Source organism: Rhodococcoides kyotonense, assembly GCF_001645385.1.
Lineage (GTDB): Bacteria > Actinomycetota > Actinomycetes > Mycobacteriales > Mycobacteriaceae > Rhodococcoides > Rhodococcoides kyotonensis_B.
The window spans coordinates 56,952-114,622 of the sequence record NZ_LVHI01000007.1; the positions used below are offsets into that span (position 1 = coordinate 56,952).

The following is a 57,671-nucleotide window of genomic DNA, read 5'->3' on the forward strand; positions in this document are numbered from 1 at the left end:
CGAGAAGTTGTTCATCGCGGTGATCGCAGCACGATAGCTGTCGGGCAACGTGATTCCGGCGTCGTACAGATCTCGCTCACCGCGCGACAGCGCCTTCTGCATCGCCGACGCCCGGCCGTACGTTGCCATCATGACAGCGTGCGACACGAGGTCCGGGCGCGCGAGAGCGAGTTCCTGCGTGACGCGTGCGCCCATCGACGTCCCGACGACGCGTGCGCGCATTCCGCCGAGGTGCTCGATCAACGCGGCGGTGTCGGCCACGAGGTCGTCGAGTACGAACCCTTCACCGCATTCCGAGGACGGTGCGATTCCGCGGTTGTCGAACGTGACGACGGTGTACCCGGCTGCCGTCAGAGCGGGCACCTGATGCGTCTTCCACACCCGGCCAGGGCTTCCGGATCCCATGACCAGCACGACGAGGGGCCCACTGCCCGCGACGTCGTAGTTGATTTCGATACCGTTCAGTCTCGCCGTCGACATTCGCGTCACTGTAGTCGGCGCAGGAACTCCTCCACCGCCTGCCGGTAGACCGTCGGTTGCTCGTCGTGGACGAGGTGCGCCGCTCCCGCGACGCACACGTAGGTCGACATGGGGTTCCGGCGATGCATTTCCGTCATCTGACCCGCAGGTGTGATCCCGAACTCACCCTCGATCAGCAGACTGGGCGCACGGACGGCATCCCACTCGTCCCAGAAGTGCCGCGTGCCCCACTCCTGCGAGATCTTCTCGAACGTCGACACGTCACCGTGCAGATGGTAACCGTCGTCGCGACGCAGAAAGGAGTCCCGAAAGTATTGTCCCGCAACGTCTCCGAAGTACCGGTCGACGGCATCCGCGTCGGGAAACGGTTGCGGCCACCGACGGATCATCGCCGCCCACGCGTCGGCGGTTCGGCCGCGGAAGTCCGGCGCGATGTCCTCGACGACCACGCCCGACACGAGATCGGGGCGGGCGGCTGCGAGACACATTCCGTGCAGTGACCCCATCGAATGACCGATCAGCACCGTCGATCCGAGGTGCCGGACGTGCTCGATCAGATCCTCGACGAACGCCTCCGTGGTGAGGTCCGACGGCGGCGGCCTGCGATGACCCGGTGCGTCGTAGGTGTAGACGTGCCCGAACTCTCGCAACCACGGAACCTGACGACGCCACGTGCCCGCACTGCCCATCAGTCCGTGCAGCAGCAGAAGCGGTCGCCCCGTCCCACCCTCGTCGTACAGCACCATTGGAACTGTAATAGGGCGAGTAGCCTTCGAGCATGGCAGTCGTGAAGATCAACGCAATCGAGGTCCCCGAGGGCGCAGGCGCCGAGCTGGAGAAGCGCTTCGCCGCCCGAGCCGGAGCCGTCGAGAATTCTCCGGGTTTCCTCGGATTCCAGCTCCTGCGCCCGGTCAAGGGCGAGAACCGCTACTTCGTCGTGACGCAGTGGGAGACCGAAGAGGCCTTCCAGGAGTGGGCGTCGGGACCGTCACGGGCGGCACATGCAGGCGAGCGGGCCAAACCGGTGTCCAGCGGTGCGTCACTGCTCGAGTTCGAGGTCGTGCTCGACGTCGCCGCCAAGAGCTGACGGCCTCACAGCGCAAGATCGTGTTCGGCACGTGAGGACGGCGTGCCGAACACCGAAAACCCGGACGTATCGGCGTTCTTCGCGGCGTACATCGCCGCGTCGGCTTTCCTGAGCAGGTCGTCGGCGTCGGCCTGGAACCCGTCGTCGACAGCGATGCCGATACTCGCCGAGACGGTGACGACGTATCCCTCGATCTCGACCGGGTCAGCGAGTTCGGCGAGTATCCGCTTCGCTACTCCGACGGCATCCGACCCGCGATGCAACACGACGAACTCGTCGCCGCCGAATCTCGACACGGTGTCGTCGGGACCCACTGCGCCGGCCAGTGTTTCGGCCGCGATTCTCAAGATGTCGTCCCCGACAGCATGCCCCAACGTGTCGTTGATCGTCTTGAAGTTGTCCAGATCTATCACGAGAAGTGCTATCGGATAGGGGTTTCCGTTCTCGGCGATGTCACGGATCCGTTGCCCGACGAGCACACGGTTGGGCAACCCCGTCAGCGGATCGTGCAGCGTCCGGCGTCGCAGTTCACTCTCGAGGTCGTGCCGACGAACGGCCGCCGACACCACACCGGCGACGGTTTGCACGAATGCGAGTTCGCCGTCGTCGAAACCCCTGCGCTCGGCGCTGTACACCGCGAGGACACCCCACGGCTCCCCCATCCCGTCGATCACGACGGCAGCCCCGCTGCGCACGCCTCGGTCTCGCATGAATTCCGTCGGAAAGCGGAACTCCGCGTCGCGGTCGACGCACACGACGGGCTCGTCGGACACCAGCGCTGCCGCGGCATGAGACATGCGGGACAGAGGAATCGGACCGGGAGCACGGCCCGGGCCCGAATAGGCGACGGCCATCAGTTCCGTTCTGCTCGGAAACCCGGGTTCGAAGATGACGGCGCACTTCATACCCATCAACGACAGGGCCGCGTCGGTTGCGGTCTGCATGACGTGGGCTGGGCTGGCCGTCAACGCGATTCGACTCAGATTCGCGACCGCCCGCTGTTCCCTGGCGTGCGCGTCGGCCGCGACGGCGACCTCGACGAGGCGCCGTTCGTGATCGAAACGACCACGTAGGTCGCGGAATGCCAAGGCCACCATCGCGACGGAAGCGTGCCGTCCCGTCACCACGTACGCGGACACCCACGTCGGTATCGCCTCTCCGGTGCGGAGGTGCGTGAGTTCGACATCGCCCGTCCACACCCCACCCGCGAGCGCACGTGCCACCGGGCCCGTACGTGCGTACACCGAGCCGAACACCCCTTCGGCGGTCCGCACCGCCTCGGCCGTGTCCCGCGCACCGATCAACTCGATCGCCGCCGAATTCAGGTACGCGACATCACCGTCCGACCCCCGCAGACACATCGCGTCGGGGGATCGGTCGGCCGTGGCGGCGAACTCCGCCACCCACTCCTCGACAACCGGATCCACTGTCCTGCACTCCCACTGACCAGCACTCGAATCCCCCGATGCTTCGTGGTGCGCCCTCATCGTCCTACGCCCGTACGGCGTCACTCACTACTGTCGTTGGGGCACCGGCCCTACGGCTTCCGACGAGGCGTCGTCGTCACGGTCCACGTCGAGTCCGGACGAGACCCTGCCTTCGACGCGCTCGACGAGCGCCTGCAATTCCTCGGCGGGAACAGGGCGTCCGATGTGGTAACCCTGCGCGCCGTCGCATCCGAGAACACGAAGACGATCCAGAGTTGCCTTGTCCTCCACGCCTTCTGCGACGACGTTCATTCCGAGGCTGCGTCCGAGTTCGATCGTCGAACGCACGATGGATGCATTGGTGGGTTGACTGTTCATCGCGGTGACGAACGACCTGTCGATCTTCAGTGTCTGCACCGGAAGGGATCTGAGGTAGGCCAGCGAGCTGTATCCGGTGCCGTAGTCGTCGATCGCGATCGACGATCCGATGTCCCTCAATGACACGAGCGCGTCGACCGAGCGACGCGGATCGGTCATCGCCGACGTCTCCGTCACCTCGAATTCGACTGCGGACGAGGGCACGTCGTGCCGCTCGAGCGCCGACGCAACTTGATCGACGAGCGTCGGGTCGATCAGGTTGCGCACGGACAGGTTGATCGAGATTCCGATGCGAAAACCTTTGCTGCGCAATGCGCCACAGCACGCGAGCGCGTCTTCCAGAACGTACGCGGTGATCGCGGGCAGCATACCGGTGCGCTCGGCGTCGGCAAGGAACGAACCGGGCCCGATCAATCCTTCTCGTGGATGCTGCCACCGCAACAGTGCCTCGACGCCGACGACACGGCCGGTCAGCAGATCCAGGCAGGGCTGGAAGAACACGCGCAATTGGCGTTGCAGAACGGCAGTTTCGAGTTCGCCGAGCAACCGCATCTGCTCGCGGCGATCGCAGTCCATCGCCGGGGCGTAGATCGACAGGCGCATGTGGCCCGCCTTCGCCGCGGTCAGCGCGACGTGCGCGTGTTGCAGGAGTGCGTCGGCGTCGGCGCCGGGCAGCGTCGAGGACTGTACGACGCCGACCGTCGCCTCCAACGCGACATTGATGTCGTGCACGAACATCGTCCTGCTCACGCATCGTTGGAAGTGCTCGGCACATTCGGCGGCCGGCATCGGCATTCGCTGCGTCGGTACCGCGACGACGAACTGGTCTCCGCCGAGCCGTCCGACGACGGCGTCCGTCACCGCGGCGGAGACGAGTCGTTGCCCGATTTCGCGCAGAACGGTGTCTCCCACCGGATACCCGAACGTCTCGTTGATCTGGGCGAAGCGATCGATGTCGACGATCAGCACCAGGATTCCCTGGTCTGTCGCCTCGTCGACTGCGCGGTCGAGCAGTTCACCGATACGCCGACGGTTCGGCAGACCGGTGGTGGAGTCCGACATCGCCGCGGTGGTCAGTTCCGACGCTTGGCGTCTCATCACCGACAGGAAACAGGCCATTCGAGCTCCGACGAGCGCGACCACGACCATCGAACACCCCGCGACGATCCAGCCCCACTCGGACACCGGAGCGCCTCGTGCGAGTTCTACGCCCATCACCACGGGCGCCATCAGGCTCGCCGCGCACAACCCGAGGAGTCGCGTTCGGTCGGCGAACAAGTGCTTCTCCACCCCGACGGACGACGACACCCGACGCGACGGGTGGAGCGAGTACGCGGCCAACAGCACGTAGCCGAGGAGCGAGGTCGCGGTGGCAGGGTCGACGGTCAGACCGTTCCAGAACGTATATGCCGATGCGTTGTACGCGAGCGGATTCGACAGGGCGATCGCGCAGAACGCGACCGTGAGCAGCACGAACGGAGTGGTTCGCGCGCGTTTCGACAGCAGAAGGATCAAGGCCGTGGCGACGAGCAGGCCGTCCGCGATCGGGTACAGCACAACGGGCCAGTTCGACGCCAACCGAGCCGGCAGTTCTCCGGCCGGCCCGTGCCCGACCAGGAAGACCCAGGAGATCAGGCCGAGTCCGGTAGCCACGATCGACGCCTCGAGAACGTCCTCGACCTTGACTACGCGGCCGTCGGCGTCGCGCAAACAGAGAACCGCGCCGACGAACGCCGCATGGCCGATCAGATACAGGAAGTCCGCCACCGACACCACCGGTGCCGCGCGCCCCTGGACATCCCCGAACTCGACGACGGCGTCGCCGACAACGCAGGCCAGCAGACCGATCAGCAGTAGGACCCACGTTGCCCGGTCGTCGCGGCGACGCGCATATCCACCGCGGACGAATGCAACGACGGTAACCACAGCTACCAGCGCGTGGAGGACCGCACGCCAGACATCGTCCGCGAGCAGGATGTACCCGGCCACGCAGGCGAGCCCCGCAGCCAGGAACCTCGACCAGACCATCGTCTCGGGCCGTTCCTTCCTGGTCCCCCAACCGTCGAATTCTTGTATTTCGCGTCGAAACCAGTCGTTCCATCGGTATTCGTACCCGAAACCGCACCGGATTGGTTCGGGTTTCAAGAATTACAGACTAGGGGAAGGATGTAACGCGCGGCTACTGGAGACCAGGCGGTATCGGCGGACGCTACTCGCGCATCGCGTCGAACCCCTGCTCCAACAGCTGCAGAAGCACCGGCACCGGCTGCGCACCCGAGACTGCGATTCGACGTCCGGCCACGAAGAACGGAACCCCTGTGACCTGCAGTTCTCTTGCGGTCGCAAGATCGGCACGTACCTCGTCCAACCCGGCGTCACCCGCCAAAGCGTCGGCAGCACCGGTTACGCCCGCACGTTCTGCCAGTTCGACCAGAACGTCCCGATCGTCGACGACGCGGCCATCGGAGAAATGAGCCTCGAACAGCGCGGACAGGATTTCGTCGGCGAGACCTTGTTTGCGTGCGATGTGGACGAGGCGATGGGCGTCGAACGTGTTCGCGGCGACGACGGTGTCGAAGTCGATCGTCAGTCCGTCCGCCTTCGCGATGCTCGCGACGTGCTCGAACATGCCTGCTACCTGTTCGGGAGCCATGCCTTTCATGCGCACGAGTGCGTCCAATTCGCGTTCTCGCGCGCCGACGGGCGCCTCGGGCGACAGTTGATAAGAACGCCAGATCACGTCGACGCGGTCGCGGCGGTCGAATTGCTCTAGTGCCGCCGCGAACCGCGTCTTCCCGATGAAGCACCAGGGACATGCGATGTCGGACCAGACCTCCACCTGCAGGACATCGATATCAGTTGAAGTCACGGCGAATGCAACCGCCGGGGTGCGTCGGCTGTTCCCGGGTCAGGATTCGAGCGCGGCGTCCAGAGTGATCTCGACGCCCGTGAGTGCTTTGCTGACCGGGCACGTCTCCTTGGCCGACTGCGCAGCCTTCGCGAAACCTTCTTCGTCGAGGCCATCGACTTCACCGCGGACCGTCAGCTTGATACCCGTGAGCTTGAATCCGGGATTGTCCGGGCCGAGCGAGACGTCGGCCTTGACCTCGAGACTCTGGGGTGTGCCGCCCGCTTCGGCGATCAGCGCCGACAGCTGCATTGCGTAGCAGGACGAGTGTGCGGCGGCGATCAACTCCTCCGGGCTCGTCGTGCCGTCGGCATTCTCGGCGGCACGCTTGGGGAAGGACACGTCGAACGTCGCTGCGCCCGAACTCGTCAACTCGACCTGACCCGATCCTGCTTCGAGGGTTCCGTTCCATGCGGTGCGCGAAGTACGTGTGGGCATTGCGTTCCGATTCCTCTCGTCGCGGACCGCCCGTCCAGCGGCCCTGGTGTGCAGGTTGCCCGGATCGGCTGTTCGCTAACCGGGCCTCTCCGCGGACTCCGCTCGCTGCGCGTCGTGCGAATGATAGTGCGCGAGAAGGACTCTTTCGGCGTCGCGTTTGGGGAATGCGAAGAACACCAGAACCGCACCCACCAGAACCACGAGAATGGCTGCGGCGTAAGCGTTCTGGTCACCGTCGAGGAACGCTTGCCTCGCGGCTGAGATGATCTGATCGGCATACTGCGGGTAACTCTCGGAGAGGTCGGCGGCCGAGGAGAACGATTTCGTCAGGACCGCCTGGGTCTGCTCGCTGACCGCGCTCGCGTTCGGAGAGCTCGCGATCTGCGAGGACACCGACGCCGCGTAACCTGCCGTCAGCAACGCTCCGAGGGTGGATTGCATGATGGCACCACCCAGGTCGCGTTGGAGATCTGCAGTGCCGGAGGCCATTCCGGCACGATGCACCGGAACCGAGCCCGTCAGCGACCGCGACGCCGGTGTGCCGGCGAACCCGACGCCGACGCCGAGCATGATGTAGCTGATCGCGACGACCCAGTAGGCGATGTTCTCCTTCCAGGTCGCCCATGCGACGACGAGTCCGGCGACGATGAACACGTATCCGAGCAGCAGCGTGAACCTCGACCCGTGGGACTCGACGAGCTTGGCCGACTGCGGTGCGACGACGACCATCGCCAGCGCGGCGGGAAGCGTCGACGCGCCAGCAGCGAGAGTCGAGTATCCGAGCACGTTCTGCAGAAACTGCTGTCCGACGAAGATGACACCCATCAACGATCCGAACACGATGATGCCCGCCAACGCCGCCACCCAGAACGTGCGACGTCGGGCGACGCCCAGGTCGTACAACGGAGATTCGACCCGTCGCTGCCGGACGACGAACGCGACACCCGCCGCGAGCGCGATGACGCCGAGACCGATGGACAACGTCCCCATGCCTTGCACCGGCGCGAAGTTGATACCGAGAACCAAGGCCGCGATGAACACCACCGACACCATGCCGCCGAGATGGTCCACCGCGTCGGTCGTCTCGTTGACGTGCGCGGGCACGAGCACCACCGCGAGGATCAAGGCCAGCAACGCGAGTGGCAGCGTCACCAGGAACACCGAACCCCAGTGGAACTTCTCGAGCAGCGCGCCCGACATCAGCGGTCCCAGCGCGGACAGGGCGCCGCCGAGCGCCGACCACAACGCGATCGCCTTGGTCCGTGCCGGTCCCGACCACAACGCCGTGATCAGGGCCAACGTCGTCGGGTACGCGAGCCCCGCGGACAGACCACCGAGCAATCGGGCACCGAACAGCACCTCGACGTTCGGCGCGAATCCCGCGACCACACATGCCGGAATCGACAGCGTCATTCCCAGCACGAGCAGTAGCTTGCGTCCGTACCGATCTCCGATCGCACCGAGGTACAACACCGACGCGGCAAGACCGAGCGAGTACGCGACGGCGACGAGGTTCAGCTGGGTCTGACTCGCGTCGAAATCTCGACCGATCTCGGGCAGAGCGACGTTGGCGACGGCCAGATTCAGGTTCGCCACTGCGGCGACGAGGATCAGAACGAACAACACCAGCCCGGCTCGGCCCGGTACCGAGCCCTTCTCGACAGAGGTCACACGCGACAGTAAAGCTCAGTATGGGCGTTCGTGCCTCACCTTTGTCGTGCGAACTATGTGCTCGCTCGCGGTCGTTCCGCATCGATGGACCCTCGCAGCCGTCTATCGGCTGCCGCGTGACATCGATGCCGTAGGACAGCGAGACAACGAAGCGGGCCACGCCGAACAGATGGCGTGGCCCGCTTCGTTGGAACTACCTGACTACTCGCTGTCGCTGTCTCCCGCGGCCTTGGCCAGGTCGACGGGCAGCTCGTCCGGAACGCTGATCGGCTTCTTCTCACCGCGGAACGTGAACTTGGCGTCCTCGCCCTGGCCTTCGCCGTCCCAGTTCTCGACGTCGACCAGAACGATCTGGCCTGCCTCGATCTCGCCGAAGAGAATCTTCTCCGACAGCTGGTCCTCGATCTCGCGCTGGATCGTGCGACGCAGCGGCCGCGCACCCAGGACGGGGTCGAATCCGCGCTTCGCGAGCAGGGACTTCGCCTTCTCGGTGACCTCGATGGACATGTCCTTGTTCCGCAGCGCACCCTCCACGCGGTTCAGCATGAGGTCGACCATCTGGATGATCTCGTCCTGCGTGAGCTGGTGGAACACGACGATGTCGTCGATACGGTTGAGGAACTCGGGGCGGAAGTGCTTCTTCAGCTCGTCGTTGACCTTGAGCTTCATGCGCTCGTAGTTCGAGCCCTGGCCCTCACCCGAGGAGAAGCCGAGGCCGACGGCCTTCGAGATGTCCGACGTACCGAGGTTCGACGTGAAGATCAGCACGGTGTTCTTGAAGTCGACCGTACGACCCTGACCGTCGGTGAGGCGTCCGTCTTCCAGCACCTGCAGGAGCGTGTTGTAGATCTCCTGGTGTGCCTTCTCGATCTCGTCGAACAGGACGACGGAGAACGGCTTGCGACGGACCTTCTCGGTGAGCTGGCCGCCCTCTTCGTAACCGACGTATCCGGGAGGAGCACCGAAGAGCCGCGACGCGGTGAAGCGGTCGTGGAACTCGCCCATGTCGATCTGGATGAGTGCGTCGTCCTCGCCGAACAGGAAGTTCGCGAGAGCCTTCGACAGCTCGGTCTTACCGACACCGGACGGGCCGGCGAAGATGAACGAGCCCGACGGGCGCTTCGGATCCTTCAGGCCTGCACGCGTACGACGGATCGCCTTCGAGACGGCCTTGACGGCGTCTTCCTGGCCGATGATCCGCTTGTGCAGCTCCTCCTCCATGCGGAGCAGACGCGTGGTCTCCTCCTCGGTGAGCTTGAAGACGGGGATGCCGGTCCAGTTTCCGAGGACCTCGGCGATCTGCTCGTCGTCGACCTCGGCGATGACGTCCAGGTCACCGGAGCGCCACTGCTTCTCACGCTCGGTGCGCTGGTGAACCAGCTGCTTCTCCTTGTCGCGCAGGTTCGCAGCCTTCTCGAAATCCTGTGCGTCGATCGCGGATTCCTTCTCGCGACGAGCGTCGGCGATCTTGTCGTCGAACTCGCGCAGGTCCGGCGGCGCGGTCATCCGGCGGATGCGCATGCGCGCGCCCGCCTCGTCGATTAGGTCGATGGCCTTGTCCGGCAGGAACCGGTCGTTGATGTAGCGATCGGCCAGCGTCGCGGCCGCGACGAGAGCACCGTCGGTGATCGAGACGCGGTGGTGAGCCTCGTAGCGATCGCGCAGACCCTTGAGGATCTCGATGGTGTGCTCGACGGTTGGCTCACCGACCTGGACGGGCTGGAAACGACGCTCGAGAGCCGCGTCCTTCTCGATGTACTTGCGGTACTCGTCGAGGGTCGTGGCACCGATGGTCTGCAGCTCACCACGAGCGAGCTTCGGCTTGAGGATCGACGCCGCGTCGATGGCACCCTCGGCCGCACCTGCACCCACGAGAGTGTGCAGCTCGTCGATGAACAGGATGATGTCGCCGCGAGTGTTGATCTCCTTGAGGACCTTCTTCAGGCGCTCTTCGAAGTCACCGCGGTAGCGGCTGCCTGCAACCAGCGACCCGAGGTCGAGGGTGTAGAGCTGCTTGTCCTTCAGCGTCTCGGGAACCTCGCCGTTGACGATGGCCTGCGCGAGGCCTTCGACGACGGCGGTCTTACCGACGCCGGGCTCGCCGATGAGAACAGGGTTGTTCTTGGTACGGCGGCTCAGGACCTGCATGACGCGCTCGATTTCCTTCGCGCGACCGATGACGGGGTCGAGTTTGCCTTCCAGGGCAGCCTGGGTCAGGTTACGTCCGAACTGGTCGAGAACCAGCGACGTCGACGGGGTGCCCGCCTCGCCACGGCTGCCGCCGGACTCCGACGGCTCCTTGCCCTGGTACCCCGACAGCAGCTGGATGACCTGCTGGCGAACACGGTTCAGGTCGGCTCCGAGCTTGACCAGAACCTGAGCCGCGACGCCTTCGCCTTCGCGAATCAGACCCAGCAGGATGTGCTCGGTGCCGATGTAGTTGTGGCCGAGCTGCAGCGCTTCGCGCAGGCTGAGCTCCAGAACTTTCTTGGCGCGCGGGGTGAAGGGAATATGACCGGACGGAGCCTGCTGGCCCTGCCCGATGATCTCCTCGACCTGGCTGCGGACTCCTTCAAGGGAGATACCCAGCGACTCCAGAGACTTGGCCGCCACGCCCTCACCCTCGTGGATGAGACCGAGCAGGATGTGCTCCGTGCCGATGTAGTTGTGGTTGAGCATCCGGGCTTCTTCTTGAGCCAGGACGACAACACGCCGCGCGCGATCGGTGAACCTCTCGAACATCGCTCTCCCTCACTTCTCGGTGGGTGGTAGCAATCACCCACCAGGTCTTTCCAGCACCACGTTTTCGGTAACTCGGGGTCGCTCGGCATCGAAGGTGTCGCGCCTACGCTCGAATACGTCTGCGCGCCCAACTTCACTGTAGTTGGCCGGTGGTGCGCTTGCCGACCCTCGGTCCCGTAAAGCCCCGGTTCCGAAAGGTCCTACCGAGGCCCTTCATGCCTGCTTACCGTTCATAACGCGTGCACGGGCAGTTTCGTTTCCGGTTCGCTGTCCGCTGCTGGCGAACAACCGAACCGGCTACTTCGACGGCTTGACGATCGGGAACAGGATCGTCTCCCGAATACCCAATCCCGTCAGCGCCATGAGAAGGCGATCGATTCCCATGCCGGTGCCGGTCGTCGGCGGCATACCCTGTTCCATCGCGGCCAAAAAGTCCTCGTCGAGAACCATTGCCTCGTCGTCGCCGGCCGCAGCCTGACGCGCTTGATCCTCGAACCGCTCGCGCTGGATGACAGGGTCGACAAGTTCGGAGTAGCCGGTGGCCAACTCGAATCCGCGAACGTAGAGATCCCACTTCTCGGTGACGCCCGCGATGCTGCGGTGCTGACGCGTCAGCGGCGACGTTTCGACGGGGAAGTCCCGCACGAACGTCGGCGCGGACAGGTCGTCGCCCACCTGGTGCTCCCACAGTTCCTCGACGAGCTTGCCGTGTCCGTAGATCGGCTTGCCGTCCTTGCGCGGCACCTCGAGCCCGACCTTCTCGGCCAGTGCAAGAAGCTCGTCGACGGTGGTCTCCGGGGTGACGGTGACGCCGATGGCCTTCGACAGCGACGGGTACATCTCGAGCGTCGTCCACTCGCCGCTCAGGTCGTACGTGGAGCCGTCGGGAAGCACGACGACCTGCGTGCCCAACGCCGCCTGCGCGACTTCCTGGATCAGTTCGCGCGTCATGCGGGCCGAGTCGTCGTACGTGCCGTATGCCTCGTACGTCTCGAGCATTGCGAATTCCGGCGAGTGCGACGAGTCGGCACCCTCGTTGCGGAAGTTGCGGTTGATCTCGAAGACCTTCTCGATGCCGCCGACGACACAGCGCTTCAGGAAGAGTTCGGGAGCGATACGCAGGTACAGATCCGTGTCGAGTGCGTTGGAGTGCGTGACGAACGGACGCGCCGCGGCGCCGCCGTGCAGCGTCTGCAGCATCGGGGTCTCGACCTCGAGGAAGCCGCGACGTTCGAGCGCGTTACGCAGCTCGCGTACGACGGCGATGCGCTTGCGTGCGACTTCACGGGCCTCGGGACGGGTGATCAGGTCGAGGTAGCGCTGACGGATGCGCGTCTCCTCGTTCAGTTCCTTGTGCGCGACGGGCAACGGACGCAGCGCCTTCGACGCCATCTGCCATTCGTCGGCCATGACGCTGAGCTCGCCGCGTCGGCTGGAGATGACCTCGCCGTGCACGAACACGAAGTCACCGAGGTCGACGTCGGCCTTCCATGCTGCGAGCGCATCCTCGCCGACGCCCGCGAGGCTGATCATCGCCTGCAGCTGGGTGCCGTCGCCTTCCTGCAGCGTCGCGAAGCACAGCTTGCCGGTGTTGCGCACGAAGATGACGCGTCCGACGACGCCGACGAGCTGACCCGTCGTGGTGTCCGCGTCGAGGCTGGGGTACGCGTCGCGAATCTCGCGCAGCGAGTGGGTGCGCGCCACCGAGACCGGGTAGGCCTCGCGGCCCTGCTCGAGCAGCCGGTCCCGCTTTTCACGACGAATCCGTAGCTGTTCCGGCGTGTCGTCGACTATGTGGGAAGCTGCTTCAGTCACGGACACACACTTTATCCGCGAGCCCTACGTACCTCGCAAATGCATATGCATTTGCGGGAAGGGCTCGGGAACCGATCAGTGCGACGCGACGGCCTCGGCCTCGCGGACACAGTGCCTGGCCTGTGTCAGGATGCCGAGCAGCCCGGCCGCCTTGAGCGCTTGATACCCGCCGACGAGGTCGGTGGCCTTGGTCAGTCCCAGTTCCTGCAGCGACGCGGCCGCGAGCGACGAGGTGTATCCCTCGGAGCAGATCACGACCCATTCGACGTCGTGGTCGGTCGCGGCGGCGAGTCGCGCGTCGCTGGTCGGATCGAGACGCCATTCCAGAACGTTGCGTTCGATCGCGAGCGCTCCCGGAAGCGTTCCTTCCACGGCGCGCTGCGCCTGAGGGCGGATGTCGACGACGATCGCGCCACGTGCGACGGCGTCGCGCAGCTCGAAGACGGTCATGCGGTCGATCTTGGTGCGGGCCTGCTCCAGCATTTCGACGATGGTCATTTCGAAGGTCCTTCGGGTTCGTCGGTGAGCTCGGTGCGGGTTCTTCGGAGTGCGGACTTGTCCGTCACCTCGTAGTAGGACATGGCCGTCAGAGGCGGTGAATAGGCATGCACGCTCAGCGTCGGATGAGGAGTTGTCGGGTCACTCCGCAGGCTCCGCTCCTGCCCACTGATCGACGCGGGTGCACGCATGACGTCGTGAACCCATCCGAGTGGGAACGACGCCTGATCTCCCGCGTCGAGACGTCGACGCTTCAACGCGTCTCCCGCCCAACGGTATTCGACGAGCGAGCCGCTGAGAACGGTGAGCGCTCCGAGCGATCCGGCATGGTCGTGAAGCTCGGTGGACCGGTCGGCGACCCAGCTGATCAGCCAGACGTCGAGGTCGTCGTCGGCGTGCAGACGCGTCGACCAACGTTCGTCGGTGGGCCAGACTCCGCCTGCGGGCAGCAGGTGGTCGAAGCGGCCCTCCAGAACGTCGGCAGCACCCTGATCGGTGATGCGCAGCAGGTCATGGGGGCGCAAGCGTGTCGGCAGCGTCAGCTGGGGAGACACGGGCGCAGATACAGAAAAGACAGGTGTGGAAAGCACGGAAACTACTCCAGGGTGTGAAAATGAACGAGGCAGCGGTCAGCCTCGACAACACTCCTGGGGTCCCATGCACATCATCACGCCGACGATTCTGACACACGCAGCGCGAACGCGCTAGCGCGCCCGCCTTTTCGCCAGATTTCGCTCGTACACCAGACGCAGACCTTCGAGCGTCAGATCGGGCTCGTGATGCTTGATCGACGTGCTCTCGTCCATGATCAGCGGCGCACTGTCGCCGGTGCCGATGACCGCGACGTCCTTGCCTGCGAACTCGGGCAGCTCGCGCCTGACGCGTCCGACGAGTCCGTCCACGAGACCCGCGAAGCCGAACACGGCCCCGGACTGCATGCACTCGACCGTGTTCTTGCCGACGACCGAGCGTGGACGAATCAACTCGACCTCACGAAGCGCCGCGGACCTCGACGACATTGCGGCCGTTGATATTTCGAGCCCGGGTGCGATCGCGCCACCGAGGAACTCTCCCTTGGCCGACACGACGTCGACACACGTCGTCGTACCGAAATCGACGACGATGCACGCACTTCCGTACAGATCGTATGCCGCGAGGGTGTTCACGATCCGGTCCGCACCCACCTCTTTCGGATTGTCGACGAGCAGAGGAACCCCCGTGCGTACGCCGGGCTCGACCACGACGTGCGGCACGTGCTTCCAGTACCGGGCCAGCATCGTGCGCATCTCGCGCAGCACCGACGGGACCGTCGACAGCGCCGATACACCGGTGATCCGATCGACGTCGTCGCCGAGAAGCCCACGCAGCATCAGAGCCAGCTCGTCCGCGGTGACGCGGGGGTCGGTACGCATCCGCCAGTCGCGCAACAACTTCGAGTGATCTCCACTGCCGGTGAAAAGTCCGAGCGTGGTCGAAGTGTTGCGCACGTCGATCGCGAGAAGCACGGCTACACCGCGACGGAATCGGCGCGCAACGAGCGCGGGTCGATCAGGCCCGAACCCTCCGGCGCGTGCGCCGGGTCAGCACCGAGCACGACGGGCGCGTTCTTCTCGTCGACGAACACCACGCGCGGGGCGTAGTTCGCTACCTCCTGCTCGTTCATCACACCGTAGGCGATCAGAATGACGAGGTCACCGGGGTTGACGAGATGCGCTGCGGCACCGTTGATTCCGATGACGCCACTGCCGCGCTCACCGGTGATGACGTACGTTTCGAGGCGTGCGCCGTTGTCGATGTCGACGATCGTCACCTGCTCGCCCTCGAGCAGGTCGGCGGCCTCCATCAGGTCCTTGTCGACCGTCACCGAACCCACATAGTGCAGGTCCGCGTGCGTCACGGTGGCGCGGTGGATCTTCGATTTCATCATCGTGCGAAACATGGTCGTTCCCTTCAGTTCTCGAGGAAGCCGGTGCCGACGGCGACCCCGACGTTGTCGATCAGCCGCGTCGTGCCGACCTTGGCTGCGACGAGCAGCCGGCCGTCGCCGCGTTCGGGCGCGGGACCGAGATCCACACCCCGAAGTTCCAGATAGTCCACTTTGACCTCGGGCGTGCTGTCGAGCACGCTCCGTGCGGTCGCCAGAATCGCCTCGGCGCCACCTGCTGCCGCGTGAGCACCGGCGACGAGAGCCGCGGACAGCACCATCGCCGCCTCACGTTGGACGGGATCGAGGTATCGGTTACGCGACGACAGCGCGAGCCCGTCCTGCTCGCGAACCGTCGGAACGCCGAAGATCTTGACGTCGAAGTTCAAGTCCCGCACCATCTGCCGGATCAGAGTCAGCTGCTGATAGTCCTTCTCACCGAAGTACGCCGCATGCGGCGTCGCTATCTGCAGCAACTTCGCGACGACCGTCAGCATTCCGGCGAAGTGAGTGGGACGCGACACTCCTTCGAGTTCGCTCCCGAGCGGACCCGGATGGATCGTCGTGCGCGGGCCTGCCGGGTACATGTCGGACGCCGACGGCGCGAACACGAGCTCGACGCCTTCCTCACGCAGAAGTTCGACGTCGGCATCGAGCGTACGCGGATACGCGTCGAGGTCCTCGCCTGCACCGAACTGCAGCGGATTGACGAAGATCGACACGATGACGACCGCACCGGTACGCCGCGCCTGACGCACGAGATGGATGTGCCCGGCGTGCAGCGCACCCATCGTCGGCACCAGCGCGACGGTCTTGCCCACGGCGCGAAGGGCTTTCGACACCGAGGTGACGACGGCCGGATCGTGGTGGACTGTCAGCTCCCCCGCCTTGTAGCTGCCTGCCAGGGTCATCGTTCACCTTCCAGAAATTCGACGAGCTCGGGGTTCGAGCCGATCTTCGTTGCCGCACGCAGTGCGAGGGCTCGGTACTCGGCCGCGATGCCTGGATCGATTTTCGCCAGCGTCGCCAGGTGCGCTTCGACGGCTACGAGGTCGCCGCGGGCGACAGGCCCGGTCAACGCCGAGCGACCGCGTCGCAACGCATTCTCGAGAGCGGCAGTGACGAGAGGTGCGAGGACTCGGACCGGAGTGTTCGGGTCCGTGTCGATACCAGGGAATCCAGGGCCGTCGAGTGCGACGCCGAGTGCGTCGATCGCGTCGGCGATGACCGTGACGAGGTGGTTGGACCCATGCGCGAGAGCTGCGTGATAGAGCACCCGATTCTCTTCGGCGACGTGAACCGGCTCGCCGCCGAGCTCGAGGACGAGCGCTTGCGCCACCGCGTAACCGATCTCGTCGGCGGCGGTGATACCGAAACACGCGGTCGACAGACGGTCCGTGTCCTCGGCCTCACCCGTGAACGTCATCGCGGGGTGGATCGCCAGCGGAATCGCGCCGAGTGCCGTCAGCGGCGCGAGCACCGAGATGCCGTTGGCACCCGACGTGTGTACGACGAGTTTTCCCGGGGCCACTGCGCCCGTCGACGCCAAGCCGGAGGCGATGGATCCGAGCTCCGTGTCGGGAACAGCGAGAACGAGAAGCTCTGCGCGACGCGCGACCTCGTCGACCGGCAGAATCTCGGTGTCGGGCAGTCGGGTCGTCGCCCGCTGCACCGAATCCGCGGATACCGCGGAACACGCCACGACGACGTGGCCGACGCGCTCGAGCGCCTCGCCGACCGCAGTGCCCACGCGGCCCGCGGAAACGATTCCCACGGTGAGGCGTGCAGGTGCGATGTCGGCGGTGAACTCCGATGAGGTCACCAAAGATCCCTTCGTTCGTTCCAGTCCCGCTCGGCGGGTACCAGACGTCCTTCAGGAAGGATAGCGGCATCGTGCACCGCCCGACCACGGGCCGAGCCCGTGATCTATTTCACGGGCTGCGTATCAGTCCGCGCGACGACGGTGCCGACGCGCCTGAGGCTCGGACCCGCCCGATTGCAGGCCCGCCATGATCTCGGCGACGGACCGGCCGTTCGAATGAGCTCCGTCGGCGTCGACCTCCGGCTCCGCGCGACGACGCCGACGCGGTGAGACCGGGGGCAGCCCGTCGTCGTACGTCGGCGCAGGCTCGGGAGCAGGCGCCGGCGCAGGGTCCGGCGACGCCTCCGCTGCCGCCTCACCGCCGGCGTACGCGGGTTCGGGCTGTGGCTGTGGTTCGGGCTGCGGCTCCGGCTCGCGCTCGGGTTCCGGCTTGCGATCGAGCTCGGGCTCGGGTTCCGGGAGAGAGGGTGGGCCCGCGGGCGAGCCGACCGGCTCGTTGACGAGGGGCGCGATGGGTGCGCGCGGTGGCATCGGAACACGACGTCCGCTGCCGGGGATACGGACATCCGTCGCACGCTCGGACCGTCGACGCGTAGGGGCGGCCGTGGAATAGCCCGTCGATCCGGGGTCTTCGCTGCCGATGGGGACGTCGGGGTACAGCACGGACGTCTCGGCCGTGACGGGCTCGTCGAGCGGGTTTCCCAGCCCGGCGACAGGCGCACTCTCGGCGTCCGACGTGCTGGCCTGCGGCTGCGAACCGCCGCCCGGGACGTAAAGGCCCGACGCCGCAGCCTGGTAGTTCTCGTAGCTGCGACCGCCGAGTTCCTGCATCCGTGTCGCCTCGGCGCGCAGCGCCACACGTTCGGTGGGCAGGTTTCCGTCGAACAACAGCTGCAGGTTCTCGCGGAGATGCGCGAGTTCCGCGCGCAGGGCTGCGACCTCGGTGGTTTCGAGCTGCACCTCGCTGCGCACCCGGGCCTCGACGCCCAGCTCGTACTCACGTCGGGCGGAGATCTCGCGTGCGAGCTGCAGTTCGTACACCGTCTGCAGATCCTTGGCCTTGGCCTGATCGGCCACTGCGTCGCGTCGATACTTGGTCATCGCGAAGGCGCCGACGATCGCGGCCCACAGCGCCGAGACCAGGCCGACGCGCAGCCATTGAATGTTCTCGCTGAACAGCAGCAGCGCACTGGCTGCGATGCCGAACACCACCAGGGCGGCGATGAACAGCTGGCTCGCACTGCGCCGCGGACGGCGGGTCGCTTTCGCGCGAGTCGGTTCGGTCATGGCAACCAGGGTAGCCGGGAAATCGGACTACACGAGACAAGCTGAAACGTCGATCTGATTCGATTCACAAGACCGTCGTGTTCACACGGTACGAGCGAGGCTCACGGCGTGGGCTCGTCGGGCGAGTCGTCCGGCGTGCGGCAGCAGTGTTCGAGCCACAGCGCAGCGCCGACGAGCGCTGCACCCGCGACGAGTCCGACGATTGCACCCGCTCGGTCGGAGGCGGCCGCACGCACGGTCGACACCATCGGCATCACGTGCAGCAGGAATCCGATCCATACGCCGGTCGCAGCAGCGCCGACCAGTGCGGAAGCCTTGGCCAGAGCCAAGGCTCGCGCTGCGGTGATCGGGTGAATCTGACGCGGGCCCGCGCCGATCTGACGCCGGTCGACTCTGGATCGGATCACGAACGCGAGGATCGTCTCGACCAACGCGACGGGATAGAGCGACGCGCCTGCGTAGACCGGGATGGGCGGCAACGATCCGTAGAACGTGCGCACCAGCAACCACGTGGCGACGGCCGCGATGACGGCAAGACCGATCAGATCCCAGACACGAGTCGGTTTCACGCGGACTCCGGTGTGTCGAGCGTCATGTCGGTTCGACGCACGCCCGCTCGCTCGTCAGCGCCGAGGGCAGCGAGCCACTCGGTGACAGGGCGAGCCGTGCCGTCGACCTCGAGCGTCGCAGCCGGGTCGACGTCGAGCCACGGGACGAGAACGAACGCCCGCTCGTGCGCACGAGGGTGCGGCAGAAGCAGTTCGGGATCGTCGCTGCTCACGTGGTCGCACACGACGATGTCGACGTCCAGGCTGCGTGGCCCCCATCGCTGCACGCGGACACGATCGGCAGCCGTTTCGCATGCACGGGCGAAGTCGAGCCACTCCCACGGCCCGCGAGCGGCATCGTCGACGATCAGAATCGCGTTGAGAAAATCCTGCTGCTCGACGCCTCCCCACGGCTCCGACGAGTAGACGGCCGACGCGGACACGAGCCGATCACCGAGCGCGTCGACGACCGATCGAAGATGCGCGAGCGAATCTCCGACGTTGCTGCCGATCGACAGCACGGCACGCGTCACGACCTGCTCCGGTAGGCGACGACCGCGACGTCGCCGAACGTCAGCGGAATCGGCGCCGACGGTTTGTGCAGGGTGACCTCGACCGCGTCGACTCGCTCATCGGCCATGACGCCGTCGGCGATCTCGGCGGCAACCGTCTCGATGAGATCCCGGGGTGGGCCTGCCACGATCTTCGCGGCGGCCTCGGCCAGTTCGCCGTAGTGCATCGTCCGCGTCAGATCGTCCGTGGCCGCAGCCGGACGCAGGTCTATCCACACGATGATGTCGACGACGAAATCCTGGCCGTCACGCTTCTCGAAATCGAAGACCCCGTGGTGTCCGCGGACGACGAGTCCACGCAACTCGATCCGGTCGCTCATGCGCCTCCTGACTGCCATGCTGCTACGACCGCTACCGCGTCGAGCGAGGAGATGGCGTCGTGCACCCGGACGCCCCACGCGCCGCCCGCGACAGCGAGGGCCGACACGACGGCCGTGGCGACTTCGCGGCCTGCCGGGGGGCGCGGTGTGCCGTCGTCGGCGGCGAGCAACGATCCGAGAAAGCGCTTGCGCGACGCACCGATGAGCACCGGCATCCCCAGCTCGACGAACGTCGGCAGCGCATGCAGCAACTGCCAGTTGTGACGCGCGTTCTTCGCGAACCCGAGGCCGGGATCGAGGATGATGTTCGACGCGTCGACGCCTGCTGCGAGCGCGAGATCGACCTGTTCGAGCAATTCGCGTCGGACGTCGGCGACGATGTCGTCGTAGTGCTCGACGCCCCCGGCGTGCACGTAGGCCGTCGCCGGTCGCCAGTGCATCAGAATCCACGGCACGCCTGCGTCGGCGACGACGTTGGCCATGTCCGGGTCCGCGCGTCCACCCGAGACGTCGTTGACGATCGACACTCCTGCCTCGATCGCGGCCGCGGCGACCGACGCCCGCATCGTGTCCACGCTGGTCGTGACTCCGTGCTGGGCCAGAGCAGCGATGACCGGAGCGACGCGGTCCGCCTCCACCTCGGGTGCGACGCGTGCAGCGCCGGGACGAGTCGATTCGCCGCCGACATCGACGATGCCGACGCCGCAGTCGCGCAGTTCGAGACCGTGCGCGACAGCCGCGTCGAGGTCGAGATACCGGCCACCGTCGGAGAACGAGTCGGCGGTGACGTTGAGAACACCCATCACGACGGGTGCGGCGGGCACGCTCATTTGCGAAGAATGAGATCCAACGCCTCGGCCCTGGACGCGGCACTGGATTGCAACAGACCGCGCACGGCCGACGTCGTCGTGCTGGCACCGGGTTTGCGGATGCCGCGCATCGCCATGCACAGATGCTCGGCCTCGATGACGACGATGGCGCCGCGCGGATCGAGCTTGCGCATGACCGCGTCGGCGATCTGGCTGGTCAGGCGCTCCTGCACCTGCGGGCGCTTGGCATACAGGTCGACGACGCGTGCCAGCTTGGACAGGCCGGTGACCTTGCCTGCCTTGCCCGGGATGTATCCGACGTGGGCGACGCCGTGGAAGGACACCAGGTGGTGCTCGCACGTCGAGAACATCGGAATGTCGCGCACCAGCACCAATTCCTGGTGGCCCTCGTCGAACGTGGTGTTCAGCACGGAGTCGGGATCGGTGTAGAGCCCACCGAAGATCTCCTTGTACGCCCGCGCGACGCGTGCCGGGGTGTCGACGAGTCCGGGACGATCCGGATCCTCGCCGACAGCGATCAGCAGCTCGCGCACCGCCGCCTCCGCCCGGGGCTGATCGAACGTCTGCCCCGTCTCGACCGCGACGAGCTCGCCGACGCCGTTGATCGCGGCCGCGCCGTCGTCGCCGGCATGCCTGACTGACACCAAGATCGCACCTCCGTTGGCGGGGTTCGGATGCCCCGAGGATTCTTCGTCAGCCTAGCGTCCGGGCATAAGCGCAGAACGAGCTAGTGCTGCCCGTTCGGCCCTTCCCAGCGCTGAGTGCGTGGGCCACCGTCCTCGTCACGGCCGGGCTCGTTGCCGTCCGGGCGAGGTTCCGGGTTCGACGGGAGACCGCCGAGCGGATCCCAGTGCTGGGTCGGCGGGCTGTCGTGGCCCTCACCCTGGCTCGTGTCACCGTTGTGGCCGCGGTTGTCGGACCCCTGATGACCCGGCCCCTGATGACCGGGTGTCCGGTATTCGGGCGCCTGATACTCAGGCGCTTGGTAATCGGGAGCCTGATACTCGGGAGCCTGGTACTCGGGTGCCCGATACTCCGGGGGCTGGTACTGCGGCGGACGGTAGTGCGGCGACTGATACGCAGGCTCGGTCGGCCCCGAATTCGGCCCGGTCGGCTCGCGCGGAGGCCAGCCCGGTGCCGACCACCCTGCGGGAGCACCGTAGTCGGGCCGCGAACCCTGCGGCCGCGGTTCGGGAGCCCGGTAACCGCCGCCGTTGTTGCCGCCGCCGTTGTTGCCGCCGCCGTTGCCCTGGCTGTGGGCAGGCCCACCGTTGTACGGGCTCACGCCCTGGGGATGCGTCCCGTGCGACCCGTTGACCGGCGCACCGTTGGTGTACCCACCGTTCGTGTAACCGCCGTTGCGTCCGCCCGCCTGGGCGTCCTGCCCCTTGCTCAGCTGCGGCGAACCGGCGTACTGCGGTTGCGGGAACGGTTGCGGCGGAACGACTTTCGGTGCGATCGGCTGCGGCGGCCACGGCTCGCCACGTTCGAGGGCCAGCTCCCGCGGCGTCTTCACCGGCGGCTTGTCCGAAGGGATCCGCTCACCGAAGTCGTTGAAGGTGGTGATCCGCGGACGCTTGGTGACACTGGTGAAGATCTTCTCCAGGTCCTTGCGCGTCAGGGTTTCGCGTTCGAGGAGTTCGGTAGCCAACGTGTCGAGCACGTCGCGGTACTCGTTGAGGATTGCCCACGCCTCGGTGTGTGCAGCCTCGATGAGCTTGCGCACTTCCTCGTCGATCTCGCGGGCGACCTCGTGCGAGAAGTCGGACTGCACGCCCATCGAGCGGCCGAGGAACGGATCGCCCTGCTCCTGGCCGTAGCGGACGGCGCCGAGCTTGCTGCTCATGCCGTACTCGGTGACCATCGCGCGCGCGATCTTGGTGGCCTGGTCGATATCCGACGACGCACCCGTCGTCGGCTCGTGGAACACCAGTTCCTCGGCGGCGCGGCCGCCCATCGCCATGACGAGGCGAGCGATCATCTCGGACCTGGTCATCAGGCCCTTGTCGTCCTCGGGGACCGTCATCGCATGTCCGCCGGTGCGGCCACGGGCAAGGATGGTCACCTTGTAGACGGGCTCGATGTCCGGCATCGCCCACGCGGCGAGCGTGTGACCGCCCTCGTGGTACGCGGTGATCTTCTTCTCGTGCTCGCTGATGATGCGGCTCTTGCGACGCGGGCCGCCGACGACGCGGTCGACCGACTCCTCGAGCGACGCCTCGGTGATGACCGTGCCGTTCTCGCGAGCGGTGAGCAGAGCTGCCTCGTTGATGACGTTGGCCAGGTCCGCGCCGGACATTCCGACGGTGCGCTTGGCGAGCCCCTCGAGGTCGGCGTCCTGCGCAACAGGCTTGCCCGCGGCATGCACCGCGAGGATCGCGCGACGGCCGGCGAGGTCGGGGGCACCGACCGGAATCTGACGGTCGAAGCGGCCGGGACGCAGCAGCGCGGGGTCGAGGATGTCGGGACGGTTGGTGGCGGCGATCAGGATGACGCCGGTGCGCTCACCGAAGCCGTCCATCTCGACGAGCAACTGGTTGAGCGTCTGCTCCCGCTCGTCGTGGCCACCGCCCATGCCTGCACCACGCTGGCGTCCGACGGCGTCGATCTCGTCGACGAAGATGATGCACGGGCTGTTCTGCTTGGCCTGCTCGAACAGGTCGCGAACGCGAGACGCACCGACACCGACGAACATCTCGACGAAGTCCGAGCCGGAAATGGTGAAGAACGGAACGCCTGCCTCACCTGCGACTGCGCGGGCGAGCAGCGTCTTACCGGTTCCGGGAGGTCCGTACAGCAGGACTCCGCGGGGAATCTTGGCGCCGAGCGACTGGTAGCGGGCGGGATTCTGCAGGAAGTCCTTGATCTCGTACAGCTCTTCGACGGCCTCGTCGGCACCCGCGACGTCCTGGAACGTCGTCTTGGGCATGTCCTTGCTGAGCTGCTTGGCCTTCGATTTGCCGAAGCCCATGACGCCACCGCGTCCACCGCCCTGCATACGGCTCATCACGAAGACGAAGAGTCCGAGCAGGACGATCATCGGGAGGAGGAAGAGCAGCAGCGACGAGAACCAGCTGTCCTGCGAGACGACGGTGTTGAAGCTCTGCAGACCGTCCTGGTTGACCTTGTCGAAGATGGTCTGCGACGCCGATTCCGGGTACTTCGCGAGGATCTGTGTCTCGCCCTCGGTAGCGTCGTTTCCGTTCTTCAGATCGAGACGGATCTGCTGCTCACGGTCGTCGATCTGCGCGGTGTCGACGTTGCCCGAATCGAGCTGCGCTATCGCCACCGACGTGTCGACGGTCTTCCAGCCACGCGTGTCGTTTCCGAAGTAGCTGAAGGCGTAGATCACCAGCAGGATGCCGAAAACGATGGCCAAGTTGCGTATAACTGTCTTCCGATTCATACAGCTTCAGCCGAGACGGCCTCGTCCTTTCCAGTCTGCTCCGATGAGCGGCGTCCGGCCGCTACCGGATGCTCAAGGCTACCGCGTACTTCCGACACGGGCCCGAGGTGCATCAGGTGCCCAGTGCTGGGCCGATACGTCTCGAACCGCCCGACGACGCAGCGCGCTTCTGCGTTGTACAACGTTCCCCCTACCCCTGAGGTTCCCCGACCCCCGACGGCGTCTCGTTCAAACGGCACGATAGACCGTGAGCAGGTCTATGGTAGTGACCGTGCAGCCAGGCTCGGACCGAGTCACCGTGAATCAGGAGAGCGTCCCGGCCGCATCGGACGAATCCCGGACGTTGCAGACACCGCTGTTCGATTCCCCGGTCGACGTGGGTGGCCCGTTCCGCGCCGCCTGGACGGTGGCACTGGCCTCCGACCGGGCGACTCCTCCCGACCTGGCGTCGTTCCTCCCCGATTCCGACGCGGCCCGACGCGGCTGGCTGATGCAACTGATCTCGATAGACCTGCAGGAACGCTGGCTGCGCGCTCGTCTGCCCAAGCGCCTGCCGGAGTACTGCACCGAGTTCGACCTCGATCGCTCGTCTCTGCCGCCCGGGCTGATCTACGAGGAGTTCTGCATCAGGCGCCAGGGCGGTGACGCGGTGTCACCGCGCGAGTACGTCGCCGCGTATCCCCATCAGGCGTCCGAGTTGACCGAGCTGCTGAACACGACGTCGGGCGAACCGACCGATACCCACGACGCCCGGGCGGTTCCGGACGCGACGCAGGCCGCTGCCGCCACCGCCACCGCTGCGGCCGGGTCGTTCACCGCCGATCTGTCGTGGACCCACCCACGGACCAGGGACGAGCTGGAAGATCTCGACGACGGGGACCGGCTGGACGACTTCGATCTTCTGATGGGGCTGGGACGCGGCGCGTTCGCGCGGGTGTTTCTCGCACGCCAGCGATCGATGCAACGCGTCGTCGCCGTCAAGATCTCCGAGGATCGCGGTAGCGAGCCGCAGACACTAGCGCAGCTCGATCACGACTACATCGTGCGCGTCTTCGATCAACGGATACTGCCGGAGAAGAAGCTGCGGCTCCTCTACATGCAGTACCTGCCGGGCGGGACGCTGCTCGACGTGCTGCACCGAACGAGGAAGATCCCGCCCTCCGAGCGTTCGGGACAGACGTTGCTCGACGCCATCGACGCCGCCATCGAGATGAAAGGCGGGCTGCGTCCCACCGATTCGACTGTGCGCCACTACCTTTCGACGCTCACCTGGCCGGAAACAGTGGCCTGGATCGGCAGGCGGCTCGCCGAGGCACTGAACTACGCGGGCGATCGCGGCGTCCTGCACCGCGACATCAAACCGGCCAACGTACTGCTGACCGCGGAAGGCGTCCCCAAGCTCGCGGACTTCAACATCAGCTTCAGCGACAACGTCAAGGGCGACAGTCCGGTTGCGTACTTCGGCGGCTCGCTGTCCTACATGTCGCCCGAACAGTTGGAAGCGTGCCATCCCGGCTTGCCCGGTCGCGCAGAGGATCTCGACACTCGTAGCGACCTCTACTCGCTCGGCGTCGTGCTGTGGGAATTGCTCACCGGCGTGAAGCCGTTCGACGACACGGACGTCGGGTCGACGGCGGGAGACCGAACCACGATCGACGGCCTGCTCGGGATGCGGTTGGCGGGCGTCGCCGACGACGCGTTGTCCTCGCTACCGCCGCACTGTCCGACGACGCTGCGACGCGTCCTGCTGAGGTGTCTGGCCGCGAACCGGGACGACCGATGGCCGACGGGACGAGAACTGGCGCAGCAGTTCGACTTGTGTCTCGACGCGCACGCTCGCGGTCTCGTCGACCCTCCCCCGTCGAGTGCGCGGTTTCGCGTTCGCCCGTTCACCGTTCCGGTGATGACGGCGGCCATCGGCATCCCCAATGTGATCGCCGCGGTCTACAACTATCAGCACAACAAGGCGCTCATCATCAGCGATCTGTCCGAGGTGGCGCAGGACAGATTCGAAGCGGTCAGCACGGTCATCAACGGCATCGCCTGGCCGCTCGGCCTCGTGATGATCGTGTACTGCGGACGTCGCATCATCTCGGTGCCGCATGTGTTGCGCGCGGGACGGGCCGTGTCGGAGGAGCGGCTTGCACGGACCAGGGCCGACACCCTGCTCGTCGCGGACCGCGTCGTCGCGGTGTGCCTCGGTCTGTGGATCGTTGCCGCCGTGGCCTATCCGGTGTCGTTGCAGATCGCCGCAGGCGCGGTGCCGACGAAGGCCTACGTGCACTTCTTCGCGTCGCTCGGCGTGTGCGGCGCGATGGCGACCGCGTACCCGTTCTTTCTGGTGTCGCTGTTCACGATTCGATGTCTGTACCCGTCGCTGCTGCCGTACGGGCACGCCGACAGCGAGGACGTCCGACGACTCCACGCACTTGACCGTCGGAGCGTCGTCTATCTCGCGGTGGCCGCGTCGATACCTCTCGTCGCCGTCGCAGGACTCACTTTCGTTCCCGCAGAGGACATTCCGGACATCATCGGCGTCGTGCGTGTCATGTGCGTCGGCGGTATCGCCGCGTTCGTCGTGTCGTACTCGATCTTCCGACTCCTCGAGAGCGACCTGCGTGCGCTGCGACGCGCGGTGTCGATGGACAGCTGAACGCTCAGCCTCCGTAGACCTTCGGGTCGAGGGTGCCGATGTACGGCAGGTCGCGGTAGCGCTCGTTGTAGTCGAGGCCGTAACCGACGACGAACTCGTTCGGAATGTCGAAGCCGACGTTGGCGACCTCGACGTCGACCTTGATCGCGTCGGGCTTGCGCAGCAGCGTGACCACCGACAGCGACGCAGGGTTGCGCGTCGCCAGGTTTCGCTTGAGCCACGACAGCGTCAGACCGGAATCGATGATGTCCTCGACGATCAGGACGTTACGGCCGTTGATGTCGCGATCGAGGTCCTTGAGAATGCGCACGACGCCGGACGACGACGTCGACGAGCCGTACGAACTGACAGCCATGAATTCGAGCTGCGTGGGGATCGGCAGGGCACGCGCGAAATCGGTCATGAACATGATGGCGCCCTTGAGGACACCGACGAGCAGCAGATCCCCTTCGGGGCTGCCTTCTGGATATCGCTTCGCTATCTCCTCCGCCAGTTCGGCGGTGCGCGTCCTGATCTGCTCCTCGGAGATGAGAACTGACTCGATATCGCCCTCGTACACGGCGCATCCCTTCATAGGTTCGTTCACTGTTTCTCGGACCGGCCGGAATCACAGCAGACTCCATTCGAGCTCTGCTCCAAGCCTGCCATGTCGACGCTGCACCACCAACCTCGCACCTGCCGGTCCTCCGCCGACAGCCACTCCCCCTTGGCCTCGCCACCGCACGATCAGGTCGTCGATGGTTCGCAGTTGCCTGTCGGACAACGAGTGTGCGCCGACCTCGTGCAACCACACGCGAACTGCTCTGCGCCGCAGCGCAGCGGGGCGGTCCGCGACGACCGTCACGTCGAGTTCGTCGCCCGCACGCGCCGACGCGAGGAGTTCCGAGGCGAGGTCGTCGAGCACCGTGGCGTCCTCGCGCAACTGAGCAGCAGTGCGCGCCAACGCAGGTGCGACGCCTCCGCCGAGAACGTCTTCGAGCAGCGGAAGCACCTCGAGCCGCAGCCGGACACGGGTGAAGTCGCTGCTGACGTTGTGTGGGTCCTCGAACGGCGTCAGACCGAGCTCCTCGCACGCCGCACGCGTCACCGACCGGCGGACTCCGAGCAGCGGACGACCCCACGGCTCGTCCCAATCGGCCATACCCGCGATCGACCGGGGTCCGGACCCACGTGAGAGTCCGAGCAGCACCGTCTCGGCCTGGTCGTCGAGGGTGTGGGCGACGAGAACGTTCGCGCCGTCCCGTGCCTCGTCGAGCGCCGCGTACCGCGCGCGCCGAGCGGCCGCTTCCATCCCACCCACGCGATCGACGCGCACCGGCAACACCGTCGCGTCCGCACATCCGAGCGATACCGCGGTGGCTGCGGCCGCGTCGGCGACATCCTTCGACCCGGGTTGCAGCCCGTGGTCGACGACGAGAGCGCGCACCGACGATGCCTCGGCGACGGCCGCAGCGGTGAGCGCCAACGAATCCGCGCCTCCGGACAACGCAACGGCAATTGGACCCGGCCGCGACCTGATCCACGCGCGAACCGCATGCCGAACCTCGAGGATCGCAGGGCCCCCGGGCAGCGGCGCGACCGGTGTCATGCCAGGACGCGAGCGATCCACCGGTCGGGATCTTCGATCTCGTCGAGCTTCGGCAGCGTCGTCGCATCGGTCCAGATTCGGTTGAACTCGGTCATGCCGACCTTGCCGACGACGTGGTCGACGAATGCCTTGCCACGCACGTACTGCGCCATCTTGGCGTCGATGCCGAGCAACGCGCGGACGATGCGCTGCAACGGGTTGGTCTTGCGCCGACGTCGACCGTCGAAGGCGCTGCGAATCTGGGCGACCGCGGGCACCACGGCGGGTCCGACCGCGTCCATGACGTGGTCCGCGTGGCCCTCGAGCAACGTGCCGAGCACGAGCAGCCGATCGATGGCGTCACGCTGCTCGGGTGCTTGCGTGGCACGCAGCAGGCCGACGATGCCTGCATCCTCGGCCTTGTCGGACTGTCGCCGGTTCTTCAATGCCTCGGTCAATCGGTTCGCGAACTGGCTCATCGGCTCGTCGACACCGTCCGACAGCACCGCCACCGAGCCACGCATGTAGTCGCCGAGCCACGGCGCCGACGAGAACTGGACACGGTGGGTCACCTCGTGCAGGCAGACCCACAGCCGGAAGTCGCTGGGCGGCACGCGCAGTGCGCGTTCGACGGCGATGACGTTGGGCGCGACGAGCAGCAACGTGCCGTGCTCACCGGTGAACGGGTCGTACTGGCCGAGGATCGCACTGGACAGGAACGCCAGCATCGCACCCGCCTGCAGGCCCGCGGGCTTGCCAGCGAGCAGCCCCGACGGCTCGGAGTCCGGCTCACCGGTCAGATGCTTCATCGACGACGCGGCCGCGTCGATCCAGCCGGCCCGATCGACGATGCGTGCCTGCGGGACAGGAAGGCCGTCTGCGAGTCCGGTGGTCTCGCGCACCGGCCCCTCGGCTCGCACGGACGCGTCGGCGAGCTCGGTGACCACGGCGTCCGCGGTGTAGCGAGACGTCGACGGTTCCTTTGGGGCCAATGTGGCGCCGGTCCTGGCCGCGAGTGCCCAGTCGACCGACGAGCCGAAGCCCGACGAGCTCTCCGCGTCGCGATCGCTCATGCAGGTACCACTGTCTTGTCTTGTAGCTCTGTCATCGGCAACCACACATCCTCAGTGTCGACGCCACCGCGTCGAGCGCAGGTCTGCTGACCTCCGGCGGACGATCGTTGGACATCAGCGCGAACGTCAGTGTTCTGCCGTCGACGTCGACGACGAATCCGGCAAGCGCACTCGCTGTCGACAGTGTGCCAGTTTTGGCGCGGATCCAACCGGCTCCGACGCGATCGGCGCTGGCGTAGCGGTCGGACAGGGTGCCGGTGGCACCGGCGATCGGCAGGTAGTCGAGCATCGGACGCAGTTCGGCCTTGCCCGATCCGGCGGCGCTCGTCATGATCTCGTCGAGAAGCCGCGCCGGAATCAGGTTGTCGACCGACAGGCCGCTCGTGTCGTGCAGTTCCACGCCGTCGAGGTCGTAGCCGGCCGAGAACAGCGTCTGTCCGATCGAGTCGATCGCTCCTTGGAACGACGCCTGCGCGTTCGTCTCGATGGCGATCTCGCGCCCGATCGCTTCGGCGAGAACGTTGTCCGAACGGCCGAGCATCTGGCCGAGACGATCGCGCAGAGGCGCCGACTGCACACTCGCCACCTGATCGGCGCCCTGCGCGGCCGTGCCGATCGACACACGAGCCGGATCGATACCGAGCCCGCGCGCGAGGGCACGACCGGTGTCGAGTGCCGGTTCGGCGCTACGCGGTGACTCGTCCTCGGTCGGAACGGAACGTCCGCCGTCGAGCATGATCGGTTCGATCGGTGTGATGTACCCGGCGGCGACGTCGGGCGCGAACCAGCCCTGCGCCATCGCCCCACCGTTGTAGATCGACGTGTCGACGACGATCTTGTCGACCGGAGTGCCCGCCTTCGAGATCTGTTCGACGAGGTCGTCGATCCGCGCCGCACCCGGGTAGAAGCCCGGGGTGCCGACGGGCTGCGCGGTGAGCGTCGGATCGCCTCCCGCGATCAGCACGATCTCCCCCGGCACCGCGCCTTTGACGACCTTCGTCGTCACGCGGTGTTCCTGAGGCAGAGCCAGCATCGCGGCCGCCGCCGTCAGCACCTTCGTCGTCGACGCCGGGGTCATCGGCGTATCGGGCGACGAGGACCACAGCACGTCACCGCTGACGGCGTCGGCGACGACGCCGGTGAACGAACCGAGATCGGGCGATCCGACGACGGGAGCCAAGGCCGCGGTCAGAGCGGCCTGCGTCGGTATCGGCGCGGTGTCCGGGTAGGGAACGATCGACGGAACCGGCATGACGGCGTCGGGCTCGGGGGCCGTCTCCGTGTCCGACACCGCGTCGGACGTCGTCGGGACTATTGCCGCGACCGCGACCCCGCCTGCTGCCACGATCACGACGGCCACGAGTATCAGGAGGACGCGCGTCCGCCGTCGTCGCCGGCCGGCGGTGGGACCGAGAATTCGCTTGGTCAGGCCCGCCAACATTCCTCCATCTGCTTCGAGCTCTGCCGGTCGGCAGTTCATCCAACAGTATCCCTGGGTCCGGTACGCTTGCGCCGCGAAGCATCATGCGTCGCCCATGACGCACGACACGAAGAGAAGAGCGAGGGCTGCACGTGCCGTTCGACGTCACCATCGAGATCCCCAAGGGACAGCGCAACAAGTACGAGGTCGACCACGTCAGTGGCCGCGTTCGCCTCGACCGTTACCTGTACACGGCGATGGCATATCCGGCCGACTACGGCTTCATCGAAGGCACCCTCGGCGAGGACGGCGACCCGCTGGACGCGTTCGTTCTGCTGCCCGAGTCCGTGTTCCCCGGCGTCATCGTCGAGGCTCGCCCGGTCGCGATGTTCAAGATGGTCGACGAGGCAGGCGGCGACGACAAGATCCTGTGCGTTCCGGCAGGCGACAAGCGTTGGGATCACATCCAGGACCTCTCCGACGTCTCGACGTTCGAGCTCGACGCGATCAAGCACTTCTTCGTCCACTACAAGGACCTCGAGCCGGGCAAGCATGTCGAGGCGGCCGACTGGGTCGGTCGCGCAGAGGCAGAAGCCGAAATCGCTGCGTCCTTCAAGCGTTTGGCGGACAATCCGGAGCACTGAGTCGAAACCGGCTCGGCACGAAAGGGATCAGGTGGGGAGAGACATGACGGACAGCAATTCGGTCGGTAGCGCCGTCGGCGGAAGCGGCGAGCGACGCAATGCCGATTCGCGGCCCATTTCCGATCCGGCGCAATTCCCCGATCTGCCGGTCACGGTCGTCCTCGACCGCATTCCGGTCCCGATCCTCGCTGTCGATCCGAGCGGTGCCATCGTCTTCGCGAACGAGGCGTTCGACGAATTGTTCGGCACGGACCGTTCCGAACGGGCCGACTTCCACCTGCACGACATCTTCCCGGATCGGGCTCCCGAGGGAGTCAACGTCGCGGACATGTTCTTGACGACGGTCGCGACACGCGCCGATTCGCTGTGGCGCATGACCGACAAGTCCGGCGATGTCGTGCAGGTGCGGGCCAGCAAGTCGATTCTGCGACGGGCCGAGGACACCGTCGTGCTCGTCGCGCTCGAGGACTTCACCGATCAGCTGTGGAACGACCCGAAGAGCGCGCTGCGCTGAGACGGTCTCACCGGGTGGGTTCGAGACTCATCCGGTGAACACCCTCGCTTGATTGCCGCCCGACCGCTTGGCCTCGTACATCGCCGTGTCCGCTTTGAGCAGCGCGGCGTGGACCATTTCCGCAGCCTCGTCGGCGTGCAGTGTCCGCCACGCGTCCGCCGAGATGAGTGAGGCGCCGACGCTTCCCGTCACCGGTATCTCGTTCCGGATGCGCGCGAGTGCCGCCCGAATCCGTTCGGCCATGTTCAGTGCGTCCGGCGGTGTCATCACCGACGCGACCGTGAATTCCTCACCGCCCGTTCGGGCCACACATGCTCTCGGCGGCGCTGCTGCGGCGAGACGCTCGGCCGTCGCTTTCAACACTCGATCGCCTGCCGCGTGACCGTAGGTGTCGTTGACGTTCTTGAACCGATCGAGGTCGACGACCGCCAGCACGACGGTCTGACCCGCCGAGCAATCGCACAGCAGACGTTCGAGGCGAAGATCGAAACCGCGTCGGTTGAGCAGGCCCGTCAGCGAGTCCGTGTTGGCGAGGTCGAGCTGCGTCTTGATGACCGCGCGGAACGCGATGACGGAGTTGACGACGAGCAGCGCGACGAGCGTCTGCGCGATGACGGCCGACAGATCCTGCTCGCGTTCGAGGTACGTTGCCACGGACAGCACGAGAATCACGATGCTGACGAAGACGGCATGCGCCCGCAGCACCCGCCGACTCGAGAAGTACGCGATATAGGTGCCGATGACGGCGAACAGCGACGTGACAGCCAGTGCAAATCCGCGAGAGGTGAAGGTGAACAGCACGATCGCGACGCCGACGTCGGCATAGAACACGAACCATCCCGGCATGCGTGCGACGCGGATGCCGCGACGCAGCCACCACGCGCCGACCGGGATCGTCGACGCCAGCACGATGCCGCACAGTATCCGCCTGCCGGTCGAGCCCGGACCTTCCTGCGAGAACAGGACGATCGTGCCGATGACGGCGAAGAAGGGAACGAGGACCGCGATTCCGAGGCCCACTCTGCGCTCGAGCCTCGTCGCGGGGGTGTTCGTTTCCAGGATGCGCAGCGGTCCCGGTGTCCACCGACCCAGCATTCCTGGCATCTCGCCCCCTCACCGGCGTTTTCGACGACACCGACGCTGCCACTACATCGATGTCCGACAACACAGAACGCGAGCTTCGGACTCTACCTTTCACGCACCGCCTGTAAATCGGGCTTGACGCGTTCCCAGTCTGTCAGGAACCTGTCCAACAGCTCGACCAGGCGAGCACGATCGTCGCCGGACCAGTCCTCGATGACGCGTGCGAGGTTGGCGGTACGCCGCTCCTGAATGCGACGCGCGATTTCCCGTCCGGAGTCCGTGACGGCCAGAACGTACGCTCGGCCGTCGGTCTCGTCGCGAAGACGCTCGACGTGGCCACGGTCGACGAGTTGAGCCACCTGCCTGCTGACCGTCGACGGATCCGAGTCGACCATCGCAGCCAGCGTGCTCGATCGCATCGGGCCGTCCGTCAACAACCGGAACAGGCAGACGAACGCTGCGCCTTCGACGCCGCCCGACGCGTCCTTCAGCTGCGCGAGTTTGCGCTCGCGGATGCGCTGAAGTCGGACCAGCTGGCTCCCGATCTCTTCGGCGTATTCCACTTCGCTCAGCTCCCGGTGAACTTCGCGGGACGCTTCTCGAAGACCGCGGTGATGGCCTCGGTCAGGTCGTTCGACGCGAGGAATGCCGCGTTCCATGCCGCGACGTAGCGAAGACTGTCGTCGACGGCCGCGGAGCGGGAGTGGTCGAGCACCGTCTTGACACCCTGGACGACGAGCGGCGGATTCGCGGCGATCTCGGCCGCGGTGGCACGAGCTGCGGCGAGCACGGCGTCGGCGTCGTCGAACACGTCGTTCACGAGCCCGATCTTCTCTGCACGCGCGGCGTCGATGTCCTTGCCCGTCAACGCGAGTTCGCGTACGTGACCGTCGCCGATGATCGCGGGAAGCCGCGCGAGCGACCCCATGTCGGCGACGATCGCGACCTTGACCTCGCGCACGCTGAACTTGGCGTCGGCGCAGGCGTAGCGAATGTCCGCGGCGCTGATCAGGTCGAGTCCGCCGCCGATGCACCAGCCTTGTACCGCGACGACGACGGGTTTGCGGCAGTCGGCGACGGCGCCCGTGGCCAGCTGCATCCGCTTGATCGTGTCGTGGAACGTGGTGCGCGGGCCCGCGAGCGCCTTGTCGGCCATCAGCGGCGCGAATTCACCGCCCATCGCAGCGAGGTCGAGCCCGTACGTGAAGTGCTTTCCCGACGCGGCGAGGACGATCGCACGAACCTCCGGATCGGCGTCGAGCTGTGTGAACAGCTGTGGACACTCGCTCCAGAAATCCGGACCCATCGCGTTGCCCTTGCCGGGACCGATCAGCGTCACCTCCGCCACGTGGTCGGAGATTTCCACCGAGAATGCCTTCCAGCTCTGTTCCGTCATAGGGCGAGCCTAATGGAGGACACAGCGACGAGGTCAGGCTGTGTTACGCCGCGTAACGCCTGCGCTAACACCGTGCGGAACCGCTGGAGGTGGCCGCCACCGCGGCTCATGATCGATCCATGATGATGCATCAGGGTCTTGGATTGGATGTGTTCAACGACCTGCCGCGTCACAAGGCGGTACATGCGCTCTTCGAGTGCTGCTGCTCGGTGACGTGGGCGTCGCACGTGGCGGACGGACGCGCATACGGCTCGTACGCCGAGTTCTTCACCCGGGCCGATCTCGAACTGGGCGAGCTGTCCGATGCCGACGTCGATGCGCTCGCGTCGACCTGTCCGTCGATGACCGGGATCGACGCGGCGATGCTGCGGCGGGAATTGGCGAAGGTCAACCGCACTCGGTTGCAGAAACTCCTGGGCCCCGAGGGCGGTTGGCCTCCGTACTGACCTACGCGGCCAGCTGCGCCTGCAAGCGTTCGACGACGTTGGTCGCGCTGTAGTAGTCGAGCCGGAAGCTGTCGAGGCCCGCGTCGTAGATGTGGTCTCCGGTGACGGCAGGCGACTGTGCGAGTTGCGGATCGGCGACATACGCAGCCACGTCGGACTCGTCCGCGCTGACGAGCACGACCGTGTTACCGGTGAACGCGCGGCTGAAGTTCTCGGGCGAAACGGAGACGATGTCCTTGCGCGCACCCATGCTGGTGTCGCCGAGGACGGCGTCGGGCATCTCGGCGAGGGTGAACCCGAGGTCGACCAGCAGTTTGCCCTGCGCCGACTCGCCGGTCCACACGTTCGCGGACTCGGCGCCGTTGTAGACCAGCGCGGTCGTCGGCTGTGGCGGCAGAGCGATCGCTTCTCTCGCGGCCTCGACGGTGTCGCCGAACGTCGCGATGACGTCCGCGGCGTCGGACTCGTGTCCCGTCGCCTCGCCGAGGACGGTGGCGACGTCCTGCCACGTCTTGTTGCCGTAGTCGACGACGATCGTCGGGGCGACCTGGCTCAGCTGGTCGTACAGCTCGATCGCGGAATCCGCGCCGGTCTTCGAGACCACGATCAGGTCGGGATCCTGGACGACGATCTGCTCGATGTCGATGTCTGCCGACGGCAGCGGTTCGACGCCGCGCTCGGCCGCGATGTCGCCCCACTGGGTGAAGAATCCCTGTTCGTCGGCCACGTCCGTGTTGGGTGACGTCGCACCGCTCGCCACGACGGGTGCATCGATCGCGAGGAGACTGCCGGTCAACGTGACCGACGTCGACACGATCCGCTCCGGTGCGGCCGGGATCTCCACCGGGCCCTGTTCCGTGTCGACCGTCCGTGGCCAGTTCGCGTCACCGCTCGTGGACGATTGCGCGTCCGCCGCGTCCGGCCCCTCCGAGGAACTACAACCGGCGAGACCTACGGCCGCGACCGCCAGTACCGCCGCGGTACGCACCAGACCGCTTCTTCTTCCGAACACGTCAGAACACCCTTTCGACCGGAGGTTAGGCTTGCCTCATGCTAGAGGACGTGGAGTCGCAATTGCGCACCGAGTTGATCGCTGCCGGATCGGAAGACGTGTTCTGGGCGGGCGTATCGAGAGCGGGACTTCCGCGCATCGAGGCCTCGGGCGACAGCCGGGTCCGGGTGACTTTCTTGTGGAGAGATGCAGCGACGAAACCCTTCAGGGTCTACTTCGACGCGAGTTCGCTCACCGACCACCACGCCGAAGACCTGACCGACATGACACAGGTGGACGACAGCGGAATCTGGTTCTGGAGCACCGAGATCACCCGCACGTGGCGCGGGACCTACTGCTTCATGCCCGTCGCGGAGGAGGTCGTTCGTACGTTGGATCCGCCGGGTGTCGCCGCCACACGCGAGGGTGTCCGCACTCGCTTCCTCGGCCTACTCGAGCATGCCGTCCCCGACGAGAACAACGTCCGACGCTTCGGCCGTGGATCGATCGCGGAGATGCCCGACGCGCCCGTTCAACGATGGTGGAACGACGACACCACTCTCGGTTCGACACCTCGAAAACTACGGTGGCACAGCGGTTCTCTCGGTAATTCACGCGACGTCTGGATTCACGAGACCGTCGGCCACGGGGTTTCCTCCGAGCGACCGCTGGTCATCGTGCTCGACGGAAGACGATGGATCGACGAGGCACCGCTGACTCCGGTGCTCGACGCCGCGGTGCGCGACGACGCACTGCCACCGTCGGTGATCCTGTTCGTCGATTCCGGCGACGGGGACATGCGCAGTCGTGAATTGCCTTGTCACCGCCCGTTCTGGGAGGCCGTCGTCGACGAACTGATCCCACTCGCGGCGCACGAGGCGTCGTTCACAGGCGATCCGCGTCGAACCGTCGTCTCCGGGCAGAGTTTCGGCGGCCTCGCATCGCTGTTCGCTGCCCTGGAGTTCCCACACCGATTCGGCCTTGTCGCAAGCCAATCCGGGTCGTTCTGGTGGCCGGTCATGTCGCACCGAGGCGTGCGCGGGCCCCTCGGCGGACGCGTCGCCGAGATGCTCACCGCATCGTCGGACGCACTGCCGATACGGGTCGTCATGGACGTCGGAGTTCACGAGGGCGACATGCAGGCACACAACCACCACGTCGCGACAATGCTGCGCGCACGTGGCGTCACCGTCGACTACCACGAATTCGACGGTGGGCACGAAACTCTGTGTTGGAGGGGAGGATTGACGTCGGCACTGATCACATTGCTAGAACAGACCGGCGATTCGGCCGACGAAGAATGCGACGACGAGGATCACGAGGAGCGCGACGATTCCGAGGAAAACGACCGGTAGGGCCAATCCACGTTGAGGAGGTTCGTGATTGGGTCCCCCGACGCCGGTCTCGACGGGAGGAGTGTCCCCTGGAGCGACGCCACCACCGGGTTCGAGGCCAGCGGTGTCGTCGGGTTCGGGGTTCTGAGCAGTCATGTCTCGCGAGTACCCGATGCGCTTCGACTCAACCCGCCGGGAGTCTTCGCTTATTCTCACGAGTATGACGGCCACGTTCCCCCTTCCCCTGCCCGACCTCGCCGTTCGCACGCTGGGCGGTGCCGTCGTCTGGGCGAACGACGAGACGTTCGCGGAGAAGGAGAATCTGATCACCCCGGGCAAGGCCGACTTCTCCAAGGCCACCTTCGGACACAAGGGACAGATATACGACGGCTGGGAGACGCGTCGGCGTCGGGAAGCGGGATACGACGAGGCCATCGTGCGTCTCGGCGCACCGGGCGTCGTCGATGCAGTCGTCGTCGACACCGCGTGGTTCACCGGTAACTACCCGCCCGAGATCTCCGTCGAGGCCGCGGCGGTAGAGGGCTTCCCGTCGGGCCAGGAACTGTACGACGACGCCGAGTGGATGACCATCGTTCCGCGGAGCCCCGTGAACGGCGACACCGAGAACCGGTTCGAAGTGGAGTCCTCCGACCGCTGGACGCACGTGAAGCTGTCGATCTACCCCGACGGTGGCGTCGCACGGCTGCGCGTTCTGGGCCGTGGACGTCCCGACCCGCGTTTTCTCGCTGCGGGCCCGTTCGACCTGGCGGCGCTCGAGAACGGCGGCTACGTGTCGGCGTGCTCCAACATGTTCTACAGCTCGCCGAACAACCTGCTGTTCCCCGGCCCACCGCGGTCGATGGGCGAGGGTTGGGAGACGTCCCGCCGGCGAAACGACGCGAACGACTGGGTTCAGGTCATGCTCGCAGGAACCGGTACCGTCCGGTTGGCCGAACTCGACACATCCTGTTTTCTCGGCAATGCCCCCGGCGCGGCGTCGTTGAAAGGCCGTCTCGGCGACGGGGAATGGATCGAGCTGCTCCCCCGGACTCGTCTGCAGCCGGACACCCGTCACCGGTTCGTCCTGGACGCCGCCGAGCCCGTCTCCGAGGTACGGATGGACATCTACCCCGACGGCGGCATGGCACGCCTGCGACTGTTCGGGGGTCTGCTCGATTGATGGCTCATTCCGCAGGCTCCACTCCCGCCTCGATTGATGGCTCATTGCGCAGGCTCCACTCCCGCCTCGATTGATGGGTCGCCCTTTGCGCCTGCGGAGTTGCTCGACTGGCAATACTCTTGGAGGATGCCCCGGCTTCTCCACCCGAACGCGGCGCATGTCGCCGACATCCTGATCTCGCGCGGGCACCACGGGGTGGTCGTCACCTCGCCCGAACCCACATCGACCGCAGAAGCCGCTGCGGAATCGCTCGGCGTGAGCGTCGGCGCGATCGTGAAATCGCTGGTGTTCCTCCTCGACGACGACCCGGTGCTGCTGCTGGTGTCCGGAGCCCACCAGGTGAACTCGAACGCCACCGGCGAACGGTTGGGCGGCACGCTGCAGCGCGCACCGCTCGATCTCGTCAAATTGGCGACGGATCAGCCGATCGGCGGCATCGCACCCGTCGGGCACCCCACCAACCTGGCTACCTACATCGACGAGTCGCTGTCCCAGTACCCCGAATTGTGGGCTGCGGCAGGGCATCCGAACACGATCTTCAGGACGACGTTCAAGGAGCTGCTACGCATCACGGCAGGCCTCGCCGTGGATGTGACCTGACTGCGCAACTCATTGCACAGAATCGGCCCGAATCGGCGATCTCCCGTCGATTCGGGTCGATCGTGTGCAGTCAGTCGCGCTCAGGACGCGAGTTCACGTGCCGACGGCACGGCACCCGTCGCGGCGAGGAGTCCGTCGACCTGGAACGCGACGCCACGGTCCTCCAACCACGGGACGACGCCCGCTGCGACGTCGGCCAGGTTGCGCGCCTCTGGTCCGACGGCGACGAGGGTGACGCCGTCGGCCACCTCGGCGGCCTTCACGTCGGCGACGAGCCCCGCCAGACCTGCAGCGGTTCCGACGTACCGGATGGAACCGGGAACGGCGGGCACGTCCAACGCCGCGAACTCACGACGCGCGGTCCTGGCGTCGTCGGCGATGTGGAACTCGATGTCGAGGAAGACTGCGACGCTGTCGGCTTCCTTGCCTGCGGCCACTGCATCGGAGCGCAGTGCCGTGCGAGCCTGTTGGCCCTCACGAAGGTCTGCGGCGACGATGCGGGCGACCGCCTCGGTCGGAACGGCGTCGGTGATTTCGGTCCAGGTGCCCGCATGATCGACGGCGACGCGTACGGGTGAAGTGTTCGACATGAGATGTCCTGTCGTGGAAGCAGGGGAAGGTTGCCTAGGTCCTACCCGAGCGACTACAAGACCCGGAGGCCGTGCGGCACAGATCCACGTACCTGTCGCGCCAGAATCGGCCCTGCGACACGACATTTGCTGTCATGACCCGATGCTAACCTCTCCGTTCGCGCACGGGGATCCCACGCCTGCGCTGCCGTCGGCGATCGCAGGGAACGGGCGCGGATCGGGCACGGGGTTCCACCATCCGTTGTCCTCCTCGTAGACCCACGAGGGGCCGGACGAGGCCAACTGCGCGACGGCGTCGACGAGGCGGTCCACGTCGGCGTCGGAACTACCGAGCCCCAGGCTGGCCCGCACGGCGCCGCCCGCGTAACCGAGCCGCTGCAGCAACGGGTGGGCGCAGAACTTGCCGTCGCGCACGCCGATTCCGTGCTCGGCGGACAGGTACGCGGCGATCTCGCCCGGGCCGTACCCGTCGAGTGCGAATGTGACGATGCCCACACTGTCCGGAGCGTCGTTCCACACCGACAGGAGCTGAATTCCGTCGATTCCGGCCAACCCGTCGCGTAGCCGAGTGCACAGACGACGCTCGTGGTCGACGGCACCTGCCGCCTCGTACGCCGTGATCGCCTCGCACGCAGCTGCGAGCGCGACGACGCCGAGCACGTTCGGGGTCCCGGCCTCGTGACGCGCGGGTGACAGAGCCCAGTCGGTCGACGTCGTGGTCACGTGTCGCACCGCGCCACCACCGGCAAGGTAGGGCTCACCGGCGTCGAGCCAGTCACGCCTGCCGACGAGGACACCCGCACCGTGCGGCGCGTACAGCTTGTGGCCCGAGAAGGCGAGGTAGTCGACGCCCAGGTCGGCAAGATTCACGCGGCGATGCGGCACCAACTGGGCACCGTCGACGAGAATTCGAGCACCGTGCCGATGCGCGAGCGACGCGAGTTCGCGGATGGGCAGCACCTCGCCCGTGACGTTCGATGCTCCCGTGACGGCAAGCAGCGCAGCGGGTTTCGTCTGCAGTTCCGCGTCGATGCGCGCGACCGTCTCGGAGACCGAGTCCGCTGCGGCGACGACGCGACGCCCGTTCCACGGCAACAGGTTCGCGTGGTGCTCGATGTCGAGCACGACGGTGTCTCCCGGGACACATCCGGCGAGAAGGTTCAGCGAGTCCGTGGTGTTCCGCGTGAAGATCACGACGGAATCCTGTTGCGCTCCAACGAATTCGGAGACGGTCACCCGAGCCTTCTCGTATGCGGCCGTCGAGACCCGCGATGCATATCCGGCACCCCGGTGCACGCTGGAGTAGAACGGCAGCAGCTCCTCGATTCGCGCGGACACCTCGGCGAGCGCAGGTGCACTGGCCGCGTAGTCGAAGTTCGCGTAGCTGCAGGTGGTTCCGTCGACGAGCGGGACCTGCACGTTCGCGCCGCTGACCGCAGCGAACGGTGCACAGGTCTTCTCGAGAACAGCAGTCATGACAATTATCCCCTTGTCGTTCGGGGACCCACGCCGATACGGCGTTCGAGTCCGCGCTTGCCGCACCGGTTCTCCGGCGTCGGCCAGGTCGTCACCCGGAGCACCCCACCGCGGAGGAGGGTTGCCGACCAGCGAGCCGGGGCTTTGCGCTGGTACTCATGACCTGAACTGAGAATGGCAAACGACTCTCGTCATTGTCAACCCGGCAGGTAGGAAACCTGTGGGGCGAAGTCGCACCACCCGAGTAAACTTCGCCCGGTGTCTCGACCATGCAGCCGTTCACCTTCTGGCAAACCCAACATGAGATAACGACCCACAAATCACGTTGACGATTCGAGAAGAGGAACACCCGGTTGTCTGTGGAATCACGATCGGAATCGACGAAGACGCAGGCGTCTGCGGCCATACCTGCCGAATTTCTGCGCGGAGATCGCGCTCCTCGTGAGCGCACTCTCATCGACGTCCTGCGGTCGACGGCGTCGCAGCATCCCGATGCCATGGCGATCGACGACGGAAGCACGTCGATCACCTACCGCGAGCTGCTCGAGGACATCGACGAGGGCGCGCAGTGGCTGGCCAGGGCGGGAGTCCGACGCGGCGACCGCGTCGGCGTCCGGATGCCGTCGGGCTCGTTCTCGCTGTACGTCGCGATTCTGTCGATCCTGAACGCCGGTGCCGCGTACGTGCCCGTCGACGCCGACGACCCCGACGAGCGCGCCGAGCTCGTCTTCGGTGAGGCCAAGGTGACCGCGGTCGTGACGGCGGGCGGCATCGCCGCAGGTACGGCCGACAAGCAGGACATTCCCCTGCCCGACACCCTGACCATCCCGAGCCCCGACGACGACGCCTGGGTCATCTTCACGTCGGGTTCGACGGGTACGCCGAAGGGCGTCGCCGTCAGCCATCGCAACGCCGCGGCATTCGTCGACGCCGAAGCGCGGATGTTCATGCAGGACGATCCCCTCGGCCCTGGCGACCGCGTGCTGGCAGGTCTGTCGGTGGCGTTCGACGCGTCCTGCGAGGAGATGTGGCTCGCGTGGCGTCACGGCGCGTGTCTCGTTCCCGCACCTCGCTCGCTCGTCCGCAGTGGATTCGATCTCGGACCGTGGCTCGTCTCCCGTGACATCTCGGTCGTCTCGACCGTCCCGACGCTCGCAGCTCTGTGGCCCGCTGTCGCGCTCGAAGCCGTCCGACTGTTGATTTTCGGCGGCGAGGCGTGCCCGCCCGAGCTGGCCGAACGCCTTGCCGTCGACGGTCGCGAGGTCTGGAACACGTACGGACCCACCGAGGCCACCGTCGTCGCGTGTGCGTCGATCATGGACGGCAAGGGTCCGGTTCGTATCGGCCTGCCACTCGACGGCTGGGATCTCGCCGTCGTCGACGCGTCCGGCCAGCCGGTTGCCGTCGGCGAGGTCGGTGAACTCGTCATCGGCGGTGTCGGCCTCGCGCGCTATCTCGACCCGGCGAAGGACGCCGAGAAGTACGCCCCGATGCCGACGCTCGGGTGGGAACGCGCCTATCGCAGTGGCGACCTCGTCAAGCTCGAAGTCGAGGGCCTGCTGTTCCAGGGCCGCGCCGACGACCAGATCAAGCTCGGCGGTAGACGCATCGAGCTCGGCGAGATCGACAACGCGCTGCAGGCTCTCCCCGGCGTCGCCGGTGCGGCGGCCGCGGTCCGCAAGACGGGTGCAGGCAACTCGGTGCTGGTCGGTTATCTCGCCAGCACCGACAAGAATTTCGACCTCGATGCGGCGCGGACGCTGCTGTCCGAGCAGCTCCCGGCTGCGCTCGTTCCGCGGCTCGCGCTCGTCGAGGAGATGCCGACGCGGACGTCGGGCAAGGTCGACCGGAACGCGCTGCCCTGGCCTCTGCCGGGGCTCGGTGACGCGTCGGCGCTGGAAGGCACTGCCGGCTGGGTTGCCGAGCTGTGGACCAACATCCTCGGCGCTCAGGTGACCGACGAGAACGCCGACTTCTTCCAGAACGGCGGCGGCTCGTTGTCCGCTGCCCAGTTGGTGACGGCACTGCGTGAGCGGTTCCCCGAGATCACCGTCGCCCAGCTGTACGACCACCCACGGCTCGGTTCACTCGCCCGATATCTGGACGAGCTGAAACCGCCGGTCGAGGTCGTGCCGCGTGAGGTCGAACCGACGTCACGCACGGCGCAGTGGGCGCAGATCGCCGCGACCGTTCCGCTGACGACGCTGACCGGCCTGCAGTGGGTCACATGGCTGGGGATTCTGTTCAACGTCATGTCGTGGTTCGCCGAGGTCCCGTGGGCGCCGACGGTGTCGTGGTGGTGGATCCTCGTTGCGTTCGTCCTGTTCATCACGCCGGTCGGCCGCATGGCGATCTCGGTCGTCGGCTCGCGAATCCTGCTGGCAGGCCTGAAACCCGGCGCCTACAGTCGCGGCGGCAGCGCTCACATCAGGCTGTGGGCAGCGACGCGTCTGACCGACGCCAGCGGGGCGTCGAACCTGTCCGGAGCACCGTGGATGGTCTACTACGCCCGTGCGCTCGGCGCGAAGGTCGGCAAGGGCGTCGACCTGCACACGCTTCCGCCGGTCACCGGCATGCTCGAACTCGGCGACGGCTGCTCGGTGGAACCGGAGGTCGATCTCACCGGTCACTGGATCGACGGCGACCTCGTCTACATCGGCGGTATCAAGATCGGCGCGGGAGCTGCCGTCGGCGCTCGCTCGACGCTTCTCCCCGGAACGTCCGTCGGCAAGAACGCGGTGGTCAGCGCCGGCTCGGCCGTCGTCGGCAAGGTCAAGGCCGGTCAGCTGTGGGCCGGTTCGCCCGCCCAGAAGGTCGGCAAGGCCGAGCACCCCTGGCCCGACGAGACTCCCCCGCGCGCAATCCAGTGGATGCTGGCCTACGGCGTCGCGTCGCTGTTCCTGTCGGGCATGGCCATCTTCTCGATCGGTGTCTCGCTCGTGCTGATGGGCTGGTGGCTGCACACTGCCACCTCGATCGGTGAAGCCATCGGCCGAGCGGCCATCATGCTGCCCGTCGCGACCCTCGTGTCGCTCGGCACGTTCGCGGTCATCACGCTTGCCGCGGTCCGGCTCCTCAGCATCGGCCTCACCGAGGGCTACCACCCGGTGCGCAGCCGTATCGGCTGGCAGGTCTGGGCCACCGAACGCCTGATGGACTCCGCCAGGACGTTCCTGTTCCCGCTGTACGCGTCGCTGCTGACACCGCACTGGCTGCGACTGCTGGGCGCGAAGATCGGCAAGGACGTCGAGGCGTCGACCGTGCTGATGATCCCCAAGTTCACGACCGTCGCCGACGGCGCATTCCTCGCCGACGACACGATGGTCGCGAGCTACGAGCTCGGTGGCGGCTGGATGCACCTCGGCGACGCGAAGGTCGGCAAGCGCGCGTTCCTCGGCAACTCGGGTATGACCGGCCCCGGCCGTACCGTTCCGAAGAACGGCCTCGTCGCCGTGCTGTCCGCGACACCGGACAAGGCGAAGTCGGGCTCGTCGTGGCTCGGAAGCCCGCCGGTGCGTCTGCGTCGTGCAGCCGGCCGAGGCGACAGCTCCCGGACGTTCGATCCGCCGCGCAAGCTGAAGATGGCCCGTGCGCTCGTCGAGACGTGCCGCCTCATTCCGGTCGTCGTCACGTTCGGGATCGGCCTGGGCGTGCTGTTCGGACTGACCGCCATCGCCGACGCCGTGGGCTACTGGCTCGCCGCGCTGCTCAGCGGCGTCGTGCTGCTGGTCGCAGGTGCGGTCGCCGCGGCGATTTCCGCAGCCGCGAAGTGGGTCTGGGTCGGCCGCATCGACAAGGTCGAGCACCCACTGTGGAGCTCGTTCGTGTGGCGCAACGAGGTCGCGGACACGTTCGTCGAAACCGTCGCCGCGCCGTGGTTCGCGCGCGCAGCCGAGGGAACGGCCGTCCTGAACATGTGGCTGCGCTGGCTCGGTGCGAAGATCGGTCGGGGTGTCTGGTGTGAGACTTACTGGCTTCCCGAGGCGGATCTGGTGACTCTCGACGACGGTGCCACCGTGAACAGGGGCTGCGTTGTGCAAACCCACCTGTTCCATGATCGGATCATGAGCATGGACAGCGTGACACTCGGACGAGGAGCGACACTGGGCCAGCATTGCGTCGCCCTGCCCGCCGCAGGCATCGGCGACGGCGCGACGGTCGGGCCCGCGTCGCTCGTGATGCGCGGCGACACCGTGCCCGCGCACACCCGCTGGCAGGGCAACCCGATCGCACCGTGGGCGAAGGGCGACCCGTTCTCGCGGATCATCCCCGCCGCTGAGGTGAGCGAGTGAAGTTCGTTCCATCGAAGCTCGTGACGCCGACGTTCGACATCGATTCCTCCGATGCGCCGATCGACGACTACCTGCCGCAGAACGGCAATCGTGGCTATCGGGTGTCGCGCTACGAACTCGATCTGGAGTACAAGGTCGAGAGCAACCGTCTCGCGGGCAAGGCGAAGATCACCGCGGTCACGACGGCGACGCTGTCGAAGTTCGCGTTCGATCTCGGACCTGCACTGCGCGTGTCCAAGGTGTCGGTCAACGGTTCGCGGTCGGTCAAGTTCAGCCAACACCGCGACAAACTGAAGATCACCCCTGCCAAGCCGATCGCGTCGGGTGCAGCGTTGGTCGTCACGATCCAATACGGCGGAACTCCGAAGCCCATCAACGGGTTCTGGGGTGAGGTCGGCTGGGACGAGCTGACCGAAGGGTCGATCGTCGCGAGTCAGCCGAACGGGGCCGCGTCGTGGTTTCCGTGCGACGACCACCCGGTCTCGAAGGCCAGCTACGGCATCACCATTACCACCGACTCGCCGTACTACGCGGTCGCCAACGGCACACTCGTCAGCAAGCAGACGCGCGCCAGCCGCACCACATGGGTGTACGAGCAGCCCGAACCGATGGCCACCTATCTCGCGACGGTGCAGATCGGTCCGTACTCGGCACACGCCATCAGCGGTAGCTCGGTTCCGATGAAAGCTGTTCTCCCGTCGCGGTTGAAGCAGAATTTCGAGCACGACTTCGGTCGTCAGACCGAGATGATGGACACGTTCACTCGCCTCTACGGGCCCTATCCGTTCGCGGCGTACACCGTCGTCGTCACCGACGACGACCTCGAAATACCCATCGAGGCACAGGGTTTGTCGATCTTCGGCGCCAATCACTGTTCGGGCACACGGTATTTCGAGCGACTGGTCGCACACGAACTCGCGCATCAGTGGTTCGGCAACAGCCTGACGCTCGGCAAGTGGAAGGACATCTGGCTCCACGAGGGCTTTGCCTGCTACTCGGAGTGGATCTGGGCCGAGAACTCCGGCGGCACGAGTGCACGGGACAAGGCGCGACGCGTCCACACCATGCAGCGGGGCCTACCGCGGGACCTCGTGCTCGGCGATCCCGGTCCGGCCAAGATGTTCGACGACCGTGTCTACAAGCGCGGAGCTCTTGCGCTGCATGCACTTCGGAGCACCGTCGGCGACGACAAGTTCTTCCCGCTGATCCAGGAGTGGACGTCGAAGTACCGGTACTCGACCGTGAGCACCGCCGACTTCACCGACCTTGCCTCGCGGTACGGCTGCCCGCGCACGCTGTGGGACGAGTGGCTGAATCGGACCGAACTGCCTGCACTTCCGTAGCCCAGGCCCCGGCCCCGGCCGAAATTTACCCTCCTGTTGTGCGGTTTTGGACTTCAGAAGCGCACAACAGGAGGGTAGATTTTCGTGAGGCCTACTCCCCGGCCGGAAGGTGCGAGGTCGACTGAGTGCGCACGAACACCCAGCACACCCCGGCCATGATGGCACCGACGACGAAGATCGCGGGGTAGGTGACGACGCCCGGCCATTCCTCCGTGAGCGCGGACAGAATCGCCGGAACCGCGAAGCCCAGGTAGGTCAACGAGTAGAAGACAGCCGTCAGACCGGCAAGATCGTCCGGGCCCGCAATGCGTTGCACCTCTTGCAGTCCCGAGACGAGCGCCATGCCGTATCCACATCCGAGCACGGTTGCCGCGATCAACGCAGCCGCGACGGTGAGGATCGACGCGGCCCACGCGGCGAGCAGCATGCCGACGACCAGGATCGTCAGCGCGACAAGGGCACCGCGCGCCGCATTCGGGGTGTCGATTCTGCGGCCGACGGCTTGGATCGCGAATCCAGCGCCGAGCGCGATCACCGACATCAACGCCGACAACGCGATCGGGTGGCCACCGCTTCGGTCGGCCATCAGCGACGGCAACACCGCATATGCGACGCTCGCCGCGCCGAAGACCCAGGGCGCCAACGGAACCACGACCAGAAGGAACCGGCGATGACCCGCAGCCGGGATTTTCAGGTCCTGAACGAGACTCTTTCGCTCCGCGCGGGGAACAGCCGGACGACTTTCGGGCACCGACATCATCCCGACTCCCGCGGCGACGCAGATGCTGACGTGCACGAGGTACGCGAGATGCGTCGGCCACGGCGCCCACTGCGCCAGAACGCCTGCGACGCCGGCGCCGAGCGCGAACCCGGCCGTCAAGCTCATCGCCGCACGACGAGCACCGACTCCCGGAGCTTCATGCGCCGACAGTTCCTTGATCCAGCTTCCACCGACGGCCATGCCGATACCGAGCGCCACACCGCTGAGCACGCGCCCGCCGAAGAGCAGGCCCGCATGATCGGCACCCATTGCGATCAGGATGGAACCGGCCGCCGCGATCGCCGGGGCGGGCAGCATCACCGGCCGTCGACCGAGTCGATCGGACAATGGTCCGCAGATGAGCAGCGACGGCACGATCCCGATGACGTACGCGAACAGGAACGTGTCGACGGTGACCGCCGAGAAGCCGTGTTCGAGTCGATACATCACCAGCAGCGGTGTGAATTCGTTGCCTCCCCACGCGACGGCGAACATGCCTGCCGCGACGAGGAGCCACTTGGCCGTCCTGGTCTCCGTGGTGGCCTTCGTGAGTGTCATGAAGTACTTCCTTCGTTCAGCCGGTGCACGCGGCGCATGTGGCTGTCGACGGCCGACGCGAATCCGTCGGCGTCGCCTGCCTCGATGTGACCGGCAAGCTGCGCATGGTCGTCGACGATCTGCTCGATCTGCCCCGGATCACGGGAGATCGAATGCGTCGTCATCCGTCGCTGTCGTTCGCGAAGGCTGTCGTAGAACGCGTCCAGCAGCGGGTTTCCGCCTGCCCGGACGATGAGTCGGTGGAAATCTGCGTCTGCAGCGCTGAACTCGGCTGCGGTCCCGGTCGCCGCGATCTCGCGTTGGCGAATCAGACTCGCCCGAAGCTGTCGTACGAGCTCCGTGCGAGCGCGTTCGTCGGCGACGACCTCTCGCGCGCTCCCGGACTCGACGAGCCTGCGTGCAGACACGATGTGCTCGGCCTCGCCGGGCGCGATGGGGACGACGAGAGCGCCACGCTTGGGATAGAGCCGCATCCACCCTTCGACCTGGAGACGGAGAAACGCCTCTCGGACGGGGGTGCGGCTGACATCCATCCGACCCGCGATGTCGCCCTCGCTGACCAGCTCGCCACCGGGCAACTCGCCGCTGACGATCATTTCCTTGACGGTCAGGTAGGCGAGTTCCGAGGCCGACGGCTGCATAGACACAACATAGATACTAGATGAAGGGCGCTTCGCACCCGTGCGCGGATAGTTGGATCGGGGTCCAACTATCCGCGCACAGGCACGAAGTGCACTACGGAACCCAGTACCGCGTGGCCAATCGATCGACGAGCGGGTCGTCGTCGTCCACGTCGTCGAGCGCGGCGAGATCGTCTCGAATCGCGACGAGCCGAGGGTCGTCGCCCTCGGCCACCTCGGCTTCGGTGCCGCCGTCCTCGGCGAGCATCTCGCGCATCTTGGCCTGCAGCCGCGCCTTCATCGACTCGGTCATTCGTCGTCACCCTTCTTGAACACCCGGCGAGCGGTCGGGATCAGCACTACGAGGGCCCCGACCAGGACCACGATCGACACCACTTCGAGCCACATGGGTGTCAGCCTACGGCGCGAGCCAGCTGCCTGCCGGAATGTTCCTGACCACGGTGAACGCGACGACGGTGGCCACCCCGGCGACAAGGAGCCACACCGGCGGCCGGGCGGAGAACAGTGGCCGAGACCTCAGGCGGGCGCGAACCCAGGCGGCCCACAGACCCAGCCCGACGACCGCAAGCAGAACGAAGAGCATGTTCGACGCCGTCGCCGACGCCACGTCACCTCGCACGAGGTCGCCGAACGCGCGGGTCGCGCCACATCCCGGACACCACACGCCGGTGACGGCGTGGATCGGGCAGGTAAGGTACGTCGTCGAGCGTGGGTCTCGGACGGCGACGAGCACCGCCGCCGCACCGACCGCGCCTGCTACGAGAAGCGGGCCTCGCAGCGCGACGACGGACATGCCTCGACGATATCGCGCCCTACTCGTCCGACCGGCCTGCTGCATGGTCGTAGTAGCCGACGACGCCGCAAGCGCCGTGCAGCGCGAAGTCGGCCTGGCCGCCTCGTGCTCGGCCGTTGTCGCAGATTCCCCGCAACAGCACGTCCACCAACCGATCCAGATCGTGCCATCGCCTCGCCGGGTCGCTGCCGTCGTACTCGGCCGACGGTTCGAACTCCCGGCCGACGGACGCGTCGACGGCGGCCAGCTCGTCGAACACCGCTCGATCGGGCACGTCGATCTCGGGTGCATTCTCGGCGACGACGCGCACGGCCCAGCGGATGTCGTCGACGTGATTGCCCAGCCAGGTGCGTCGGCGATGGATTGCGCCCAGCGTCGGCCAGCGCTTGCGGGCAGCCTGACGCGTCTTGCCGGTGACGACCGCCAGATCGGCGAGGCTGGCGCCGAGCCACAACGCGGTCGACGCGGCGTCCGCGGTGACCGCCGCCGCTTCGCGTTCGACGCGTTCCTCGGTCTCGATCGCCTCACGCAACGCGAGTAGGGCATCGTGCCTGCGCCGACGCTCGTCCGACACGTCGGTCGGCTTGTCTCCCGGGTCGAGGTCTGACAACTTCTGGTTCACATGGCCACGATAGCGTGTGAACCTAAGGTTCACAATGCTCCTTTCATCCGTCGAGGGTGAGCTTTGCCCGGTCTCCCGACCGGCCAGTCCGGCGCCGCTAGGTTCGAGTTCTCCTCGCGCAACAAAAGGTGTGATCCCTATGAAAGCCCCCCGAACCGCGCTCGCCGCGCTGTCGACCCTCGCATTGACCACCGCGTTCGGCACCGCCGCAGTCGGGACCGCGCACGCCGAACCCGCGAGCGTCGGCTACAGCACCACCGTCACCGAATCCGGCTCCGTGCGAACGATTCTCGACGCCGGCGCATTCTCCCTCGCTGCCGACGGCCGTAGCCTCGACCTCAGGAACGACGAGGGGACGACTCTGACGTCCATCCCACTTGCCTACTCGGTGGACGGGCTCGTTCTGCCGATCGCGGGAACCATCGGCGACGACGGCAGATCGCTGACTGTGACACCGCAGGCGACGTCGCTCATCCGTCCGGTGTACAGCCCTGCGGCCTACGACAACCTGGTGACCCAGATCCAAATCGGTTGGCAGAACGGCGGTTCGGTGTCGGGTGGCATCGGGGCGGGAATCGGCGCGGTCATCGGATGCGTGCTGTTCATCTTCGTCGGCTGCATTCCCGGAGCGGCAGCCGGGGCGACGATCGGCGTCGTCAACGGCGTCACGAGCGCGAATCCTGCCGTGACACCCGCGTTCTTCGATTTCGTCCGAACCCTGCCCTGACGCCTGTGACCCTCAGGACTCGACGACGACGGTTCCCGTCATGTCGGGGTGCGGCGTGCAGTGGTACGTGAACGTTCCGGGCTCGGTGAACGTGTGCGTGAAGGTGTCCGACACCATCAGCGGACTACGGAAGGATCGGTCGTCGGCGACCACGTCGTGCGACATTCCCTTGTCGTCGAACACCCAGGTGACGGTGTCGCCGACCCGGACGGTGATGGTCTGCGGCGAGTACGCACGATTCACGACGGTGACCTGATTCGGGTACTCCGGCGTCGGCGCCTCCTCGGCAGGCGACGAACATCCGACGGCCGCGAGAAGAACAAGACCTACCAACGCACCTCGTGATCGCACGGCCCCACACTACCTACGACGCTCACCCCGCTGTCCGGTCGCGACCTCCGGTACCATCACCGCGTACTCACGACGGAGGTTCCATTCATGACGAAGCGACGTGCTCGTATCGCCGCTGTCCTTGTTTCTGCACTGATCGTGGTCGGGACCGCGTTGTTCGGAGCGGGGACGGCTCAGGCCAAGTTCTCGCAGGCCGGAGTGATCAGTCCGACGGTCGGCTTCGACCCCGCCGCGATCACAGAATGGCGACCGGAACAATTCTTCGTCAACCAGCAGATCTTCGTGCGCACCGACCCGTCGCTGCCCGGGCTCTCGGACTTCACGCTGAACGTCGGATGCAACTGCGCCATCAACTGGTTCAACCACACCACGCAGGTCGGCGGCGTCGCGTTCCCCGGGCCACTGAACACCGGACCGATTCGCACCGGCTCGGGCGACGTGTCCGCCTGGGTCGAGATCCCGGGCGGATGGACCCTCCTCCGCGGCGCCGGAAACTGGTGGGTTCCGTAGCGTTTCTCGGGTCGTTCCGCGGGCTTCACTCCTAGTGCGCTTCGCACCCGTGCGTGGTCAGTCGGCCCCTGGGCCAACTATCCGCGCACGGGTGGCGCAGCCGCACTACAGCATCCCCTCCCCCAGATACCCACCGTCGTCGACGCCCGCCGGAACTGCGAACACCGCTGATCCGACGGGCGTCGTCCATTCGTTCAACGCGTCGTGCTCGTCGAGTCGCCTCTGCACGGGCAGGAACTGCCCGACGACGTCGCGTTGATACGCCGCGAAGACGAGCCCCGAATTGCTGGACGACCCGCTCGTCGGTGGATCGTCGTAGTTGTAGGCGCGCCGGAAGAACCTCTCGCCGTCGTGGCGGTGCCGCGCCCGAGCGATGTGCGACGCAGGCGAGATCACCGGGACGCCGAACTTGTCGGTCGCCGCGAAATCGGCTGTGTCGTGCTCGAACTCACCGGTCAGCGGTGCGCCGGTATCCAGACGCCGTCCGACGGCGAACTCCCGACCGCCACGGTCCAGTTCGTCCCACGTATCGAGTTCGACGGCGATCCTGCGCACCACCAGCGACGTTCCACCGGTTTCGTTCCAGACCAGAGCGTCGAAATCCGTTGTTGGACTTGGATTCTCCGTCCCGTCGACCTGGCCCATCAGGTTGCGCATCGTCGTTCCCGACGCCTGCGAGCCCCGCGCGGACCGAAACCCTCGCTGCACCCACCTGATCGACGCCATCGACCGCACGTTCTTCGTCAACACTCTCACCGCATGCGCGACGGGAACCGGATCGTCGGCGCACACCTGCAGAAGCAGATCGCCGTCGCTCCACCGAGGCTCTAGCCGATCGATACCGAATGCCGGCAACGGTGTCACCGGCGACGCGACACCGGCTGCCGTGAACGCGCCCGGCCCGAGCCCGACCGTAACGGTCAACCGCGACGGAGACTCCGCGAGTTCGGGTTCCGTGTCGGCAAGCGCGGGCAGTCCCTGCGTCAGACGCGACGCGTCCGCGGTCCACATCCGCAGAATTGCGATGACGTCGTCACGGCCGGCACCGTCGTCCAGATCGAACGCGACGAACGTCCCGTGCGCCTGAGGCGGAGTCGCAATCCCCGCCTGATGTTTCCCGTGAAACTGTACGACCTCTCCACCGAAGACGGCTTCGCCAGTCTCTCTTGATATTCCGTAGGCCGCAGCGCCCGCCGCACCGAGTGCGACGGCACCTCCCCCGAGGAGGCGCCGTCGACTGAATGCGTTGGAACGCTGTGGTGCTCGGTCAGCCACCGTAGTTTTCCTGCGCGCCCGCGAAATCGCGAACCTGCGCGGTGAAGGTCGTCGTCGAACCATCTTCGAACGTGAGGGTGATGTCGGTGTCGGCTCCCGGCGTGAGGGGTGACGTCACGTCCATCAGCATCAGGTGATCGCCACCTGCCTGCAGCACCTTCGTGTCGTCGCCCGCCACGGCGAAACCGCCCTCCTTCGGCTTCATGACCATCGAACCGTCCGCGCTCGCAACGACTTCGTGCAATTCCATCATCGACGAGCTGCCCGTCGATGCAGCGACGACGCGGACCTGATCGTCACCGGTGTTCTGGATCTCCGCGAACGCCGACGTCATTCCGGTGTCGGCCGCCTTGATCCAAGCTTCCCGCACGGTCACCGAATCCGCTTCGGTACGTGGCTCGTCGGCCCCGCATCCTGCGACGAGAAGGGCACCGGCGAGAGCAACGAAAGCTGTTCTGTACATGTTCATTTCGACTCCAGAGTCGTGGATGGCCGAAGCCCGACCAGGGCATCGACGAGAAGGAAGGCGAGGAGGCTGATTCCGAGAAGCGGCACATACCAGCCGAGCACGAGAGCGGCTACGACCACCGCGACGACGTGTGCGCGCGGCAGGCCGCGAAGACCACCCCGCCTCGGCGGCCGCGCCGTCGGCCTGCGCTTCCACCACATGAGGTAACCCCGGACCACGACGGTCACCAACGCCAGCGCGAGCAACGCCAACACGATCTGATTCGCGACGCCGAACAGAATGCCCATGTGCAGCGCGATGCCCCACGCCGCCAGTTTCGCTGCGACGGGCCAATCGGCGAAGTCGTTGTCGTCGACGATCGCGTTCGTCGCGCCGTCGATTGCTACCGAACTCGTCGACAACGCGAACGGCTGCCGGGTCTGCGCGACGACGAAGGCAGTATCGGCCTCGGCCGGAATCGACACTTCGACCTTGCCGTCGATGCCATGCGACCGGGCGGTTCCGAGGACCGAATCGATGCGACCGACGTTCACATCGAGAACATCCCTCGAGACCTCGGAGACCGACATGTCATGTCCCGCATGGTCTCCCGCGGCCGCAGCGCCGCTTCCACCGATGGACGTGGCGGTGGCGGGCGTTGTCCAGTTCAGCGCCGACCGCAGGTCCGAGATGTTCTCGCCCGCGTACTTCGACCACGTGAGGCCGGTCGCGGACAGGAACACCAGCCCGACGGCGATCCAGAGGCCGACCGCCCCATGCCAGTTGCGCGTCCTGGCCCGGCCCGAGACGGAACGGTCGACGGTCAGCAGGCGACCGCCGCGGCGGTAGCGTCGTACCCACAGGACGACGCCACCGAGCGCAACGATCCACATCCACGACGCGGCCAGTTCGCTGTAGATCCGGCCGGGTTCGCCCAGGTGCAGGTGGCGGTGGAATTCGCTGATCCAGGTTCGCAGCGGTAGTGAGCTGCTGCTTCCGTACACGACCGACTGACCGACGGACTCCCCCGTCACCGGGTCCACGAAGACCGCGAGGCGCTTCGATTCGCCGAGGGACGGGTCGGTGAACAGGACACGGCTGGTCTCACCGGGTTCCGATGCCGGCCGCACTGCGGCGACGGTCAGGTCGGGTCGTTCCGACTCCGCGGCGCGGACCTGCGCGGCGACGGACTGGGTCGGGCCCGTCGACTCGGTGGTCAGCAGATCTCGGTACACGACGGATTCGATGGTGGGTGCGAGTGCGTAGAGGCCGCCGCTGAGTGCGGCGACGAGGATGAACGGTGCGATGAGGATGCCTGCATAGAAGTGCAGCCGCATCACCAGAGACGGCGCAGGTGGGGATGGGTCTTTCGTACGTTCTTCGGCCACGACTGTGGACATGGGTGTGCTCGATTCGCTCGTCGACGAGAGCCGTCGAAAAGTGGATGTGGCAAAGCACGGCGGATCCCCGTCAGGGTGAAATGCCGCCGCTGAAGTGAAAGCTCGAATCAAGCAGCGACGGGTGGCCCACGCGTCCCGACGCCGGAACACGCCAGCAGTCGCAGGACGACGTCGGGACGGTATTCGGTGCGGTCCCGAGGACGCTCGTCCTCGACGGGTAGCACCACGCGCAGCACCGGAAGGATGCGGCGAAGAACGGACAGCGCGTGACCGTGACCGAGGACGGCGGCACGAATCAACAACGCACACATCATGGTTGCGACGGCGTGTGCGGCCAGCATCGACGGCGTCAGCGACGTTCCGTGGTGGTGCTCGCTCGCGATCGTCAGGACGGTGTGCCCGCACACCTGTCCGAGCGCGAGGACGGCCACCATCGGCACTCGGCCGGCCAGTACCGCCACGACACCACCGACAGCCGCACTGACGATCACGAGAAGGACGAGCGCGGATTCCGAGGGCATCATCGTGCCGCCGCCGACGCCGTGTGCGGCGATGCTCAGCGTCCCGGACGTAGCGCCGACGAACACGCCGCGGATGCGCGCGCGACCATCGGGCCGGGATGTCATGCGGACACCCTACCGACAGCCGGGTTTCAGGCTCGCGTGAAGATCTCACCCATCGTCCGGTTGAGGTTGCCGAGCGAGCGAACCACGCTACGCACCGACCCCGATGTCGTCGCCGACGCGAGCATCACGTCCGGAGCCGAGGTCTCGGTCAGCTTCTCCGGCGGCTCGACCTGCTCGCCGGACAGCGCGCGTTTGACGTCGTCGATCAGTGTCTTGGTGACGTCGGCGGCCTCGCGGAGCGCCTTCGCCGTCGCCTCGGACGGGGCGCTGTCGCTCTGCGCGCGTGAGGCGCCGACGCCTGCGCGGGCGAGTGCATGCCCGGACCGGTTGCTGACCGTCATGATGCGCAGCAGACGCTTCGTGCCGCGTCTCGTCCGTGCCGTCGGACCCATCTCCAGTGGCTTACCCGCAGTCACGAGTTCCTTGAGTGCGTTGTCGAGAGTGCGCATGTCGGCGACGAGATCGGTGTCCCGCCCGGGTTCGACGACCGATTCGATACTCGAATCGACGATCGAGGACATCTGGTCGAGGTAGGTGTCGATCTTCTCGGTCATCGTCGATCGAGTGCCGGTGGACAGGATGAAGTAGGCCGACGCGATTCCGACGAGTCCGCCCGCGGCGGTCTCGTAGATACGCAGTTCGAGCACGTCGACGCTGAACGTTCCGAGCAGGCCGTACAGCATCGCGAGCATCACCGTGACGAAGAACGACAGCAACGCGTAGGCGACGGTGACGAGGTAGAACGCGAAGAACACGCACACGACGAGCAGCGTCACCTGCAGCGGCTGGTTGTTGCCGACTAGCGCCGACAGGACGACGCCGGCGAGGACACCTGCAATGGTTCCGACGACGCGGTGGCCCGCGCGCGACAGGATCTCGCCACGCGTCGACGCGCCGGTGAACACGAGGAAGGCCGTCAGGACGGCCCAGTACCAGCGGTCGGGCGAGATCAGCTCGCCGAGAATCGTCGCAGCGCTCGTCGCCACGGCCACCTGGATCGCGGCCTTGGTGCTCGGATTCATGCCGGTCTCGTCGTCGCGGCGCTCGTCGTCCTTCCTGGGCGGTTCCGCCTCGGTCTTCAACGCGTTGCTGGTGATGTGGTGGATCGCGATGTGGGCTTGGACGGCGCGCATCGCGACGGTCGTTGCGACGCCGGCCTGGGTCGACGCGTCGGCCTTGTCCGCGGCTGCCGCGGCAAGGCGTCGCGCAGCACGCAAAGCTTCTTCCGACGGATGGTTCTGCAGACACGAACCCAGCGCGGTGAGCGCTTGCCCCAGCTGTTTGGGCCACTGTTTCTCGGGATCGAGCGCCCAGAGTGCGCTGACGAGTTGTTCGGTGGCGATCTGGGCGTCGAAGATACGCAGCGACAGATCGGCGTTGGTGACGCTGAGCAGTCGAGCGGCGTCGTTGCGATCCAACCAGTCGTCGATCATCAGGGCAGTGCTGCCGAGCCGGTCCAACCTCTTGCGCAGCAGTTCGATGTTGCGGTCCTTCTTGTTCGACGCGACCTCGAGCACATCGATGCACGACGCGCGCAGCGCCCGCACCAACCGCTGGAGCTCCACCCGCGGCCGGTCGGGCAGGATCACCGTACGCACGACGAGTGACACCGCCACGCCGACGACGATCGACGCGGCGAGCATCGGGATCTGGCCGGGCGTCGCGCGCAGAAACAGGGCGAAGAAATAGCAGATGAACGCGACCATTCCGAGCGCAGTGCCCCGCGGTCCGTACCGGCGTACCCACACGGCCGCGAACAGGACGACGATGAATCCGACGTCGGCAATCTTCCCGAACTGCGACAGCACCGCCGACAGCGTGACCGCACCGATCGCGGGGAAGACGAGCAGAAGCGTCGTGACGACGCGGCTGCGTTGGTCCTTGTCCTTCACCGCCGCCGACGATTGCATCGCGACGACGGTGCCGATCATGGCAACCGTGATCGGCTGGCCGAGTGCCGCCGAGCTGGGCAGAAGGACCAGCATCGCGAGGACGACGGTGACGGTCGTCGCGGTGGCCGAACGCAGACGCAACCGACCGGGATCCGACACGGCGAAAAATCGCGTGAGTGCGCTGCGCGCCTGTGCGTGCATAGTTGGACCGGAGACCGACTATTCGCGCACGGGCGCAGAGCGCCTCACAGCCGGCGCCGTCGAGTGCGGCAGCAACCGGCTCATGTTTTCGGGAAGGAGCAGGTCGACGACG

57 protein-coding genes and 1 riboswitch (2 of these 58 cut by a window edge) are annotated in these 57,671 nt (G+C 66.4%); of the genes, 12 read left to right on the forward strand and 45 right to left on the reverse strand.

Translation table 11 applies throughout. The features are described 5' to 3' along the window. Positions 1-480, reverse strand: the 5' portion of a protein-coding gene (locus tag A3K89_RS05705; RefSeq protein WP_068423157.1) for an alpha/beta fold hydrolase. 327 nt of this gene lie to the left of the window's left edge; only the first 480 of its 807 coding nucleotides appear in the window; the start codon lies at positions 478-480; its stop codon lies off the left edge, out of view. A gap of 5 nt (positions 481-485) precedes the next feature. Beyond that, positions 486-1,223, reverse strand: coding sequence for an alpha/beta fold hydrolase (locus A3K89_RS05710; protein ID WP_068423309.1), 738 nt, complete (start codon positions 1,221-1,223; stop codon positions 486-488). Between the two features lie 35 nt (positions 1,224-1,258). Here A3K89_RS05710 and mhuD point away from each other — a divergent pair, with 35 nt between their 5' ends. After that, positions 1,259-1,567, forward strand: a complete 309-nt coding sequence (gene mhuD / locus A3K89_RS05715; protein ID WP_068423160.1) for a mycobilin-forming heme oxygenase MhuD — start codon at positions 1,259-1,261, stop codon at positions 1,565-1,567. 5 nt (positions 1,568-1,572) lie between these two features. Here the strand turns inward: mhuD and A3K89_RS05720 are convergent, their stop codons facing one another. From A3K89_RS05720 to ftsH, 20 genes are all read right to left on the reverse strand, one after another. Continuing rightward, positions 1,573-2,994 (reverse strand): diguanylate cyclase domain-containing protein, encoded by a 1,422-nt coding sequence (locus A3K89_RS05720; RefSeq protein WP_254303445.1) that lies wholly within the window; start codon positions 2,992-2,994, stop codon positions 1,573-1,575. A gap of 87 nt (positions 2,995-3,081) precedes the next feature. Then, entirely contained in the window at positions 3,082-5,400 is a 2,319-nt protein-coding gene (locus A3K89_RS05725; RefSeq protein WP_068423163.1) for a putative bifunctional diguanylate cyclase/phosphodiesterase, read from the reverse strand. Between the two features lie 181 nt (positions 5,401-5,581). Next, positions 5,582-6,241 (reverse strand): DsbA family oxidoreductase, encoded by a 660-nt coding sequence (locus tag A3K89_RS05730; protein WP_068423166.1) that lies wholly within the window; start codon positions 6,239-6,241, stop codon positions 5,582-5,584. Between the two features lie 39 nt (positions 6,242-6,280). Then, on the reverse strand, positions 6,281-6,718 hold the full coding sequence (locus A3K89_RS05735) for an OsmC family protein (RefSeq protein ID WP_068423170.1): 438 nt from the start codon (positions 6,716-6,718) through the stop codon (positions 6,281-6,283). Between the two features lie 75 nt (positions 6,719-6,793). Further along, entirely contained in the window at positions 6,794-8,389 is a 1,596-nt protein-coding gene (locus A3K89_RS05740) for an MFS transporter (protein ID WP_068423173.1), read from the reverse strand. 201 nt (positions 8,390-8,590) lie between these two features. Beyond that, on the reverse strand, positions 8,591-11,131 hold the full coding sequence (locus A3K89_RS05745) for an ATP-dependent Clp protease ATP-binding subunit (protein ID WP_068423176.1): 2,541 nt from the start codon (positions 11,129-11,131) through the stop codon (positions 8,591-8,593). 297 nt (positions 11,132-11,428) lie between these two features. Further along, complete coding sequence (gene lysS / locus A3K89_RS05750) at positions 11,429-12,946, reverse strand: lysine--tRNA ligase (RefSeq protein WP_068423313.1); 1,518 nt, start codon at positions 12,944-12,946, stop codon at positions 11,429-11,431. A gap of 75 nt (positions 12,947-13,021) precedes the next feature. Beyond that, entirely contained in the window at positions 13,022-13,444 is a 423-nt protein-coding gene (locus tag A3K89_RS05755; RefSeq protein WP_068423179.1) for a rhodanese-like domain-containing protein, read from the reverse strand. Next, positions 13,441-14,034, reverse strand: a complete 594-nt coding sequence (locus A3K89_RS05760; RefSeq protein WP_254303446.1) for a cysteine dioxygenase — start codon at positions 14,032-14,034, stop codon at positions 13,441-13,443. Before A3K89_RS05760 ends, A3K89_RS05755 begins: the two co-directional genes overlap by 4 nt. Positions 14,035-14,148: 114 nt before the next feature. Continuing rightward, positions 14,149-14,949: a type III pantothenate kinase gene (locus tag A3K89_RS05765; RefSeq protein ID WP_068423185.1), complete on the reverse strand. Its 801-nt coding sequence runs from the start codon at positions 14,947-14,949 to the stop codon at positions 14,149-14,151. A gap of 2 nt (positions 14,950-14,951) precedes the next feature. Then, entirely contained in the window at positions 14,952-15,383 is a 432-nt protein-coding gene (gene panD / locus A3K89_RS05770) for an aspartate 1-decarboxylase (protein ID WP_068423188.1), read from the reverse strand. 11 nt (positions 15,384-15,394) lie between these two features. After that, positions 15,395-16,279: a pantoate--beta-alanine ligase gene (gene panC / locus A3K89_RS05775; RefSeq protein ID WP_068423191.1), complete on the reverse strand. Its 885-nt coding sequence runs from the start codon at positions 16,277-16,279 to the stop codon at positions 15,395-15,397. After that, complete coding sequence (locus A3K89_RS05780; protein ID WP_068423194.1) at positions 16,276-17,190, reverse strand: Rossmann-like and DUF2520 domain-containing protein; 915 nt, start codon at positions 17,188-17,190, stop codon at positions 16,276-16,278. Before A3K89_RS05780 ends, panC begins: the two co-directional genes overlap by 4 nt. A gap of 123 nt (positions 17,191-17,313) precedes the next feature. Next, positions 17,314-18,477, reverse strand: coding sequence for a DUF6779 domain-containing protein (locus A3K89_RS05785; protein ID WP_068423197.1), 1,164 nt, complete (start codon positions 18,475-18,477; stop codon positions 17,314-17,316). 101 nt (positions 18,478-18,578) lie between these two features. Next, positions 18,579-19,046 (reverse strand): DUF3180 domain-containing protein, encoded by a 468-nt coding sequence (locus tag A3K89_RS05790; protein ID WP_068423200.1) that lies wholly within the window; start codon positions 19,044-19,046, stop codon positions 18,579-18,581. After that, positions 19,043-19,558, reverse strand: a complete 516-nt coding sequence (gene folK, locus A3K89_RS05795; protein WP_068423202.1) for a 2-amino-4-hydroxy-6-hydroxymethyldihydropteridine diphosphokinase — start codon at positions 19,556-19,558, stop codon at positions 19,043-19,045. The genes A3K89_RS05790 and folK overlap by 4 nt, the downstream gene beginning before the upstream one ends. Further along, positions 19,555-19,917, reverse strand: coding sequence for a dihydroneopterin aldolase (folB, locus tag A3K89_RS05800; RefSeq protein WP_068423205.1), 363 nt, complete (start codon positions 19,915-19,917; stop codon positions 19,555-19,557). The genes folK and folB overlap by 4 nt, the downstream gene beginning before the upstream one ends. Continuing rightward, positions 19,914-20,747: a dihydropteroate synthase gene (folP, locus tag A3K89_RS05805; RefSeq protein ID WP_068423208.1), complete on the reverse strand. Its 834-nt coding sequence runs from the start codon at positions 20,745-20,747 to the stop codon at positions 19,914-19,916. Before folP ends, folB begins: the two co-directional genes overlap by 4 nt. Continuing rightward, positions 20,744-21,391: a GTP cyclohydrolase I FolE gene (gene folE / locus A3K89_RS05810; RefSeq protein WP_068423211.1), complete on the reverse strand. Its 648-nt coding sequence runs from the start codon at positions 21,389-21,391 to the stop codon at positions 20,744-20,746. The genes folP and folE overlap by 4 nt, the downstream gene beginning before the upstream one ends. An 83-nt stretch (positions 21,392-21,474) precedes the next feature. Then, positions 21,475-24,153, reverse strand: a complete 2,679-nt coding sequence (gene ftsH / locus A3K89_RS05815) for an ATP-dependent zinc metalloprotease FtsH (protein ID WP_068423214.1) — start codon at positions 24,151-24,153, stop codon at positions 21,475-21,477. A 490-nt stretch (positions 24,154-24,643) separates the two neighbouring features. Here ftsH and A3K89_RS05820 point away from each other — a divergent pair, with 490 nt between their 5' ends. Then, positions 24,644-26,806 (forward strand): serine/threonine-protein kinase, encoded by a 2,163-nt coding sequence (locus tag A3K89_RS05820; protein WP_371828789.1) that lies wholly within the window; start codon positions 24,644-24,646, stop codon positions 26,804-26,806. Positions 26,807-26,810: 4 nt separating this feature from the next. Here the strand turns inward: A3K89_RS05820 and hpt are convergent, their stop codons facing one another. Genes hpt through dacB form a run of 4 tightly spaced genes read right to left on the reverse strand, consistent with a single transcriptional unit; the run spans position 26,811 to position 30,887 of the window. Then, positions 26,811-27,365, reverse strand: a complete 555-nt coding sequence (gene hpt, locus A3K89_RS05825; RefSeq protein WP_068423317.1) for a hypoxanthine phosphoribosyltransferase — start codon at positions 27,363-27,365, stop codon at positions 26,811-26,813. A gap of 48 nt (positions 27,366-27,413) precedes the next feature. Beyond that, positions 27,414-28,394, reverse strand: coding sequence for a tRNA lysidine(34) synthetase TilS (gene tilS, locus A3K89_RS05830; RefSeq protein WP_068423217.1), 981 nt, complete (start codon positions 28,392-28,394; stop codon positions 27,414-27,416). Further along, positions 28,391-29,446 carry a zinc-dependent metalloprotease gene (locus A3K89_RS05835; RefSeq protein ID WP_068423220.1) on the reverse strand — a complete coding sequence of 352 codons (1,056 nt, stop codon included), beginning with the start codon at positions 29,444-29,446 and terminating at the stop codon, positions 28,391-28,393. Before A3K89_RS05835 ends, tilS begins: the two co-directional genes overlap by 4 nt. 31 nt (positions 29,447-29,477) lie before the next feature. Next, entirely contained in the window at positions 29,478-30,887 is a 1,410-nt protein-coding gene (gene dacB, locus A3K89_RS05840) for a D-alanyl-D-alanine carboxypeptidase/D-alanyl-D-alanine endopeptidase (protein WP_068423223.1), read from the reverse strand. A gap of 131 nt (positions 30,888-31,018) precedes the next feature. Here dacB and A3K89_RS05845 point away from each other — a divergent pair, with 131 nt between their 5' ends. Further along, positions 31,019-31,510 carry an inorganic diphosphatase gene (locus A3K89_RS05845; protein WP_068423225.1) on the forward strand — a complete coding sequence of 164 codons (492 nt, stop codon included), beginning with the start codon at positions 31,019-31,021 and terminating at the stop codon, positions 31,508-31,510. 43 nt (positions 31,511-31,553) lie between these two features. Further along, complete coding sequence (locus tag A3K89_RS05850; protein ID WP_068423227.1) at positions 31,554-32,024, forward strand: PAS domain-containing protein; 471 nt, start codon at positions 31,554-31,556, stop codon at positions 32,022-32,024. 27 nt (positions 32,025-32,051) lie between these two features. Here the strand turns inward: A3K89_RS05850 and A3K89_RS05855 are convergent, their stop codons facing one another. From A3K89_RS05855 to A3K89_RS05865, 3 genes are all read right to left on the reverse strand, one after another. Next, positions 32,052-33,128, reverse strand: coding sequence for a GGDEF domain-containing protein (locus A3K89_RS05855; protein WP_068423229.1), 1,077 nt, complete (start codon positions 33,126-33,128; stop codon positions 32,052-32,054). A gap of 83 nt (positions 33,129-33,211) precedes the next feature. After that, complete coding sequence (locus A3K89_RS05860; RefSeq protein ID WP_243636926.1) at positions 33,212-33,670, reverse strand: MarR family winged helix-turn-helix transcriptional regulator; 459 nt, start codon at positions 33,668-33,670, stop codon at positions 33,212-33,214. A gap of 5 nt (positions 33,671-33,675) precedes the next feature. Next, positions 33,676-34,503, reverse strand: coding sequence for a crotonase/enoyl-CoA hydratase family protein (locus A3K89_RS05865; protein WP_068423231.1), 828 nt, complete (start codon positions 34,501-34,503; stop codon positions 33,676-33,678). 119 nt (positions 34,504-34,622) lie between these two features. Between A3K89_RS05865 and A3K89_RS05870 the strand changes: the two genes are divergently transcribed. Beyond that, positions 34,623-34,949 (forward strand): 2-oxo-4-hydroxy-4-carboxy-5-ureidoimidazoline decarboxylase, encoded by a 327-nt coding sequence (locus A3K89_RS05870; protein WP_068423233.1) that lies wholly within the window; start codon positions 34,623-34,625, stop codon positions 34,947-34,949. A 1-nt stretch (position 34,950) separates the two neighbouring features. On the opposite strand, the gene fepB is transcribed toward A3K89_RS05870, so the two are convergent. Further along, positions 34,951-35,961: a Fe2+-enterobactin ABC transporter substrate-binding protein gene (gene fepB, locus A3K89_RS05875; RefSeq protein ID WP_068423235.1), complete on the reverse strand. Its 1,011-nt coding sequence runs from the start codon at positions 35,959-35,961 to the stop codon at positions 34,951-34,953. Positions 35,962-35,999: 38 nt separating this feature from the next. Between fepB and fes the strand changes: the two genes are divergently transcribed. Then, positions 36,000-37,295: an enterochelin esterase gene (gene fes / locus A3K89_RS05880; protein WP_084423608.1), complete on the forward strand. Its 1,296-nt coding sequence runs from the start codon at positions 36,000-36,002 to the stop codon at positions 37,293-37,295. On the opposite strand, the gene A3K89_RS26260 is transcribed toward fes, so the two are convergent. Then, a complete protein-coding gene (locus tag A3K89_RS26260; protein WP_084423609.1) occupies positions 37,209-37,430 on the reverse strand; it encodes a DUF6480 family protein in 222 nt (73 codons plus the stop codon). The genes fes and A3K89_RS26260 overlap by 87 nt on opposite strands. Positions 37,431-37,494: 64 nt before the next feature. Here A3K89_RS26260 and alc point away from each other — a divergent pair, with 64 nt between their 5' ends. Together alc and A3K89_RS05890 are read left to right on the forward strand one after the other, a co-directional pair. Next, positions 37,495-38,454, forward strand: coding sequence for an allantoicase (alc, locus tag A3K89_RS05885; RefSeq protein ID WP_068423240.1), 960 nt, complete (start codon positions 37,495-37,497; stop codon positions 38,452-38,454). Positions 38,455-38,580: 126 nt separating this feature from the next. Then, positions 38,581-39,054 carry a YbaK/EbsC family protein gene (locus A3K89_RS05890; protein ID WP_068423241.1) on the forward strand — a complete coding sequence of 158 codons (474 nt, stop codon included), beginning with the start codon at positions 38,581-38,583 and terminating at the stop codon, positions 39,052-39,054. Positions 39,055-39,134: 80 nt separating this feature from the next. Here A3K89_RS05890 and A3K89_RS05895 read toward each other — a convergent pair whose 3' ends face one another. Together A3K89_RS05895 and A3K89_RS05900 are read right to left on the reverse strand one after the other, a co-directional pair. Beyond that, complete coding sequence (locus A3K89_RS05895) at positions 39,135-39,644, reverse strand: hypothetical protein (RefSeq protein ID WP_068423243.1); 510 nt, start codon at positions 39,642-39,644, stop codon at positions 39,135-39,137. A gap of 132 nt (positions 39,645-39,776) precedes the next feature. Beyond that, positions 39,777-41,120, reverse strand: a complete 1,344-nt coding sequence (locus A3K89_RS05900; RefSeq protein WP_068423245.1) for an aminotransferase class V-fold PLP-dependent enzyme — start codon at positions 41,118-41,120, stop codon at positions 39,777-39,779. 48 nt (positions 41,121-41,168) lie between these two features. Then, a riboswitch (SAM riboswitch) is annotated at positions 41,169-41,284 on the reverse strand. 195 nt (positions 41,285-41,479) lie between these two features. Here A3K89_RS05900 and A3K89_RS05905 point away from each other — a divergent pair. Together A3K89_RS05905 and A3K89_RS05910 are read left to right on the forward strand one after the other, a co-directional pair. Next, a complete protein-coding gene (locus A3K89_RS05905; RefSeq protein WP_371828788.1) occupies positions 41,480-45,412 on the forward strand; it encodes a Pls/PosA family non-ribosomal peptide synthetase in 3,933 nt (1,310 codons plus the stop codon). Then, positions 45,409-46,755, forward strand: coding sequence for a M1 family metallopeptidase (locus A3K89_RS05910; protein ID WP_068423250.1), 1,347 nt, complete (start codon positions 45,409-45,411; stop codon positions 46,753-46,755). Before A3K89_RS05905 ends, A3K89_RS05910 begins: the two co-directional genes overlap by 4 nt. A gap of 91 nt (positions 46,756-46,846) precedes the next feature. On the opposite strand, the gene A3K89_RS05915 is transcribed toward A3K89_RS05910, so the two are convergent. From A3K89_RS05915 to A3K89_RS05935, 5 genes are all read right to left on the reverse strand, one after another. After that, positions 46,847-48,073 carry an MFS transporter gene (locus A3K89_RS05915; protein ID WP_068423252.1) on the reverse strand — a complete coding sequence of 409 codons (1,227 nt, stop codon included), beginning with the start codon at positions 48,071-48,073 and terminating at the stop codon, positions 46,847-46,849. Beyond that, the gene (locus tag A3K89_RS05920; protein WP_068423254.1) at positions 48,070-48,714 is read right to left on the reverse strand and encodes a GntR family transcriptional regulator; all 645 of its coding nucleotides are present in this window, start codon (positions 48,712-48,714) and stop codon (positions 48,070-48,072) included. The genes A3K89_RS05915 and A3K89_RS05920 overlap by 4 nt, the downstream gene beginning before the upstream one ends. 94 nt (positions 48,715-48,808) lie before the next feature. Continuing rightward, positions 48,809-49,006 carry a hypothetical protein gene (locus A3K89_RS05925; protein WP_068423256.1) on the reverse strand — a complete coding sequence of 66 codons (198 nt, stop codon included), beginning with the start codon at positions 49,004-49,006 and terminating at the stop codon, positions 48,809-48,811. A gap of 105 nt (positions 49,007-49,111) precedes the next feature. Beyond that, positions 49,112-49,507, reverse strand: coding sequence for a DUF2752 domain-containing protein (locus tag A3K89_RS05930; protein ID WP_068423258.1), 396 nt, complete (start codon positions 49,505-49,507; stop codon positions 49,112-49,114). 19 nt (positions 49,508-49,526) lie between these two features. Beyond that, complete coding sequence (locus A3K89_RS05935) at positions 49,527-50,129, reverse strand: hypothetical protein (protein ID WP_068423260.1); 603 nt, start codon at positions 50,127-50,129, stop codon at positions 49,527-49,529. A 139-nt stretch (positions 50,130-50,268) separates the two neighbouring features. Here A3K89_RS05935 and A3K89_RS05940 point away from each other — a divergent pair, with 139 nt between their 5' ends. Next, positions 50,269-50,856 carry a hypothetical protein gene (locus A3K89_RS05940; RefSeq protein WP_068423262.1) on the forward strand — a complete coding sequence of 196 codons (588 nt, stop codon included), beginning with the start codon at positions 50,269-50,271 and terminating at the stop codon, positions 50,854-50,856. Between the two features lie 12 nt (positions 50,857-50,868). Here the strand turns inward: A3K89_RS05940 and A3K89_RS05945 are convergent, their stop codons facing one another. Further along, a complete protein-coding gene (locus tag A3K89_RS05945; protein ID WP_068423264.1) occupies positions 50,869-51,207 on the reverse strand; it encodes a plastocyanin/azurin family copper-binding protein in 339 nt (112 codons plus the stop codon). A gap of 87 nt (positions 51,208-51,294) precedes the next feature. On the opposite strand from A3K89_RS05945, the gene A3K89_RS05950 reads away from it, so the two are divergent. Further along, on the forward strand, positions 51,295-51,717 hold the full coding sequence (locus A3K89_RS05950; RefSeq protein WP_068423266.1) for a hypothetical protein: 423 nt from the start codon (positions 51,295-51,297) through the stop codon (positions 51,715-51,717). A gap of 105 nt (positions 51,718-51,822) precedes the next feature. Here A3K89_RS05950 and A3K89_RS05955 read toward each other — a convergent pair whose 3' ends face one another. The 6 genes from A3K89_RS05955 to A3K89_RS05980 form a co-directional block, all read right to left on the reverse strand. Then, positions 51,823-52,992, reverse strand: coding sequence for a Dyp-type peroxidase (locus tag A3K89_RS05955; protein ID WP_068423268.1), 1,170 nt, complete (start codon positions 52,990-52,992; stop codon positions 51,823-51,825). Then, on the reverse strand, positions 52,985-53,455 hold the full coding sequence (locus tag A3K89_RS05960; protein WP_157105250.1) for a copper chaperone PCu(A)C: 471 nt from the start codon (positions 53,453-53,455) through the stop codon (positions 52,985-52,987). Before A3K89_RS05960 ends, A3K89_RS05955 begins: the two co-directional genes overlap by 8 nt. Positions 53,456-53,457: 2 nt before the next feature. Continuing rightward, positions 53,458-54,840, reverse strand: coding sequence for a PepSY-associated TM helix domain-containing protein (locus A3K89_RS05965; protein ID WP_254303447.1), 1,383 nt, complete (start codon positions 54,838-54,840; stop codon positions 53,458-53,460). 107 nt (positions 54,841-54,947) lie between these two features. Further along, positions 54,948-55,466 carry a hypothetical protein gene (locus A3K89_RS05970; RefSeq protein WP_068423274.1) on the reverse strand — a complete coding sequence of 173 codons (519 nt, stop codon included), beginning with the start codon at positions 55,464-55,466 and terminating at the stop codon, positions 54,948-54,950. 26 nt (positions 55,467-55,492) lie between these two features. Beyond that, complete coding sequence (locus tag A3K89_RS05975; RefSeq protein ID WP_068423276.1) at positions 55,493-57,559, reverse strand: FUSC family protein; 2,067 nt, start codon at positions 57,557-57,559, stop codon at positions 55,493-55,495. 18 nt (positions 57,560-57,577) lie between these two features. After that, positions 57,578-57,671: the 3' portion of a GAF domain-containing protein gene (locus tag A3K89_RS05980; protein ID WP_068423278.1), read on the reverse strand. The gene runs 1,199 nt beyond the window's last position; only the last 94 of its 1,293 coding nucleotides appear in the window; its start codon lies beyond the right edge, outside the window; the stop codon is at positions 57,578-57,580.

Coding starts and splice junctions, on each gene's coding strand:
- panD (WP_068423188.1), bottom strand. CDS start 15,383: ATGTTTCGCACGATGATGAAATCGAAGATCCACCGCGCCACCGTGACG.
- folP (WP_068423208.1), bottom strand. CDS start 20,747: ATGAGCGTGCCCGCCGCACCCGTCGTGATGGGTGTTCTCAACGTCACC.
- A3K89_RS05950 (WP_068423266.1), top strand. CDS start 51,295: ATGACGAAGCGACGTGCTCGTATCGCCGCTGTCCTTGTTTCTGCACTG.
- A3K89_RS05965 (WP_254303447.1), bottom strand. CDS start 54,840: ATGTCCACAGTCGTGGCCGAAGAACGTACGAAAGACCCATCCCCACCT.
- mhuD (WP_068423160.1), top strand. CDS start 1,259: ATGGCAGTCGTGAAGATCAACGCAATCGAGGTCCCCGAGGGCGCAGGC.
- A3K89_RS05725 (WP_068423163.1), bottom strand. CDS start 5,400: ATGGTCTGGTCGAGGTTCCTGGCTGCGGGGCTCGCCTGCGTGGCCGGG.
- A3K89_RS05755 (WP_068423179.1), bottom strand. CDS start 13,444: ATGACCATCGTCGAAATGCTGGAGCAGGCCCGCACCAAGATCGACCGC.
- A3K89_RS05735 (WP_068423170.1), bottom strand. CDS start 6,718: ATGCCCACACGTACTTCGCGCACCGCATGGAACGGAACCCTCGAAGCA.
- A3K89_RS05870 (WP_068423233.1), top strand. CDS start 34,623: ATGATGATGCATCAGGGTCTTGGATTGGATGTGTTCAACGACCTGCCG.
- A3K89_RS05925 (WP_068423256.1), bottom strand. CDS start 49,006: ATGACCGAGTCGATGAAGGCGCGGCTGCAGGCCAAGATGCGCGAGATG.
- A3K89_RS05890 (WP_068423241.1), top strand. CDS start 38,581: ATGCCCCGGCTTCTCCACCCGAACGCGGCGCATGTCGCCGACATCCTG.
- A3K89_RS05960 (WP_157105250.1), bottom strand. CDS start 53,455: ATGTACAGAACAGCTTTCGTTGCTCTCGCCGGTGCCCTTCTCGTCGCA.
- fes (WP_084423608.1), top strand. CDS start 36,000: ATGCTAGAGGACGTGGAGTCGCAATTGCGCACCGAGTTGATCGCTGCC.
- A3K89_RS05920 (WP_068423254.1), bottom strand. CDS start 48,714: ATGCAGCCGTCGGCCTCGGAACTCGCCTACCTGACCGTCAAGGAAATG.
- A3K89_RS26260 (WP_084423609.1), bottom strand. CDS start 37,430: ATGACTGCTCAGAACCCCGAACCCGACGACACCGCTGGCCTCGAACCC.
- A3K89_RS05900 (WP_068423245.1), bottom strand. CDS start 41,120: ATGACTGCTGTTCTCGAGAAGACCTGTGCACCGTTCGCTGCGGTCAGC.
- alc (WP_068423240.1), top strand. CDS start 37,495: ATGACGGCCACGTTCCCCCTTCCCCTGCCCGACCTCGCCGTTCGCACG.
- A3K89_RS05970 (WP_068423274.1), bottom strand. CDS start 55,466: ATGACATCCCGGCCCGATGGTCGCGCGCGCATCCGCGGCGTGTTCGTC.
- folB (WP_068423205.1), bottom strand. CDS start 19,917: ATGAGCGACCGGATCGAGTTGCGTGGACTCGTCGTCCGCGGACACCAC.
- A3K89_RS05745 (WP_068423176.1), bottom strand. CDS start 11,131: ATGTTCGAGAGGTTCACCGATCGCGCGCGGCGTGTTGTCGTCCTGGCT.
- A3K89_RS05915 (WP_068423252.1), bottom strand. CDS start 48,073: ATGACACTCACGAAGGCCACCACGGAGACCAGGACGGCCAAGTGGCTC.
- A3K89_RS05940 (WP_068423262.1), top strand. CDS start 50,269: ATGAAAGCCCCCCGAACCGCGCTCGCCGCGCTGTCGACCCTCGCATTG.
- A3K89_RS05895 (WP_068423243.1), bottom strand. CDS start 39,644: ATGTCGAACACTTCACCCGTACGCGTCGCCGTCGATCATGCGGGCACC.
- A3K89_RS05975 (WP_068423276.1), bottom strand. CDS start 57,559: ATGCACGCACAGGCGCGCAGCGCACTCACGCGATTTTTCGCCGTGTCG.
- dacB (WP_068423223.1), bottom strand. CDS start 30,887: ATGTTGGCGGGCCTGACCAAGCGAATTCTCGGTCCCACCGCCGGCCGG.
- A3K89_RS05865 (WP_068423231.1), bottom strand. CDS start 34,503: ATGACGGAACAGAGCTGGAAGGCATTCTCGGTGGAAATCTCCGACCAC.
- ftsH (WP_068423214.1), bottom strand. CDS start 24,153: ATGAATCGGAAGACAGTTATACGCAACTTGGCCATCGTTTTCGGCATC.
- tilS (WP_068423217.1), bottom strand. CDS start 28,394: ATGACACCGGTCGCGCCGCTGCCCGGGGGCCCTGCGATCCTCGAGGTT.
- A3K89_RS05785 (WP_068423197.1), bottom strand. CDS start 18,477: ATGACCGAACCGACTCGCGCGAAAGCGACCCGCCGTCCGCGGCGCAGT.
- panC (WP_068423191.1), bottom strand. CDS start 16,279: ATGACCCTGGCAGGCAGCTACAAGGCGGGGGAGCTGACAGTCCACCAC.
- A3K89_RS05930 (WP_068423258.1), bottom strand. CDS start 49,507: ATGTCCGTCGTCGCGCTGCGAGGCCCGCTTCTCGTAGCAGGCGCGGTC.
- A3K89_RS05835 (WP_068423220.1), bottom strand. CDS start 29,446: ATGAGCGATCGCGACGCGGAGAGCTCGTCGGGCTTCGGCTCGTCGGTC.
- A3K89_RS05820 (WP_371828789.1), top strand. CDS start 24,644: ATGCAACTGATCTCGATAGACCTGCAGGAACGCTGGCTGCGCGCTCGT.
- A3K89_RS05850 (WP_068423227.1), top strand. CDS start 31,554: ATGACGGACAGCAATTCGGTCGGTAGCGCCGTCGGCGGAAGCGGCGAG.
- A3K89_RS05855 (WP_068423229.1), bottom strand. CDS start 33,128: ATGCCAGGAATGCTGGGTCGGTGGACACCGGGACCGCTGCGCATCCTG.